This window comes from Martelella sp. FOR1707 (assembly GCF_053484265.1).
In genome coordinates this window covers 1-54,487 of record NZ_JBAKFP010000012.1, presented here as the reverse complement: position 1 = coordinate 54,487, position 54,487 = coordinate 1, and the positions used below count along the sequence as shown (strand labels likewise).

Genomic DNA, 54,487 nt, shown 5'->3' with positions numbered 1-54,487 from the left:
CAAAGCCGCGCCGATCTCGCCTATTGCGCTGGACGCCGTCAAACGGATCGATCGCCTGTTCGACATCGAACGGGAGATCAACGGTCTTGCCGCCGACCAACGCCTGGAGCGCCGCCACCAAGACAGCCAACCAATCGTCGAAGAACTGCATGGTTGGCTCCAAGCCGAGCGGGCAAAGCTGTCGCGCAGTTCTCCGGTCGCCGAGGCAATCGACTACATGCTCAAGCGCTGGGTTGGCTTCACGTCCTTCCTCGACGACGGCCGGATCTGTCTCACGAACAACGCTGCCGAGCGCGCGCTCAGAGGCTTCGCACTCGGCAGGAAGTCGTGGCTCTTCGCCGGATCGGATCGCGGTGCTGATCGCGCCGCGTTCATGGTGACACTCATCATGAGCGCCAAGCTCAATGACATCGACCCGCAGGCCTGGCTCGCCGACGTTCTCGCTAACATTGCCGAAACGCCGATCAGCAGGCTGGAGCAATTGCTTCCGTGGAACTGGATCTCGGCACGGTCACCCTTGGCATTGGCATCATGACATCCAACGAACGCATCGCCCGGCTCCACATCAAACTCGATCATATCGAGCCAACCATATGGCGCAGGGTCGAGGTCCCGATCACCATCAGCCTGAAGGGGCTGCACGACGTCATCCAGGCCGTCATGCTGTTTGAGGATTATCACCTCTTCGAGTTCCATGCCGGCGGCAAGCGTTATGCCGTTCCTGATCCCGAATGGGACATGGGTCGCGAGACCTATGCCGCCCGCAACGTCAGGATTGGCGCTCTGGTGGATCGCGGCATCACCACCTTCAACTATACCTATGACTTCGGCGACGACTGGCGGCATTCAATCACTGTCGAGGCCGTCATGGACGCCGATCCGGCAGTCGAATATCCGCGCTTCATCGACGGCGACCGGCGTGCGCCGCCCGAAGATGTCGGAGGCTTGCCCGGCTTCCAGGACTTCCTCAACGCGATGGCAAAGCCGCGATATCCGCAACATCGCGAAGTCGTGGAATGGTATGGCAGCCGCTTTGAGCCGGACGATATTGGCGTCGATACAATCAATCAGAGGATAGCGAAACTCGCCCGCCGCCGAACCCTCGGAAAAGCTGGCTTCGCAAAAAGCCAGAACAGCCGCCACTGAAGGGAAACCGGGCCCATCCGCGGCCCATGCCGGATGCTTACTGCAAGAATGCGAAATTCCTCTTGCGCCATAAGTGTATGGCTACGACTGAGCGGGGGCCGGTATGGCAGGTTTCGGCGAGCAGTTTCGGATCGCTCTCGTTATAGCGGTGGTCAACCATGCCGCACTCAAGACGCCTAGGATCAAGGACTGTTTCATGCGCTGCACCCAGTCCCATAATCCTTGAGCGCACCCAGACAGTGACGGACGGTGCATCCCATAGCGATTTCAAATATCGCTTTGGCGGTAAGCCGAAAAATAACGTTTGACAGGAGGTTCGCTTTTCAAACAAGCGGCATTCCGCGCATTGACCGGTTCAATCAAAGGTAGTCGGAAAAGTCGCGTCCCTCCCAAAAAAAACCGGCCAACGCTCTGTTTTGGCGCGAACTTTGATTTTTTAGGGGGTGTCTTCAAAAATTCAATCGGCAACCTAAGGGTAAGTTACGGCTGTTGAAACACGCTTGATTGCTGTCGTAAAACGCTCTCGTTTCTTCAAGATGCTCAAAGTCGTTCCTCACACTTCGAAGGTGGGCACATCTTGACGTTAAATGCAAAAAATAGGAGAAAGCCTTTGACTTCTTTCAAATGCAGCAGTGCCATTGCCGGTGGCGTACTTGCCTTCGCAAGCTTCGTTATCGCACCGCAATCGGCTATGGCCTATGACGAGACGCCCGGCGAAGGCGTCAGCGTCACTATTGCCCAGGCCGATGACGACACTGGCTGGATCATCACCGAAGTCTACAGTCAGCTTTTGGCCGAACTCGGCTACGATATGCAGAAGCCACTGAACAGTAATGTTCCGGTTTCCTATCAGGCCGTATCGCAGGGAAGCGCCGATTTTTATTATGATGGCTGGCTGCCGCTTCACAATGTCTACCTGGAACAGTCAGGCTTCAACGCAAAGCCCGTTGGCTATGTCGTCAAGCAGGGTGCGCTGCAGGGCTATCTGGTGGACAAGGCATCCGCGGAAAAATACGACATCAAGACGCTTGACGATTTCAAGCGTGACGACGTCAAGGAAGCCTTCGACCGCAATGGCGACGGCAAGGCCGATCTGGTTGCCTGCCCGCCCGGCTGGGGCTGCGAACTGACAATCCAGCATCAGCTCGATGCTTTCGATCTACGCGATCATATCAACCCAATCAAGGCCGGCTATTCCGCTTCGATGGCCGATGCCATTGCGGCGCATTCCAATGACGAGCCAATCCTGTTCTACACTTGGACGCCGAATTGGACCGTGGGCGAGCTGAAGCCGGGCGAAGATGTGGTATGGATCGAAACGCCAAGCGTTGCACTCCCAGAAGACCAGGAAGGCCTGAAAGATTCGGCGACCGTTGAAGGCCTGAAGGGCTGCGTAGCGGATCCGTGCCGCCTTGGTTGGCCGGTTAACGATATCCGCATCGTCGCCAATAATGACTTCATCGCCGACAACCCGGTGGCCGCCACGCTGATCGAGGAGGCCTCGCTGCCGATAGAATTTATCTATAGGCAGAATGCCGCAATGAGAAATGGCGCCAACTCACCTGAGGACTTGCATAAGCAGGCGGCTGACTGGATTGCCGCAAATCGTGACACGGTTGACGGCTGGCTCGATGCTGCCCGTTCGGCTGCCCAGTAAAGCCGCGAGCTAGAGCGTTTCAGCCTTTCACGGAACCGCAGAAACACTCTATCTCTTTGTTTTACGCAATTTCGGACGGTGAACCGGTGTCCACTTCACCTGGAATTTCTCTAAGGCCCGTAGTGGTTTTCGTGGCGGGGCCGTCATGATCCAGTTAGGGCGCGGGATTATCGACATCGCGCGCCCTTTCTGCTTTTCGGCAAAAGTCTGTCAGGGGGCGGCACCATCCTAGCCTTCATGATCTTCGCTTCTAAAAGCCAGAGAATAGCTCGATAGTTGTGGATTTCAGGATTGCCGAACTATTTCGCCGCTTCCGTGGCCGACTTTTGCACCGCCGTTCTCATTTCACCTTGAATACAAGGTCAGTAGTCAAAAAGGCCATTCAAATCAATAACCGCTTCGGCCGCTAAACAGACCTTATGAGATCTGCAGCCCACGTGAGCTTCCCGCCCGATCAGGATCTTGCTGTGGAGCGCAGCCAGTGGCTGCTTTGGTGAAATTCACCTTTGACCCTGACCGGCGACAACGGGGGCGCTTATCCGCCATTCTTCTCCTAGCTTTTCAGTGTCCAGTAGTCGTCGACCGATAGCATATGCAATCGGAAAGCTCAGGGATTGACGCGGCGGCGCAGCCGGCACTCCTGATATGCGCCTAGCATGATCAGATCAGTCGCTGAAAACTAGAAATGCCCGGCTGATCTCGTCGGCCGTTCTCAAAGGTCGCGTGACCACTGTCAGCTTTGATTTGGCGTTTGAGCCGGAACTGGCGTCGAGCGCCTTTCGACAAATTCTGCAACGGCTTGACGCATTAGTGCGTGTGGGGTGCTGTCCAATCGATTGGCCAAGGCGTTCAGTCTCTCGCGCGTATCGACATCCAACCGAACTGAAACGGGCGAGTTGGTGCCAACCATTTCCTGTCCTTTCTTACTCATTTGTTTTAGGGGTCTTACTTGCAATTCTTCTATTAAAGCCGCCGCCTGCAGAACTCGTCAGGCTACCCATTGAGCCGGCGGTTCCACCGGCGGCAACATTGGCACGCATGGCTGCATGCGTGTCGAGATCGCTGACGGCATCCGGTTCGATCAGTCGAAACACCTTGCCAGGAAATTCGGCGATCAAGGCAAAAGAGCGTTCCAGCATGACGACATATGCGAAGAGCATAAACACCATGATGGCCAAAATGCCGATGAACCAGGTGATTTGCGTGTAGCTGTCACCAGACAGAGCCTGAGCTGCGGTGATGGCGTAATAAAAGCCCCCGTTAAGAAGCGTTCCGCCAATCCGGAAAATGATCATGCCCACGAGAAGACCGAAGAGCATGAGCACCGGTGTTGCCGTCAGCGCCAGCAACATGACGTATCCGCGTCTGGCCTGCCGACCGCCTAAACCTTCGCCTTCCATCGACAAGTGAGCGATCGCCCACAGCGGTGCGGCGAAGATCATCTCAACCACCAACAGGAAGAAGGCCGTCACGCCGATGACCCATATGACAGTTGGGATCATTGGCAGCACAAACGCCATGAAGTAGCCGGCAACCGAGATCCCGCTCAAAACCCAGCCGAGGAAGCCGGCGAACGCGATCACGGATTGTCCAAGAAAAGGCACCGCTGCCAGTACCGCGAGCGAAATCATGATGACGCCGCTATAGAACGCCAGCTGATTGCCAACGGCGATCAGGCCCACCATCGGGTCGCCGTCATTGGCAGCCGGGTTCAGAAAGTCGAAGGCTTCGTACATATTGCCGGCAGAGACCATATAGGATGTCATGTCGGCGGTTGAATCGGCAAAGGCTGCGCGCTCGTTGGTAAAGGCGCGTACATCGCTTCGGGCGACGCTCTCGTTCCACCATTCGACGACACCATTGTAGGTGCCGGCGAAACTCTCAAGGAATTTCGTGGCGTCTCCCTGGGCCGAACCGAACAGATACCAGTTGGCGTCGTCATACTGCGAGGCAATCGACTCTCCGACCCGACCTTTCGGATTGGCTGTCGCTCCAATCGCTCCGCCGGGTGTTGTCTGCGGAATTCCTCCCGCGATGGCCGAAGCGTCGGCGGTAAAGCGGCTGATCAGCTGATAGTAGTAGCCCGCCTGCAGCCATCCGCCATCCTTCAGACTGGCAGACAGGTCGATGTTCTGCTCCTTGTCGCCGATGCCGTTGATGTTGATCGTTTCTGTTTCGGATGCCGCGGATTGCACATCCTTTTGCAGCTTGTCGGTTGCGATATAGTCCTTGAGGATGTTGGCATGAAGTTCGCGCCATTCCGCAAGGTCATCTGCAAGGCCCCTATATTCGGGCAAAGGTTGCCGTTGAGAAACGGCCAGGGTGACCGAATCCGCCATCGGCGCATAATTGTTGGTGATCTGATTGACTGCATCACGCATGGCTTTTGCATAGTCAGCGTAGGTTTTGTCCGACGACGCAGCGATCCTTTGGAAACCCTTGGTTTCGGAAGGAAGCGTGATCGTGCCGCACGCACCCCGATAGTTGGGCATGTCATAGGAGAGCGCCAAGCTGCCGCTGGCCGTTGTACGCCAGTTTTTGGTAATGCCGGCAATGTCGCCACCACCCTTTGCAGCTTCAGCGTTGTAGACAGCCCGGCACATCTCCATGCGCCAAACAGCCTGAATGAACTGACCGTCTTTTTGCGACATGTCCGTGCCAACGATCGGCATGTGGTCGTTGAACACCAGATCCACGCTCTTCTGCCAAAAGTAGGATGCCGTACCCGTTCCAAACTGCACCAGATAGGCGGCTGCATGCTGAACGCCATTGTACCCTGTTGCAGGGATCGGAATAAGCAGCGCTGCTGCGACCAGTGTGCGGATCGGCGCCCACAGCGATGAGTGGCGTCGGCCGAGGACTTCGCCGTGGTGCGCCGATTCCATCGTCCCGATGATAATGTTGTAGGCCAACAAGATCGCACCAAGGGCGAAGAAGAGGATATTGAAGTCCGAGATGAGCACCGAGATCAGGGTTTTGTCGTTCGGTCCGGGAAAGAGCGGACCAAAAATTGTGTTCAAATAGGTGTTCGTCCGCTCGTCGCCGCCGCCGGACAGAATGTCCACGACATTGATCTCCTGTGCGAACGCGCCGGAACTGGTAAAGATGAAGGCCAGGGGCAGACCTTTGATAAATCGCCGCAAGGTTCAATCCTTCCTGATTATCTGCATGTCGTAAGGAAGACGGTGCTGGAGATAGTCGGCAAAGGGGCCGAAACGGCCCTGTCGGATTTGCCAGTAGGCAAAGTCAGCTTTCATGGCCTTGGCCGCCAACAAAAGTGCCAAAACGATGAGTGCTATGAGCGTGAAAATGCTGAAAATGCCGAAGGCAAACAGGGCCGGGATCGCTGCGAGACTAAGAAACGCGATGATCGTGTAGACCGTTCGTTCCCGCAGCCAGGCACGGGCGTCATCCTCGATTTCCTTTTGGCTCATACCGGATGTCTGAGCCTTGAAACGGGCGATGCCGCCATCGTCGTCCGTCTTGAAGAACTTGTCACGCGAATAGCGCTTCGGTCGCATCGTGCTGGCGATAATATCCCATGCCGCCATGCCGGCCGAAAACCCGGACGTGACAATGAAGGCAAGCTGGTGCATGCCGCCGCGTCGGGCAAGCCAGCCAGTCTTGTGCGGATCATCCTGTCGGTTCCGCCGTCTTTTCATCAGTCGTTCACCGGGATCACGGTTGTCCTGCTGTCGCGATCGTCAAGCTGAAGAGCGAGCAGTGCAGACAGAGCGGCCGCCTGTCGCCGTTCGAGACCGAAACGTTCCCAGGAGACGTAGAGCTGCAGGGCATTGGTCAGAAGGTTCTCGCGTTCAACGGCTTCCGGCGACATCTTCGCAACCGCCTGATGCCATTCCGGATTCGGGAAGCGACTTTCAACGAAAATATCCAAAGCCTGAAGCTTCGAAACCTTGTCTCCAATCTCATAGGGGTAGTTGGTCGGCGCGGCCTTTTTGGCCCATTCGGCGAGCTCGCTGCTGCCGGTCGGCGCACTCAGATCGCCAAGGTAGGAAAGAATGGCGTGAGAGGCTGAACGACGTGTCGCGTCGACCTGGCGCGCCGCCATCTGCGCCTTGCCGGCCGGTGTTTTCGCTTCGCCTTCCGTAATTGGCTTTGCCGGGATCGGGTCAACCATGTTGTTGACCATGCGTGCATATGCCTGAGCGACCTTACCTTCGGACGTGTCCAATGTCTGCGCATCGGTCAAGAAACGAATGTCAGACGTCGGATCTTTGAACCCGCCAACATCTTCCAGCTCGTCCCGGTCTTTGATAATCGCATTGGCGATCGCAAGCCCACCTTGGGACACTGCCTGTCCCTCAGCACCGTTGCCACGCGAACGATTGCGCGAAAGGTTGGAGACATCCGTCCCGCCGACGCCGTAGGATGCAGTCCCGCCGCCGAATTGCATCAGCCCGGAAAGGTCGAAGCAGGCCGAGGCTGCCGGATCGTAGCGACCGCCCTCTGCCTTGCCGCGGGCCTCCTGACGCGCCCGCAGCGTGTTATTCAACTGTGCTGCGTCCTCGATGCGCTTTTGCGCCTCGACGGATCGATCGGAATAGGCACTCAGCTGTGCGACCCCTTTCAGGATCGTGTCCTCAATCTGCTGACCGACATCCGTCGTATGGGCGTTGACGTCCTTGATTGTCTTGTTGCTGTATTGGGCAACGATATTGCGCACGCCACCGCAGGAACATGCCGCTTCAGCCGTCTGCGCCAGTCCGACACTCGCAACCGAAACCAACAAGCCATAAATCAGGTGTTTCATCACTGTCCTCCGGTGCCATAGAGCTTCTGATAGGTGTCGCGCAGCAGCGAATTCTCGCCAGCGTCTCTCACGCCCGCGTCGCCGCCATAGTCGCCGCCCTGTGACAAACCCATTTTGACGGACCCGAAGTCGAGTACGTCACTGGAACCGCCGGTAAAGCTGTCTACCGAGATGCCGTCGAAGGACGGCAGCTGAAGCGCCGACGTCAGGGGCTCCGTGGCCTTGTCCCAGGCTTCTTGTGCAAAGGAGCAGATCTGTTGCTCTGCATTGGACAAGGCAGAATCGAACAGGCCCTGCACGTCAGGAACCTGAATGGCGATATCCAGATCCAGATTCATGAGATTGTCCAGGCAACCAAGGCCATCAACGGGCTTTGGTTGTTGAAGCGCCGCTTCTTTTCGAGCCACCTCAGTGTCGATTCCTGCGCGGATTGCGTCGGTCAAACTGACTTTGACTGTGTCAGTACATGCGCCGCTTTGGCCGCCGAGCATGGAATCGAATAGCTGTTCGATCTGGTCGGTTCCCTCTGCGGCATGGGTCAATCCCGCGTGCAGCATCAGGGCAGGTGCAAAAAACAATACAAGCTTCTTCATAGCGTTTTCTTTTCTCCCTGATATGGCGGTACTTCCTGGATAAGGACGGGTCGTTTTGATCCAAAGCCGGGGAAGTCGCTGGTCGCGCCATACATTCCGCCGACGGAATAGGTGTTTGTGTAGCCGAAGCCGTCGTATGAATTGCCGTTGATGGATGCCATCCGCTTCAGAATGAGATTCTGTAGCTCTGCATAGGATGACAGGTTATTGGCCTCGAGATAGCTCTCGGGTAGCGCGTTGGGATCAAAACCGCTTGCGACCCAATCATTCAGGGCGCCGGAGCCAAGAAAATGCGCCGCGTCCAAAAGGCTTTCCTGCGTGATCTGCACGCCATTGACTGTCTGACCGACAAGCCCGCGTATTTGGGAACTCATCGAGTTCCAGTTGCTGATGGTCAGCTCGTTGACGGCACGCTCTTGCAGCGCCTTGCCGGCTTCGGAATACCGTAGATCGTCGAGCGATGAGACGCCGGCAGCGCGGGCCTTGTCGGTGAAGGTGTAGTTTGACCAGTCGCCACCAGATCCCTGGGTGTATCCGAGCGTGGCCCACGTGCCGGCCGTGATCTGGTACTTGCCGAGCGCGGTGCCCTTCTTATTGATGATCGAGTAGCTGTCGCCGCCCTCGAGCCCCTTGAGAGCATCCAGATATCCGGCATGTGCCGCTACAGATGCCAGGCCGAGCGAAAAAGCGGATAAGCACAAGATAAGCTGTTTCATAGCGGCTTCTCCCGACCAGCCTCCAGGACAGGCATAAGCCCGATTGTCTTGACCCGTTCACCACTGCCGACGCTGTAAACGCCGACGCCGTCATCGATCGACAATTCGATCAGGCGGTAGCCTTCCTCGTCGCGATTTGGCTCCAGAGCGAAATCTTCGGCATAGGTCCGGAAGTTGGCGATCGCCTTATTATCGGCGTCGAGGACAATCAGTGGGCAAGGACCATTGCCGCAATAGTAAAGGGAACGTGCTGTAATGACGGTCTCGTCGCCGCTCTTCAGGTTCACGTCAAATGCGAGAAACTCGGGCGGTTCGATGCCCTCCGGAGGGGCCGACCGAGCATTCAGGACGCCATAGGCTGCGCGCTTCTCATCTTCCGTGGCAACACGGGACTCGAAAACGTCGCCAAGCACCTGGGGTGAGTATGATGTGCTGAACCACTTCCAGACCCGGCCGTCTTCAGCATGGATGGAACGAATGCCATCCAATCCCACTTCGCCAATGCCAACCGCATCACCGAGACCACGCCAGACTTCAAGCCACATCGCGTCCGGCTCGCTGTAATAAAGAGCGACAACACCGCAATTGGGATCGCATTTGCGGTTGTCGCCGAGACGCACGACCATCTGGTCGTAGCTATCGGTTGGCTCTTCGAGCCAGACGCGCTCGGCCTCAACCATGCGATAAAAGCGCCCATACATTTTGCGAGCAACCTGTGTCGCATCCGAATCCACGTCATTAAAGGTGATGTATTTGGTCGCTACATCCGTATCTTGCGCGACAGCTGCCGATGACGACAACAGAAGCGCCAGCGCTACGTTTCGAAAACTCATGCTACTGCCTCCTTCACAATTTGATCTGCAAGGTCGCGGATGACATCGCCTCTCTTGCCCTCGTCAACGGCAACACCCCGATCTTCCAGCTCACCGAGCCGGCGTTCGATCGTTGCCTTTGCAGATCCGTCGGGAAACCGGGCGGCCAGAATGGCGCGCGCGCGCTTCGAACCGAGGCGGTCATAGAGCATTGAACGCAAGGCCGTGTCCTCGGATGTCGTTGAAAGCGCCCATAGCTCGATCGGGCCGAGCTCATTGATCAGATATTGGGTGTAAACACCGCTCTTAAGCGTCAGATAAGCCATGACCGGAGCGCCCTCGCCTGGGACGGGGCCATGCAGTGTACGCAGGATTGATCGAGCAGAGGCCGAAAGATTGTAGGTTTCGGAGACCTCTGAGATCGCGCTTTCTGTCGGTACATTGCAGAACCAGATATTGGTGACAAGCTTCTGAATGGCCTCATCGAAGTCATCCATCAGCTGCGATGCCAAGGCAATCTGGACACCCGCCTTACGGCATACCCGAACGTCATTGATAACCTGCTGGCGAATACCGAGACCACCGGTCATATGGTACTCGTCAAAGCACAGTCGCTTGTGCATCTGACGGTTATTTTTCCAACGGCGCAGATGATAGTCGATGTAAACTTGTGGCGCCTTGAGGCCTCGCAATTCGTCTTCATCCAACCAGAAGTCAGAGGTTACGGCATGGTGGGCCAGCATATACATGATAGCCGTATGTCGTTTCGCTTGCGGCCCGACCGTTGCGGTCACGTCCGACAGATCAAAGGCTATGATGCGCGCGCCGGAGACATCGAAGCGCGTCGGGCGAGCGAGAATGGGGAAATCCTTGGTCGCGGAGCTGACCATGCGCTGAAATGCTTTAAGCACGGGCTCCTGAGTGCGCGTCACCATTTCTCTGAACGGTTCTCGCACTGTCTCGGAATTCGACACCAGGATGAGATCTGACAGCGTCGGAACGGCAAAACGCTGCGCCAGCGCCGCTTCATGTCGTCGACCCTTTTCCATCAGAACATCGGTCACCTCCCACCAGGTCGAGGACTGGTCTGCGACATAGCCGATCTCGCCGAGAGCGGCGTCGACCTCATAGCTTTCCGATGGGACGTATTTCTTCGGCTCCCGGTCATCCGAAAACCGCTCATAAGCTTCGTTGATGCAGCTTGCCGCCAGCGCGGAAATGCCGTCATAGGCCGATTCAGCCCCGTCCGGCGTGCATAGCAAGGTCACAAGATTGACGAGGTATCCGCGCTCGTGAGCCAGAGGAAACCGCAATGCGAGTTGTGTGTCGAACGGATTGACCGAATACTGTGCTTCCATCCGAAGCCGGTGATAGACGACCTCGTGACGCCGGTTCGCCGGCAGGCTGTCACGCAGTAGCGAAATCAATCCGGCCGAGGACGGGCCGACATCGATTATCGAAATGCGTGGCAACAATCCGCTACCATCATCGGACTGGCCACTTTGTGGCGACAGCGCCACACCAAGGTTCATCGAGTTCAGCAGGACTGATTTGCCCGAGCCCGGCGTTCCGACGATAACGTCGACCCATGAAGTTTGCTTGGATGATCCCGGCTGATAGGGCCACAGCTTTCCGTCCGAAGTTCTGAACAGCACGGCACCATGATCCCAGCATTTCGCCGGGCGCGAAATCGGGCTCATCGCCAGCGCGTGTGACAGGCTCGCCGCCATGGGCGGCGCGGTCGACGCGCAGTTCATCGCGAGCGCCGACGACATGACGTTCTCGACGGGATCGCCAATCAGCGCATCGGTTTGCGCTGATCCCCAGCGCTCGACCGCGCGCCGTAGATTGGCAACCTGTCTCATGAGCACGTCCTTGTGGGTTTTCGGAGCCCAGGCCGCAAAGGAGACACGGAAGCGAACGGCCGTATCGTCGATGCCGTCGGCTTCGCGCAACGCATCGAACGCCTGTACGATACGCCGGTTGCGCGACGGCGCGGTCCAGGTGAACAGCCGTGCATATTGTTCTTTGAAGATCTGCCCCTGATAGCCGCCTGCTTCGGTCAGCATCGAGGTGCGCCAGGAAATCCTGTCTTTGCTGTCGAGAACCCGCCGCACAAGATCGTTGAACGAAACAACGATTTCAGGCGGCAAGGACAAATCAAATCCCGAGAAGACGCTGTTGCCGATCTCAACCGTCGACTGATCGACGATCGTCGCGCTTTCGGTCAGCAACTGGCGAGAAAGCGCCGGCCAGGTAAGATTGGAAATATCGCCCTTCTTCAGTTCGGCATTCGTGGACGGCATCTTCTTCCGCATCATGTCCCCTGGCAGAACAGGAGACCAACTTGGTGATGCGTGCAGAAACTCGGGGTAGAGAACGCCTCTTGCGGCTGTGATGGCCGTACGCGCATCCAAGCGCTCCATTTCGATGCCGACCAGCGCAAATTCGCGCAAAAGCGCATCCGAGACCGACCTGTGACGTGTTCTGAGTGCTTCCAGAGCAGCATCGGGCCATTGCGATTGTCGCATCGAGGGCGCGCCTGAGAGGTTTTTCCTCCTCGCCGCCTGCCCCACCTTGATCTCGTTCTTTGTCAGGTTGGAGGGGCGTGACCACACCGCCAGATAGGAGCGTTCCCCGGTTAGCTTTCGCGGCAAGATCCTGCGGCGCTCGTCGATCAGGTCTTCGACGTCAAGTCCGCTGTCATGAGCAACACGGCCGATTGAGCTTAATGCCATGTCGATTTCAGATGCGCCGAGATGCGGCGAATGGCCGAACCAGAATTGCAGGGCGCATCCGGGAGAGGCAAAATAGGGTGTGATCGTGCGTCGCAGCTGTTCGACAGTCTGCGACACTTCCGTTTCTCCGGCCAGCGAGCGGAACCCTTCGAGCGCAAAGACACTCACCAGCGACCCGTCGTCGGCAACAAGAGTATCGTTGTCCTCCGCGGTCACCAGACGGCAATAGCCATCCAGCGACTTGCGGAAGACCGAGCGGCTCAAGGCCGCTGCGATGTAGTCGAGGGTTTCGCCGAAACGTGCCATGTCAGTTGATGCTTCTCAGCGTTCCATCAATAGTCGACGTATCCGCACCCGAGCCGAGGAAACTCGTGACCCCAACACCGGCCCAAGCCGGCAAGCCGATCAACAGGGCGCCAGCGAGAAACCAGATGAGCATGGACATCGGGGAGTGCTGCTGATGCGGATTCCTGGAGTTCGACACGAGTTTCACAATGCCGATGATGATGCACAAAAGGCCGCCAAAGAAGGCGATTGAGCCGAGAAGGTCAGCCCATGGGCCAAGCGTGGTCGTCGAAAAATTGCTGGCAAGATCGCCCAGCGATTGTTGCGCCATGACAGGCCCTAGCGTGGCCAGATAAAAGCCGGAAAATGTCAGCAGGCCGGTGCACTTTCTCTGCATTTGGTCTCTCCTTTTTATTTGACCAGAAGTTTTTCAAGCATCTGCAGGACGACGACGATGTTGATCGCCAATGTCCCTGCGACGAGATGGACAATCCCGCGTCCCGTATCTCCGATTTGTCCGCCATTGCCGGCACGGGCGAGCAGGAATAGACCCCGCACAAATCCGAGAAGGCCGATAAATTGAGCGAAACGAACGAGAGCAATAACCGCTCTCTGGCTCATTTCGGCCGACAGCGGCTTGGTGATCTCCGGCGCGTAGCTGAATACCTGTTCAGCCGATACGCTTTCGGGTTGCAGGAAGAAGCTCATCAGGAATGCCCCGATGACCGTCGACAGCGAAATCAGAAGTGAGCCGACGAAGAACAGAACCAGCGGACCGGTGTATGAGCCAGACGCCGCGCCCCCAATACTACGGAGCTCGTGGGCTGAGGCCATGCCGGCGATCGAGCGCGCCACGAAAACAAGACCCCCCAAAAAGCAGGTGCCTGCGACCAACGCCTGCAAGGGGGCAATGATCGCGACACCGCGCTCCAGAAGCTGGACAAAACTATCCATAGCCCGCCCTATTCCGCACTATCCCCGTCCGGGGCCGGCATGGCGACGACCGGATGGGTTACAATCTCGTGCTGCACGCCAACGCCGCCATTTGCGGCCTGAAAGCCAAGAGGCCCGCTGGTGCCCTGGAGCGTGACCAGTTCGTTCAGGATGAACTCGTCCTGTTTCTTCAGCTCATTCACGTGACCGATAATGCGCTCAAGGACGCCGTTCCTGGCGGTCAGAGTGTTCAGTTGCTGCACCAGGTCAGCTTGCGCGGTTTTAAGCCGTTGTACCTCTGAATGTAGCTCTGAGACCTGCGCCGATGTTGCGTCGGAGACCCGGCTTGATTTGACCGCCTCTGGTTGACGCATAAACAGGTAGAGGTTGACCGCCGATATGGCCACAGCGACCACGAGCGCGAAAGCAACAGGCGATTTAGAGCTATTTTTCAACAAACTAAGGTTGCGTCGATACGATTCGTGTTCGTATAACTCAATTTGCTTTGTCACGAGAGCCCCCGATGAGGTCTTATTTTTCCCCGAAATCACCCGTCTTCCAAGGGGACTTCACAGCTCCAATGTCTTGATGTACTACAGGCTCACGTCATTAAATGCAACATTGACAGGAACAAATTAGCATCGGGGCCTCCTTAATGTTCAAACGCAAGTCGGCGGTTTCTCCGTCCGTCCTTTTCCCCGCCGCCTTACTCGGCCTGTGGCCACTCGGGGCAATCGCCGAAAACGTCACTGAGGCCGACATCGATCTGCCCTGGCAGACCACCTTTGTCGGTTGCAGCACATCAGCAGCACCTTTCATCGAAAACCAGCTCAACCTTTACGGCGCGCGCCCGTTGATGAAGGTCGGTGGTATGCAGGCATGGGCTTTGCCGCAGGGTGACGGCACGGAGAAATTTGCGCTGACAACAGAGGACGGACTGACGATCTTCGGCTCGGTCGTCGGGCCGCAAGGCGAGGACATTTCCGGCGCGTTGCTATCGACCAAGCCGAATGCCGTCTCACTCAAAACCGCCATCGCCCCCTCTCCTTCACGGCCCCCTTCACCGAAGGTCGCCAAAGAGAAACCCGTTGCATCGAACCCCGACGCTCTCGAACCCCCTAAGCGGTTGACCGAGGCAGTTCCTGCGGAAACTGACGAGGCGCCGTCTTCGAATGTGGCTGAACCGGGCGAGGATGCTACGCCGGCCGCTTCAGCCGCCCAGGTTGAGGCAAGCAAACCGCCCAGGATGGCGTCGGTCGGTTCTCAAAATACACCAGACATTCCGACCGCCCAATCTTTGGATGAGCTGGTGCAGCAGGCCCATGATTTCAGCGCGTGGTTCCCGGTTGGCAATCCAAAGCCCGATGCACCGACCTTTTTTCTGCTTGCCGATCCAACGTGCCCGCATTGTGCATGGTCGATCGATTCAATGAAGCCGCTCATTCAGAACGGCGATATCGACCTTCGCATCATACTCGCACCGATCCTCTCCGAGACTGCTTTCAATATCTCCGCCGCCATCCTCCAGTCGGATGATGTCGGCACGGTTTTCCTGAAAAATGAGTATGCCGCGACTTCGAGCGTTGGTGGCCAAAAGGTTGCGGCAATCGCTTCCGACAGGATCGACGATCAAACGGCGGATATTCTTCGCAGAAACGTGTTGTGGATGCGCCAGAACGGGATCAAGGGCGTTCCCTTTTTCATTTACAAGACATCCGAGGGCGGACAGTTCGCTTTTGGCAACCTCACCCAACAAGCGCTCGATACGGCGCTCACGATGGAGTGAGACATGAGCGAACAATCCTACGGCGCGCTCGAAACCGTCATGAAGCGCACACAGACATATCGGACAGCTTTCCGGGTGATGTGCGTGATCAGCGGTGCGCTTCTGGTCACAACCGTCGTTTCGGTGAGCGCTGCGGCATATCTTGCCACCCATAAGCCCGAGCCCCGCTATTTTGCGACAACAACCAACGGCCAAATCTTGCCATTGGTGGCGTTGGATAAACCGCACCTCAATGCAAACGAAGTCGCCGACTTCGCCACCCAGGCCGTTACCGCAGCGCTGACCTACTCCTTCACCAATTATCGCGCCGACCTCACAGCCGTGCAGAAGTATTTCACGCAGCCCGCCGGATGGAACTCGTTCATCGACGCTCTCGACAAGAGCGGTCAGCTCGAAATGGTGAAGGAGCGCAGGCTGAATACCACGGCGGTTGTTCAAGACGCAGTGATCCTTTCACAGGGGCCAAACGCTCGTGGCGTCTATCAGTGGGTCGTGCAGATTCCGCTCCGCATCACCTATGAATCCGCGAGTGAAGTATCGGGGCAGGATCTTCTTGTGACAGTTACCATCAATCGGATGGAAACCTATCAGACCCCTGAAGCCGTCGCGATCAACCGCTTTATCGCAGCGCGTGGAGGCGCCTAATGACAATGCGTACTTCAGGCGCCCTTCTATGCGTTCTACTAGTGACCACGACACCCGCTCGCGCGCAGGACGCGCCGAGCGGACTTGCCCAGGCGGCTGCACAAGGCACGCAGCGCGCCGAACAGATTAATCAGCAGCAAGCCGACCAGCAACAATACGAGCGGCCCGACCGCGAGTTTCCTGTCATTGGGTCTGACCACCTACTCGAGTCGCTGGATGAGTTGGATCGCCCGCTTTCGCCGGAAGAAATCACGGCTTACGGAGCTGCGGTTCAATCTCAAATGCCGATGACCCCCGAGTTGATCCGCGACTACAAGCGGCGAGTGAATGAAAGCCAGAAAGCCGCAGCTCAACCCGCGGCTGGATTTCGGCCGAAGGCGATCTCTGATCAGGTTCAGGTTTCGCTTGAGGCATCCGCACAAACCACCGCCATCAAAACCTCACCCGGAACGATCACCAACCTCGCCTTCTTTGACCGCACCGGAAAGGCTTGGCCCATTGCCAGCTATGGCGTCGGTCGCCCCAATGCGTTTCAGGTCTATGCCATGCAGGAGGGGAGCAATCAGCTCATGATCACGCCTCTTCTTCCGCATGCCTTTACAAACCTGACCGTTTCTCTGGTCGGTGAGGACCGGCCATTGATCATCGACGTCGAAACAAACGAAAAGGTCACCCAATATCGGCGCGACTATCAGGTCGACGGTCTTGGCCCGAACGCGCATGTTTCCACGGCCGTAAGTGCTCCGCCGAGCCGCGCCTCCAACCAGATCATGATGGCGTTTGTCCAAGGTGCTGGCATTCCACAAAACGCCACGAGGCTTTCCACGGACGAACCGTCCGTATCGGCGTGGCGATACGGAAAGGATCTCTACATCCGCACGACCAGCACGCTGCTTTCACCATCCTGGACTGAAAGCCTGACCGGTCCTGGCTCGGTTCACGCCTACAAGCTCAAACCTACGCCCGTGGCACTGATCTCGTCCGATGGCTCTGTCAAGAAAGTGAGAATTTTCCAATGACCGATTCAGAAAACCGATCTGACGAGAACCATAACAACCCCGATACCAGCGAAACGCACCAGGCCGCGCCGGAAGTCGAGACTGAATCGCCCATGAACGATGAACGGCGTTCCACGATTGATCGGAGCGCGCAGCGCAACAATCGCATTGTTTATGGCGGTATTCTGGTGATCGCGGTCGGTCTTGGTTTCGTCTTATGGCAAAGCTATTCGTCTTCGCCCGTCCCATCGTCGAGCGTTGCGCGCCCACCGAATGTCGAGAGTACGCCCGGCGGCGAGCAACAAGGACGGTCAGAGCGCTACCAGACTACGCTCGATCAGTCGAACGAGATTGGTGCCAAGACTGCTTTCGAAAACGACGAAAGCTTCATCGCGACACCTGACGAAGCCATGCGGTCGATCGATACGATTGGGCAGAAGAAAGATCCGCCGCCGGTCAAACGGCCGGTCGCGCCCGCCAATGTCATTGAGCGCCGCGACCAGCCTGTTGAGTACCGAACCGCCGATCGGCGGCAGCCCCCCAAACCGCAGACTGACTATCGACGCATCGATCAGCTTGCGAGCGCCATGAGCGCGCAACAGCAAGGATTGCTTCAGTCCTGGCAGCCTGTGGCCTCACAGGCAACAGTTGTCGTCGAGCAGGACCTTTATACGCCGCCTGAACAGCTCACGGCCAGTAATGGACAGGGCGGTGGCAGTGGTTCCGTCCAGACATCCGGATCTTCGTCGGTTCAAACCTATGCGGTCGCCGGCGACACGGTCATGGCGCGTATCCAGAACGCTTCCGATTCCGATACGCCCGGACCGGTGATCGCCGAGATCATCAATGGCCCCCTTGATGGCACCCGCGCCATTGGCGCTTTTGAGGTGAACAAGACGCAGAGCGCGCTTGTCATTCAGTTCGATCGGATCGTGATGCCCGATGGCGCAAACTACGACACCAGCGCCTATGCGATCGATGCGCAGCAGTCGACCATCGCCGTGAAAACAGACATCGACCGTCGTTATTTTCAGCGCTACGGCGGTAAACTGGCGGCCGCGTTCATTTCCGGTCTGGGCGGCTCTCTGTCTCAACCGCAACAGCAATATGTTGGCATTTCCGACAATATTGGCTCCATCATCACCAACAAGCCGGCGGTGAACGAAAGCATCTATGCCGGCGTCGCCGCAGCTGGCGACGCCATTTCCAGTGACCTCAACAACAACGCGCCGAGCGGACCCCTGGTCAAGGTTCGGGCCGGTCAAATGATCGGCATCCTGTTCCTCGAAAATGTCGGGGTGGCGAACTGATGGCGGAAAGCAGCTTCAATATCTACGGCGCGCCGGTTTACTGGCGGGAAACAGTGCGAACACCGCGCCTGCTTATCTTCGATGCTCGCCTGATATTCTTCTTCCTGCTTTTGACATTGCACCTGCGGTTATGGACCTTCATCGCTCTGGTCCTCGCGTGCTGCGGGTTCTGGCTCATCGAGCGCTATGGATACGCTTTCCCGAATGCACTGAGGGCCATTCGCAGTCTTGTTGCTGGCCGCCAACGTCCCGCCCTGCCCGGCTACAGATACCGGTCAATGATCGACTATGGCTTTGAGACGCGTGAGGTTCAGGGATGAGCATAGCACGAGCAAACACAGCCGAAGCTCCCGTCTGCGCATGTATGCTCTCGGAAGGAATTGCCGGCGGCAGCGCAATTTGCGCTGTGGGTGGCGACTATAGCTTGATCAACGCGAGACAGAACCAGTTGGCGGATGCCGCTGAATCTACTTGGGCTTCGGTGAAGTCAAACTCAGCGCGACAAAAAGGAGAGACAATTTGAGGTAGCCCCAGAACGACAAAGCCCCGCGCGGCTGCAACCGGCGGGGGCTTAGCGCTAAAAATAGCCAAGACGTTGATAGGCTCTTTTTAGCATTCACCCGACATCGCAGGCAAGAGGAAAAACGCAGTTTCTGCGCACGATACCCCTTTGCCTGCTTCCTGCTCGAAAGCAAGGAAAACGGAATGTTAAAATCATCGACCGGGTGGCGCAAACAGACACCCGAGCGTGCCTATTTTTCCGATCTCGCGGCCAAGGCCCCGATCGGAGACCATAGCCGCGCTGAAATCAGGCGGCTCCTGAACCGCATACGTCCCGTTCTGAAAACGAACACCACGCAGATGCTGCTTCTCAATATCCTGTTCGACGCCACCTATGATCAGGACTGGAAAGACGGATCTCGGCCGATCGTTTGGCTGTCCAACGAGGCCATGGCCCGCCACCTCAATATCAGCGTCAACGCGACACGCGCCGCGCTACGGTCACTGACCGACATGGGCATCATCTCGCATCACGACAGCGCCAATTGCCGGCGATCCGGCCAGCGCGATCGTTCCGGCCGCATCGTTCACGCCCACGGCATCAGCCTCGCCTTGCTCGAAGGGCGGTTTGATGAGCTGACAGCGAAAGCCGACAGGTACGACCTGGACAATCAGCGCCGCCGTGTTCTGCGCAACGACATTACGTCACTGCGCCGCGATATCATGGCAACGCTCGAAATCGCCAAGGAGACGGTCAAGCCGACCCGTTGGCATTCGATTGCCCAGCGCTTCGACCAGCTCCGGGCCCTTCTTGGAAAGATCGGCCGCGCCAGCGTCGACCATCTGGAGCGGATACACCGCGATTTCGAACGCCTCTGGACGGTGCTCAATGCCCTCGTCATGAGTGACTTGGACAAGAAAACTGACACCAAGGCGTCATCTGACGGGCACCTATTAGAACATACAACCCAACCTGAAACTGTATCTTGTAATGAAGAACGGAGTTGCGCTAACGCGCAACACTCTGGTTTTCAAGCTGACAGCGCCTTCAGCGCTGAAAAGATGGCTCTTGAAAATGAGCCTCGGCAGGTTGAGGGGCATGAGCAACCCGGAGAATCGGTGAAATCCGGACGGCGGATAGATCTTCGAACCGTGTTGGCCGCATGCCCGATCATTTCCGAGCTTTCCGCCGAACCGCCGCGAAGCTGGCGCGAGCTGGACGCATACGCCGCGGAACTTTGCCCCATGCTCGGCGTCTCGGCTCACGCCTGGGCAGAAATGCGACAAGTCGCAGGGCAAGGGCTCGCTGCGCTCGCCCTTGTCATCACCGCCCAAAAACAGGCCGACGGCGAGGTCAGTTCGCCGGGAGGCTATTTGCGGGGAATGGCCCGGAAAGCCGCCGAGGGGGAATTGCATCTCGAGAAGTCCTTGCACGGGCTGCTCGCTCGAAAATTGGCCGCGCGGCCGGGTCAAAGCTGCCAAGAGCTGTTCCAATAGTGGGTTAGGAGGCTGAAATTCCAACATGAAACGCATGAGATCCAAGTTTTTGCTCGGTATTGCCGGGGCCATAGCGATCATTGCCGCTGTTCCGGAGGCCAGCAGCTTCGTTCAATCGATCGGCGTCCCGAAATCGGTCCTTCGCGAGATCGGCCGGCAGGCCGAAAAATACGGCCGGCAAACGACGATCGAGACCAGCGCCGGGGAAATCAGCGTTTACGACGGGGACACCATCACAATCGGCAGTCAGAGAATGCGTTTGCTCGACATAGACACGCCCGAGATTTCCAAGCCGCGGTGCAGCTATGAGGAAAAGATGGGGTATGAGGCACGCGACAGGTTGCGGGAGCTGATCGGTCAGGCCGGAACCGTCGAAATTATAGACAGCGGGACAACCGACAAATACGGCCGGAATCTGATCCATGTCGAGGTCGACGGCAGGGACGCTGGGCAAATTCTCGTCAGAGAGGGGCTTGCGTTGCGATATCGGGGCGGATCGGCCGCCTGGAACGAGAGAAGGCGGCATTGGTGTGGGTGATTTCGGGGCCGCCCCTTCGGGAACGCGCTCTACGCCGGAGGCACGAAGCCAGCCAAAGGCCGTCTTCGCCCATTCGGGTAACGATCGCTCGTCCGTTGCTCCTCGATAGCCTTTAAACGAATAATGAAGGTCCGGTCAGCGATTCAGTCGGTCCCGCCTTGCGTCCTTTGGACGTCGTTTCGCTAAGGCTCCTACGGCTGCATTCTCCGCCGTCCGGACCCGTCGAGAATTCCCGCGCTCCCGGCTTGTCAGCCGTCACTATGTTGAGCGCTCCGATACTCTCCATTTCCTTTTTGGGGCCTCCCAGCTCGTTTCGAGCTGGTCGTGGTGCAATGCTCGATTCTCAGACCGGCAACAGTATCAGACCATCATCGAGGCCGCTGATCTGTCCGAACAGGAACCTTTGTCTCGGGTCGAAAGAGATAGAGACCGGCCGGAGCCCGATGAGCGGGCTCAAAAGGAAGGGAAAGCTGTTCCGGCCTGCTCGAAAAAAGGAGCATGACCGTGAACAGAGAAAACACCGGACCCGATATCTATCAACTCGTTACTGATAGGATTATCCAGGCAATCGAGGCAGGCACTCCGCCCTGGCAGAAGCCGTGGACGGGTGGCGCCGGCTTTGCGGGCTTCCCGCGCCGCTCAATCGGGGAGTTCTATAAAGGCATCAATGTTGTCATCCTGTGGTGCATCGCTGCCGAAAATGGATACCGATCGACCTATTGGCTGACCTACAAACAGGCAAAGGCCATGGACGCCCAGGTTCGCCGAGGTGAGAAGTCCGCTCCCGTTGTCAAATACGGCACGTTCGAAGTTGATGACCCCGATAGAGGCGAAACTGTCGTGCGGCCATATGCGCGTGGCTATCGCGTATTTAATGCCGATCAGATCGACGGTCTGCCGGATTACTTTTACGGCGCTGACCCGGACGAACCGCGCGACCTCGGCACGGAACCCAATGTGGAGCTGGATCGGTTCTTCGCCGCGACCGGTATCGAGATACGAACGACTGATGAACCTCAGGCGTTCTATCATCTTCTCGATGACTATGTGCACATGCCACCAATCGCAACGTTTCACTCAGCCAACGGATACTATGCCAGCCTCGCTCATGAAATGATTCACGCGACGAGCCATAAACGCCGGCTTGATCGCGATCAGAGATTTACCCGCAAATCAGAGTTGGCCTTTGAGGAGCTTTGTGCCGAGATCGGTTCCGCCATGCTTTGCGTTTCACTCGGGCTGGTCCCTGATTTCGAACAGTCTGCGGCATATGTCGAGAGCTGGCTGCGATCACTGAAGGACGACAAGAAATTCATCTTCCGGGCCGCCAGCGAGGCGCAGAAGGCGGTCGATTGGATGCATGCGCAGCGGGCACAGGATGAGGACGAAGGCGAAACTTCCATCGGAAGCATAGCGGCTTGATCGCTTGACACCTGAGAAGACAGTACGGTTCACCCGTACTGTCTTCTTGCAAAAGGTACGGATAGCCCGTATATAAAGCGCATGCATACAGTTATCGAAACGCCCGCTTATCTGGCATCGGCCAAGGACGAAAATGTTTCCCGCGAGGAATTGTCCGCGATCATCGATCATTTCGCCCAAAACCCCGACGCCGGCGACATAATACCGGGAACGGGCGGGGCTAGAAAACTCAGGTTTGCGCGGCCAGGGATGGGAAAGCGCGGCGGATATCGGATTATCACATTTTATGCTGACGCTGATATTCCCGTTTTTTTGCTCGACATCTACAGCAAGTCGTCTCAGGCGAATTTGAGCAAAGCGGACCGGAACGAAATGAGGGCGATTTTATCGGCACTGCCTGATGAATTTCGCAAGCAGGCAAAAAGAAGGAGCACGAAGAAATGAGCAAAGCAGGTTCGAGAATGTTGGAAGGCGCGCGGCAGGCCCTTGCTTATGCCTCCGGTGAAGTCGATGTTGCGGATTATGGTATCCATATTCCTGAAAAGGTTGATGTTAAAGCGATCCGCAAGCGACAAAACCTTTCGCAGAAAGTCTTTGCGGCCCGTTTCGGCCTTTCAGTCGGACGGCTGCGCGATTGGGAACAGGGGCGCTCGGAGGTTGACCCCTCGTCGCGGGTGCTTCTGACTGTGATTGATCGTGAACCCGCCGCCGTCGAACGGGCTTTGCAGAGGCATTGACCCGCGTGCCTTGCCCGGAATTTTCCGTGGATCAAACGGGCTTCGCCACTGCGCGAAGCCCGTTTTTTGTTGCGGCACCTGCCTCGTACAGGGGTTTCGCCAAAGTGGGGCCTTGGCTGCGAAATTGCCGCTGCGCATTAATGCAACATATATAAGAACAAAAAACAACCGAAACGTTGATTTTGTCAACGGTACCGGCTCCACTCATAGATAGAGCAAGAGTTCAGCGAAGCCCGGTTGCCGGGCTTCCAAAAGGAGAGAAAGACTTTCCTCCCGGCCGATACCGGAGAACAAGAATGAGCTCTAACGACATCAAGATCATCCCCGTCAGGCAGCTCGCGCTCAGCCCGCACAACGTTCGCAAGACCGAGGCCGGCCCGGCCGCCGATGCGGAGCTGAAAGCCTCGATCAAAGCCGACGGCGGCATCAAGCAAAACCTGCTCGTCTATCCCGCAGGCAAGAACAAGTTCCTGGTCCATGGCGGCGGTCGCCGGCTGAAGCAGCTGCAGGCGCTGCTCGAAGAAGGCGCGCTGCCGGGCGACACGGCCGTTCCCTGCAAGGTCGAGACCGAAGAGCAGGCTATCATCAGCTCGACCACGGAAAACGTCGTGCGTGCCAATATGCACCCCGCCGACCAGTATGAAGCCTTCGCGGCGATGATCGAAAAGGGCTATAAGGCCACCGAAATCGCCAATCAGTTCGGCGTGACCGAAAACCTCGTGCAGCGCCGCCTCAAACTGGCCGAGGTCGATCCGGTTCTTCTCACGGCTTTCCGCAACGACGAGCTCTCCCTGGATGCGCTGACGGCGTTCACGATCTGCAAGGACCGGAGCCGTCAGGTCGAGATCTTCGAGCAGCTCAGGTCTACTTATCACGGTATCAACGCCTATCAGGTTCGCCACCTGGCTACGGAGGACGAAGTGTCGGCGAGCGATAGTGTCGCCCAATTTGTCGGCGTCGATGCCTACACGGCCGCCGGTGGAACGGTGCGCAGGGATCTGTTTTCCGAAGCCGACAACGTTGTTCTGGAAGATGTTGCTTTGTTGCATCGTCTGGCGACCGAGGCATTGAACGCCGAGGCCGAGAAGCTGAAAGGCCAGTGGAAGTGGGTCGATGTGCATCTCTCGGTCACCTATGATCAGTATGTGCGCTATGGTCGGGAATACCCCCTCCCCGTCGAGCCTGCGCCCGATGATCAGGCCAAGCTCGATGCCTTGAACAGCGAGATCGAGCAGATGGAGGAGATCGGAGAGGAGGCCTGGACCGACGAGGTGCAGGCGCGCTGGGATCAACTTCATAACGATCTGGATGCGCTTTCCGCAGACGTGAACCGGTCGGAATACACCGATGAACAGCGCGCCCGGGCAGGCTGCGTTGTTTCCATCGACCACCGCGGAGCGTTGAGGGTTGAGGCCGGCCTGGTGCATCCGGACGACAAGCGACAGCAGGTTCGTTCTGGTGGTTCTGAAGCGATGTCGGCCGAGGAAAAGCGCAAGGAGGCTGGCGTGTCGAATTCGCTTTCGGCGGATCTGCGCGCCATCCGGCATCAGAACCTGCAGGCCCACCTTGCCAGCGACTATCAAACCGCCTTTGACGCTATGCTCTATTCGATGATCGTCCGCCTGCCCATCGCCTATGCCGCCGCGCCGATCGATATCTCGATGCGTCAGGCGGAGGTCTTCAAGAGCCGTGAATATCTGGAGGATACAGTCGCGGCTGCCATGCTTGAGGAAATCAAGAGTACGCTCGACCTGTCATGGATCTCGCTCGAAAGTCCACAGGACTTCATCACGATGTCCGCGCTGCCGATGGAAAAGAAACAGGCTTTGTTCGCCTGGGCAACAGCGCAGGCTGTTCAGCAGCAGTTGGCGAACGACGACCATAGCTCGCCTGTTCTTGAGGAGATTGGACGGCGTTGCAGCACCGATGTTGCATATTGCTGGCGTCCGGACGCGAAGAACTATTGGTCGCGCGTTCCGAGAAAGCATGCCCTTTCCGTCGCTGCAGAGGTTATCGGGCAGAAATGGGCAGATGAGCGGCGCGATTTCAAGAAAGACGCGCTGGCCGCTTCGATGGAAGCTGCTTTCCGGGAAGGCGCTGACGAGCGTGTCGGCATTGATCCGGAAACGGCTCGACGCACAGCGCGTTGGTTGCCCGAGGGTATGGCCTTCGAAAGTTCCGATGAGCAGCCGCAGGGCGTGGTCGAAAACCCGGAACCCGATGTGCTGCCGGCGTTCCTGAAAGCCGCCGCTGAATAGATCTCATCACCACCAGGTCTCCGGGGGACGGTCGCTCTCAAGTTAGAGGGCGGCCGTCTTTTCCGTGAACGGAAAACAAGAGCGAGAAAGTTGTTTTCTCCGCCGTTCGATACGGAGACAAAACCCATGCGAGCTTACAGACCGAAACGTGAAGACTTCATTCCCGAAGGTGCTGACGTGCGTTCCGATCCGGAATCCGATGCCGTCGCCTATCTGTTCGAAAACCGCGGCAGGCCGTGCGCCAAGCTGTTTGTCGGCAAGCGTGCGCGCCCCGAGTGGCATTATTGGTTCAAAACTCCGGAAGCGCGAGACAAGCGGATCGAAGCAGGCTTTCGGGACCGCCGCAGGACACTTGCGAGCAAGACGCGATATCGACCGTCTAATGCAGGCATCGAGGTCGGCCATATCTTCGTGGCGTCCTGGGGCTATGATCAGACAAACGTCGATTTCTGGCAGGTCACAAAGCTCATCGGCAAATCCATGGCCGAGGTCCGGCCGATCGGATCGCTCGACGCGTCGAGTGAAAACGAGGCGCCGTTGACCGAGCATGTCGTTCCACATGCCGATCACTTCATCGGTCCTGCGCGGCGCGTCAGAATTTCCAACAGTGGCTTCAGCCCGGAATCCTTCATTCATGCCCGTCTGTGGGATGGAAAGCCGTGCTACGCTTCGCACTATGCTTGAAATCTCACATCCGGCCGAGTATATGCAACAGTATATACAAAATTTTGACAGGAGGTTATCATGCCCCAGCCCCAAGCGTCCGAAGCACGCGAAGCCAAGTTGTTTCGCAATAACAAGAGTCAGGCGGTCCGTATCCCGGCCGACTTCGAACTTCCGGGCGACCGTGTGCTGATACATCGGGAGGGAAGCCGACTTGTGATCGAACCTGCCCCCAACAAAGATCTTCTGGACATTCTGGCGCGACTGAAGCCGCTCGGCCCTGATGACCAGTTCCCCGACGTCGATGAGACCCTGCTGCCGGCAAGGGAAATCGACCTTTGAGCCGTCTTTACATGCTCGACACGAATATCGTGTCGGATCTCGCGCGTAATCCGGCCGGCGCCATCGTCGGCCATATCGCTGATGTCGGGCAGGATACGATCTGCGTCAGCATCATCACCGCGGCTGAGCTGAGCTATGGCTGTGAACGCAAGGGATCTGCCAAGCTGACGACCCAGGTCGAGGCCATTCTTGGCGGCATGCAAATACTCGCATTGGATGCGCCAGCACATGCCCGGTACGGCCGCATCAGAGCAGGCCTCGAAGCTGCCGGTACGCCGATCGGTCCAAATGATCTGCTGATTGCAGCCCATGCCTTGGCTGTCGATGCTGTGCTGGTAACGGCCAATACGCGCGAATTCCTGCGGGTGCCCGGTCTCCAGGTTGAAAACTGGCTAGCATGAGCCCAGTCCCGGAAAATGCCAGATCGTTGCTGCTAGGCCCTTGAGGAGGCCTCGCGACATTTCCTGAGCATACAGCCAGGGCCAACCCGGCAGGCCACTTCATCGGGTAGGCCCGGCGCGTCAGAATCTCCAATAGTGGCTTCAGCCCGGAATCCTTCATTCATGCCCGTCTTCACAAGCGAATCCTGCTGCGCCTCGATGCTTTGGACGCGGCTTCACGGCCGGAGGATCTAAACATTCCCGGCTTCAATTTTCATAGCCTCACCGGTTTTAGCCCAACCCGCTATACGGTGCATGTCAATGGCCCGTGGTGCGTGACATTCGAGTTCGAGAATGGTGACGCCTACGTGGTCGATTTTGAACAGTATCACTGAGAGGTGACGATTATGGCCCGCAATCCTGACCGCTGCCCGTCGCATCCGGGCGAATTGTTGCGTGAAACCGTTATTCCGGCCACGGGCAAGTCCATCAGCGAGATCGCCCGTATGCTCGGTATCTCGCGCCAACAGCTTCATGCCATTCTGGCAGAGCGTAAGCCGGTCAGCCCGGAAGTAGCTGTTCGGCTTGGCAAACTGTTTGGTAATGGCGCCGGCCTCTGGCTGCGCATGCAGAGTGCCTATGACACCTGGCACGCCGAACGCTCCGTCGATGTGTCCAGCATTCCGACGCTCGATACGGCAGCATAAAACATCGCAGCCATGAGCGCCGCCTCGATGTTCGAGGGCGGCGCTTTCGCCGTGTATCTGAACAAGGAGCACGGCATGTTTGAACTGCACCGCGAAACCCTTCATGACAAGACAATCCGGATCGTGCCCGATCCCGATCCGATGAACCCGCGTATCGAGCGCGACACGTTGGGCACGATGATCTGCTGGCATCCCCGCTATAACCTTGGAGACAAGCACAGCTATCGCGACAATCAGGAGCTGTTTATAGCCCTTGCCGATTATGAGGATGAAGCGCCTTTCAATCTGGAAGCGATCGAAAAACGCGCTCTGCGAAACGCAATTATCCTGCCGCTCTATCTCTACGACCATAGCGGCCTGACGATGAACACCACCGGATTTTCCTGCCCATGGGACAGCGGCCAGGTCGGATACGTTTTCGTCACGCTCGAAGACGCCCGACGTGAATTCGGCGCAAAACGTCTGTCTTCCAAGATGCGCGAGCGCGCGCTCGACATTTTGCGGGCGGAAGTGGATGACTACGACGCCTATCTTCGCGGAGACTATTGCGGTTTCGAGATCATGGGCGACGACGATGAAGTCATCGATTCATGCTGGGGGTTTTCAACAATGGACGACTGCCTGGCGGAGGCCCGTAACGTTCTCGCCGCATAGCCATCGGCCCACAGCCACAAGTCAAAAGCCGTCCGAACAACCGGGCGGCTTTTTCTATGTTGCTGTTCGTCTTCGGACCAAAAGCAAGAGGGGGACCGGGAAGGTTTGAACCTTCCCAGGACAGAGAAAGGGGAGGTCTCAACCGTCAACCAAGCCGGAGATCCCCATGACCATCGTCGAAGCCGTCACGACCGGAACCCCCGTCACCGATCATCCCGCCGCCATTTTGAACGCAGCCAGGATCTTGTTGCCGATCCTCGAAAGCGGGACCAGCATCTCGTCATCTGCGTTGCGAGACGCCATGGAGCGAGCGTCAGGCGGTTCCGATACAGACGGAACCTGGCTGTGGAAGCACGCCTATGAGGCTGCCGAATGCGCCCAGGTTCTGTTCCTGAAAAGATACGGCGCCACCATGCGCAAGCAGGCGAAGACGCCGCAGCAATTGGTGACGATGATCGAGACCATCGCCAGCCTGTCGCCGAGCCAGACGAAGCGTTCCGATGAATCTCAGGCTCTTCAGCAATTTTCCACTCCCCTGCCCCTGGCATTCGCCGCCGCGCATGCGGCGGCGATCACCGCCGACGACCTTGTTCTCGAACCGTCGGCCGGCACGGGACTTTTGGCTGCTTTCGCCGCCATGGCCGGCGCAGACCTGCATCTCAACGAGATTTCGCAAACGCGCGCAGCCTTGCTGGGTGAGCTGTTCGCGGGATCAGATGTTACCCGCCATGATGCCGGCACAATCCATGACCGGCTCAACCCGTCGGTCGATCCGTCGGTCATTCTCATGAATCCGCCTTTTTCGGCCGCACCGGGCGTCACGCGCCGTTACAGGGCCGCGACTGCGCATCACTTGCGCTCTGCCCTCGCCCGTCTTCGTACTGGCGGTCGCCTTGTGCTGATTTCCGGCGCTTCCTTTACGGCGCAGTCGCATTCGTGGCGTTCGTTTTTTAGCGATCTGCAGCAAACGGCTTCAGTTGTCTTCACCGCTTCGATTTCGGGCAAAGCCTATGCGCGGCATGGCACGACAGTCGAAACGCGCGTGACCGTGTTCGACAAGGTGCCGCAGTCGGTCGAGTCTCGGGCGTTTGCGCGCTGCGAAACCGCAGGCGCGCTGCTGGACCTTGTGGTCGAGCACTGCCCTGCCCGGCTGGCAACGACGACGCCCTCGACAACGTCGCACCCGGCTCCGGTCGCCCCGGCATTGGCGCAGATCCGCGCCAATGCACGCGCGGCCGTCAAAAAAACCGCAGCGGATCCCCTGGACAACGCCGAGATCTGCGACGTCGCCTATCGGGCCCGCGACGACATGAGCGTCGACGGTCAGGGCTCAGATGAAATCTACGAGCCCTACGAGGTTCAGACGATCGCGATTGATCACGCCAAGCCGCATCCCGGCGAACTGGTCCAGTCGGCCGCCATGGCGTCCGTACAGGCCCCGCTTCCTTCTTATCGGCCCCGCCTTCCAGCGCAGCTGATAGCCGATGGCGTCTTGTCAGCCCCTCAGCTCGAAACCGTGATCTATGCCGGCGAGGCCCATGAGACGTTTCTGAAAGGCACTTACGATGTGGTCGATGACTTTGCGTCGATCCAGCCGGCAAAGGCTGAAGCCAGCGCCTTTTCGGTCGAAGCGCTGCCGGAGGACGCCTCGAAGACCGTCCTGAAAAACGCACGGTTCCGGCGCGGTTTCTTTCTCGGTGATGGGACCGGTTGCGGCAAGGGTCGACAGGTCGCGGCCGTCATCCTCGACAACTGGTTGAAGGGACGCCGGAGGGCGCTGTGGATCTCGCGTAGCGATAAGCTCATCGAGGATGCCCGGCGTGACTGGCAGGCGCTCGGCGGCGTGGCCGCCGATATCATCTCGAGTTCAAGTTTTCCGCAAGGACGGTCGATCCCTGATCAGCCGGGCATTCTGTTCGTGACCTATGCCACGCTGCGCAGCCAGGCCAGGCAGGACAAGAAAAGCCGCCTCGCCCAGATCCTCGACTGGATCGGTCATGACTTCGACGGCGTGATCGCGTTTGACGAAGCCCATGCAATGGCCAACGCCGTCAGCGCCAAGGGCGAGCGCGGCGAACGCAAGCCGTCGGCGCAGGGTCGCGTGGGTCTTCTGCTGCAGAATGCCGTACCTAATGCGCGGGTTCTCTACGTTTCGGCAACCGGTGCCACAACGGTCAGCAATCTGGCCTATGCCTCACGGCTCGGCCTCTGGCAGACCGGTGACTTTCCTTTCAGCACAAGGGCCGATTTCATCGCGTCCATGGAGGGCGGCGGGATCGCTGCCATGGAGGTGATTTCACGCGACCTGAAGGCGCTTGGCCTCTATACGGCTCGCCTGCTTTCATTCAAAAATGTCGAGTATGATATGCTCGTCCATGACCTCACCGAGGCACAGACCGAGATCTACGATGCCTATGCCAACGCCTATCAGGTCATTCACCAGAACCTCGAAAAGGCATTGGAAGCTGTCGGCATTACTGCCGATGGAGCAACGCTCAATCCGCGCGCGAAGAGCGCTGCGCGATCGGCGTTCGAGGGCAACAAGCAGCGGTTCTTCAACCATCTGATCACCGCCATGAAATGCCCTTCGGTTTTGCAGGCGATGCAGGCGGATATCGATGACGGCCACGCGCCCGTCGTCCAGATCGTATCGACAGGTGAGGCGCTGATGGAACGCCGCATTGCGGAAATCCCGCCGTCGGAATGGAATGACCTCAACGTTGATGTAACACCGCGCGAGTACGTACTCGACTATCTCAACAGCTCGTTTCCGACCCAGCTTTTCGAAGCCTTCGAGGACGAGAACGGGGAACTGCGCTCACGCCCTGTTCACGATGCACACGGCAATCCGGTTGTCAGCCGTGAAGCGGTCGAGGCCCGCGACGACCTGATCGAGCATCTTGGCGCCTTGCCTCCAGTCCAGTCGGCCCTTGACCAGATCATTTGCCATTTCGGGACCGAACAGGTCGCCGAAATCACCGGCCGCTCGCGCCGCATCGTCAAGACGCGCGACGGGCGCATGAAACTGGAGCGCCGGCCGGCATCGTCGAACTACTCCGAAACCGACGCGTTCATGGGCGACAGCAAGAAAATACTGGCATTTTCGGACGCTGGCGGGACCGGCCGTTCGTATCATGCCGATCTTGCAGCGACGAATACGCGCAAACGTGTCCACTATCTGCTGGAAGCCGGATGGCGCGCGGATGCGGCCATTCAGGGGCTTGGACGCACGCACAGGACCAATCAGGCGCAACCGCCCTTGTTCCGCCCCTGTGCGACCAATGTGAAAGGCGAGAAGCGGTTCCTGTCCACGATCGCACGTCGCCTCGACAGTCTTGGCGCCATCACCAAAGGTCAGCGCCAGACTGGCGGTCAAAATATGTTCCGACCGGAAGACAATCTTGAGAGCGACTACGCCCGCGCGGCATTGCGCCGGTTCTTCAGCCAGCTCTATGCCGGCAAGATCCTGTCATGCTCGCTGACGAAGTTCGAGGAGGTGACCGCTCTGGCGCTGACCGATCAGGACGGGTCGCTACGCGAAACCCTGCCCCCGATCAGCCAGTTTCTCAACCGCTGCCTGGCGCTCACGATTGCCATGCAGAACACGGTGTTTGAAGCATTCACCCAAATCCTCGACGGGATCGTCGAAGAGGCGATCGAGGCTGGCACCTATGAGGTCGGCCTTGAGACGCTCACGGGTGAACGCTTCACCGTCAAAAAGCGCGTGCCGATCTACGAACACGGTCACAGCAAGACCGAGATCCTGACGATCGAGAGGCTGACCCGAAACAAACCGATGTCGCTCGACGATGCGCGCCGGTTTCTGGAGCGTCAGCCTGACGCCCAAACCTATGTCGACAAGAAGACCGGCGCCGCTGCCATTGTTATCCCATCGGCGACCTGGTTCACCGAAGCGGGCGATCCGATCCGGCGCGTGCAGTTGATCCAGCCGATGTTTAAAAAGGCGATGCACCGATCGACTCTGGCGGATTCCAGCTGGAAGCCCGTCGAGCGTGCTGCGTTCGAAAGGGCATGGGCGACCAAGGTCGAGACCATCCCCCAATTCGACACATCGACGATCACGATTGTCGCCGGCCTTCTGCTGCCGATCTGGCAGCACCTTCCACAGTCCAACACGCAGGTCTACCGCCTCACTGCCGAGGACGGAGAGCGTATCCTGGGCCGCATGCTGACCCATATCGATGCGGTCAATCTCGCGGCTCAGCTTGGCGTTTCGGATGCCATCAAGCTTGATCCCGAGGAGGTGCTGAAAGCCCTCCTCATTGGCAATGCCCAATTCACATTGTTCAATAAAATCAAGCTTCGGCGGTCGAAAGTGATGGATCGCCACCGCATCGAGATGCTAGACTTCAAACCGGGGGATTTGAAAGCTTTCAAAGCGCTTGGCTGCTACACGGAGACCATCGCATGGAAGACACGCCTTTTCGTTCCGGACGACGAAAGCGTTCTCGCAAAAGTGCTGGAAGGCACGAAAATCGTCGCAGTCAGGGAGAGGTGGACATGATTTCTGCCTCTCAACTTTCCGATCAGCTCGCTGCGCGAACCGAACAGTTCTGCTGTACATATCTGCCCGCCGGTCGGCGGGCGGGAAACTATTGGCAGGTGGGCAACAAGTACGGTGACGCCGGTAGATCCATGGCCGTGCGTCTTCAAGACGCTGGCGCGCGCAAGGCTGGCAAGTGGGCCGATCGTGCGACCCATGAGTATGGTGATCTTCTCGATCTGCTGGAGAGCATCGTCGGGACAGGCAGTTTTGCCGAAACCTGCAAGGAAGCCCGTCGTTTCCTGAATCTGCCGGAGGTGTCGGCTGATCCTGGACGAGCCGCGAACGATCACGAGAAGCCACCCTCCAATGTCGATCAGGTCGAATCCGGCCGCAAGCTCTTCTCCTACGGCAAACCGTTCAAGGATACGCCCGTAGAGCGCTATCTGCGCGGGCGGAATATCAGCCGCTTCGGGCCAGCCCTCAAGTATCATCCCCGCGTTTTCTTCCGCGATGAGGACGGTCAGTCCCGGCAGTTGCCTGCCATGCTGGCGGCCGTGACGGATAATGACGGCGCGGTCATGGCATGTGCGCGGACCTTGCTCGATTTGAAAAGCAACACTGTCGCGCGCATCACCGAACCCAAGCGGGTTTCGGGGCAGCTTTACGGAAACGCCGTGAGGTTTCACTCAAGCAGTGCGGGCGGCGACATCATCGCCGGAGAAGGCATTGAAACAGTGCTGTCCATCGGCTCGGTGTATCCGGTCGCGGAGCTGGCCGCTTGCCTGACGGCAACGCATCTGTCTCTGTTCGATCCGCCATTGAGCTGCACGCGGCTGTTCATCGGCCACGACAACGATGATGCCGGCGAACTGGCAAGTCGCCAGTTGCGCAGCCGGGCCGAAGAGCGAGGCATCGAGGTGATCGATCTTGTGCCGACGCTCAACGACTTCAACGACGATCTGCGCAAGTTGGGCAGGCAGGTCCTGCGGGAAAACCTCGACCGGCAGATCATGGCGGCGATCACCAGACCGGTACCATGGGCTGGTCTGCGCATGCCATAGCAGTTGGCCGACGCACGGTCTCGCCTGACAAGTCGTTTTCCGTAGCGGCTTGTATGGCTTTGGCGATGAACCGAAAGCCGACCGCAAAGGCGGTCTGACAGGACAAAGGACAACCCCGCCCTCTCAACAAAAGCGGTTTCCACCCTCAGTGGACCCTCCCCTTTTCTTTTCGGTTGGGGTCCAGCGCTAGCGCTCGGCCCTACGGGTGTCAGCCCTGCCCTTTCGGTTCTGTTATCGCCCCATACAAACCGCAAGGAAAACGAGAGGACGAACCGATGAACGCCTACACAACCGAAGTTCAGCAGCCGCAGAGCCCGACCGCGCACCTCCTCCAAGAAATCGCCCTCTTTGGCTACCGCCCGAGCGGCGATGAGCACGACTACCGCCCTCTTCCCGACGCAGAGGCTGTTGAGATTGGCGTCGCGGGCATCTTCGAAAGCCTTGAAACCATGTTCACAAACACCCGGCTCGAGGACGAACTGTCCGAGGTGCTGTGGGCCGTCGCCAATGTGTTTCACCGCCGTGTGACCCGAGCGCAGAAGAAGCTCGACGACAATGAAGCCGAACAGCGAAGCTTGATCGCCGTCCAGGATGGCAGTGAGATCAGCAGCGTCGAACTGGAAAGGAAAGCTGCCGAAGGGGATACGCTGACTGAAATGCGCAATGCCTTCGAGGCGATGCGAGATCTTGCCGCGGATCACTATAGGGTAAGCGTCGGCTGTGAATGGCTGCCGCGCACTGGTTCAAAGACCTCGTTCAATGGGCTCACCGCAGCGGTTATCGACAGTCGCGACTATCTCGCCAGGAAGCGCCACGAAGAGAAGGAAATCTATTGCCCGACCGGCACCAAGATCGCGTTCACGGGCGGCGCCGATTATCAGGACCACGAGGCCATCTTCCATGCTCTCGACCAGACGCACAAGAAGTACCCGGATATGGTTCTGATCCACGGCGGTTCGCCCAAGGGGGCCGAGCTCATCGCCGCCAAATGGGCAGAACTTCGCAAGGTGGCGCAGGTGGTTTGCAAGCCCGACTGGACCGCGCACCGCAACAAGTCCGCGCCCTTCAAGCGCAACGACAAGATTGTCGAAATGATGCCCAAGGGGATGATCGTCACGCCCGGTAATGGCATCAACCAGAACCTGGCCGACAAGGCACGCAAGGCAGGTATCCCGCTCATGAAGGTCGGCTTTTAGGTCGACCTTCATCGCATGGAGCAAAAGGGCAAACGCAGAAGCGCTGGCCCGTATTGATCAGGGCATTCGATCTCGCCAGAAGATCACGGACATCAAATTATCATCAGTTTCGCCCGGATATTTGCCAAGGTTTGCACGCACGGTGCGGCCTGGCATGTGAACGGACATCTGAAGGTATTCCTGCCCCTGATCATTCTTGCGCCGCCAAACTGCGCCGATCTCCACCTCCCGGTCTTTCGGGGTTTTGCCGTAAACGCGATATGCAGGTGAGCCTTCATTGTTGCTGTCAAGTTTGACGCCGCGAATATTTTCATCGAATTCCAACGATGCGATATTGCCTTCAAATGTTTCGCCGCTTTCGTTGAACCGGACATAGTTCAAGCGTTCAGAATCCTTCATTCTTGCTCCGTCGATTGCATCAGTTTTCAACGGTCCGCCATGGGCAAGGCGCCCAGTCCTTCCACGGGAATCCAAGTTTTCCGTGGGCAAAGGAGGGGCGCTGAACGCCCGATGGCTTTTCCGTCGCTGTCACGACAAATCTGTTGGGATGGCGTGGCCGTAGGCGAAGCCGAAGCCCGGTTAGACAGATGTCATCGGCCTTGCAGATGCTTGGTCATTGACCGCGAAGGGAAAAGATGGCGGCGGACTTCGAGACAAAGCCGCGGCCAATTGGCCGCTACCTCATTGCTGGAAGCACTCTGCGCGCGATGGTTTAGCCCGCAGTCGCCTTATCAGTCGACGTTGTGATGTTCTGAGGAGAAAGAGGCAGGAATGCGACCGTTCGCGGATCTTCGGTGAAGTTTGCTTCGAACGGGCCATCTGGCAGTGACACACTTAGATGCAGATATTCATTCCCGTTGGCGTCGAAACGCTTTCCGATGCCGCCGATCGGGACCTTTCGACCGCGCGGTGAGTATCCGAACATATGGAAGTTGTACGGTCCTGAAGGTTCACCAATAATATGATAGAGGGTACCGTTATGATGAATTTCACCCTCAAGGCTGGCTTCATTTGTAAAGCGAAGAAAATTGCGTGCTTGAGGCATGACGGCTTCCCGTATTCGATGCATTTCAGGGGTGATTTACACCCTTTAGTCAAGCGACTAAAATGCGGGGTGTCAACAAAACCGGACATTTCAATGACAGTTATCGCTAAGACTTTCGTCTAAATGCTAGCGGACGACGACGTTTGTGCCTCGCCGATACGGCCATATAAATCAATGACATCGCTATTGAGTAGCCGGCTACGACCACTTGACAATGACTTGCCAATCGAAGACGGATCCGTTGTGCTTGGCACAGCGGATCGGCTTATCTGAACAGGCTAGGACTAGTTCGGCAGTGGTTTGCAGATTCATTTATGCCGCCGCTGATACCGCCTGACGCAAGCCTGCTCCAGTGTCTTGTGGCCAAGGGATCAATGCGGATAGCGGTTGTGGTCTACCCGTGCTTCGAGGCCTCAGGGTGCTCTGCCCTGCTAGCCTCCTGAATCCCAAAACCCAACCTAAGGGGATGCCATCGCGATTCCGACTAGCGCTGACAGCGCTAAACAAAGCCTCACCATGTCAACACTCTCGAAATGAATGGCGACAGCTATCGTCTCGCCCAAAGGGCTGGCTGAAACCCTTCAAAAACGCAACGCAGGTATTAGGCTCGCTCGGGGTGTGCACTTCCGCAGGTCTCATGCCAGCGTTATCGACGGTAGGTTGCCGCGATACGGGAAATCTCTTCGTAGATGCCAGCAAGGATATTCAGGCTCTGGCCAGCCTCTTTCAAGCGGGCGTCAAACTCCGGCAGGCTTGCGATCTGCTCGATCAGAAGCCGCTTTCGGATAGCGCCGTAGTCATCCGTGATCTTTTTTCCTTCCGCTGTCGCCTGATAGGTCACGCCCGAGCGGCCTGAGCCCTGCTTTTCAATCAACCCCGCCGCCACGAGCTTTCGCATCGAATACTGGATATTCGGAATGTCGTCCCGGTTGGCGAGACGGGCCAGCTCCTTGATGCTTTTAGCCCTGTCGTTCATGCGAACCATGTGCAGCAATGCGTTTTCCGGGCCGGTCGCCTCCACATCGCTGACAGAGGCCAGACACTCCGCCTGCCAGCGTCCGAACGCTTCGAAGCAGCGCATTAACGCGAATTCCAGCTCGGTGCAAACGACCTCCACATCAGTCTCTGAAAGGTGCCAGTGATAATTGAGTTTCTGATCGTTCGCCTTGCCGGTCATCGGTTCCTCTTGGTTTTTCAATTCGAATATAGCGGCGATTCTGTTTGACGGAAGGCAATTTTGCGTCTAGCTTTAAATAGACTTTACAATTTAAATACTATTCTAAATGGAGGGGATCCATGCCTACCAATATGATGAAAGACAAGACCGGCTTTAAACTCGGGACGTTTTCGTCCAACTGCTCGTCCGGAATGACAGTCACCAAGTCGCCGTCCCGATGGGTCAACAGTTGGGAAAACAACCTCAAACTCGGCCAGATGCTGGACGATGCAGGCATCGACTTCATGCTGCCGATCGCCCGTTGGATCGGTTACGGCGGTGAAACAGACTTCCACGGCAGTGTTCTTGAGACAATCACCTGGGCGACCGCGCTGCTGGCCTCGACCAAAAACATCACAGTCTTTGCCACGGTGCATACGGCCGCGAACAATCCGGTGGTCGTCGCCAAGCAGATCGCAACGATGGATCATGTGGGCAACGGCCGCGCGGGCCTGAACATTGTCGCTGGCTGGAACAATCCGGAATATGAAGCCCTGGGCTTGACCCTGCCCGACGATCACGAAACTCGCTATGGCTACGCCCAAGAGTGGTTCGATGTGGTCGAAAAGCTCTGGACCTCGAAAGACTACTTCGACTGGGAGGGCCAGTATTTCAACCTGAAGCATGTCGCCGGCGACCCCAAGCCCGTCGACGGCCGCCCGCCCATCCTGAACGCGGCAGGCTCGGCAACCGGACGTACCTTTGCCACCGACAACGCCGACTATCTGTTCACGCCGGCCATTGACCTCAGTCGTTCGGTTGACGAAATCAGGGAACTGAAGGCGCAGGCGGCCGAGAAGGGGCGCGACGTCGGCGTTCTGACCTTCAGCCATGTCATCTGCCGCGAGACGGAAGAAGAAGCAACTGCCCTTCGGGACCGACTTATGGGCGACCTGGCCGACTGGGAAGCGGTGGACAATCTGGTCAACCTTCAGTTCGCTCACGCGCAATCGTTTCCCCACGACCTACTGGCCCAGATCAAGAACCTCTTCGCCATGGGCCACGGCGGCTTCCCGCTGGTCGGGACTCCGCAGCAGGTTGCCGAAGGCATCCTCAAGCTGCACGAGACAGGCTTCGCCGGAACGACGCTCTCATTTGTTGATTACGTCGAGGAGTTCCCCTATTTCCGCGACAAAGTTCTGCCGCTCCTTGCTGAATTCGGTATCCGGTAATGGAACTCGTACCGTCCAAAGATTTCACCAGCGCTATGCGGTTGGTGGTGGGCAATTGTTCCGTGATCACCGTCGGTGAGGGAGAGGACATTTCCGGCCTTCTCGTCACATCGGCCATGTCGCTGAGTGCGGATCCGCCGATGGTACTCGCCTGTGTCAACAAGGCGTCCTCCAGTTGGCCACTGTTGAAGAAATACCCGAGATTCGGGTGGTCTTCGCTCGGTCCGGAACATCGAAAGGTTGCCGAGAACTTTTCCGGGTTTGGCGGAGTCAAAGGCGCAGAGCGATACGCCGGGGCCGTTTGGCGCCCAGCGGAAACCGGGGCTCTGCTTCTGGAGGGTGCACCGGCGGCTTTTGATTGCGAAGTTGAGGAGATGATCGAGCGGGCAACCCATTCGATAGTCATCGGCAAGGTGCGGGCAATCCGGCAAAACCAGTCAAAGGGTGCGCTGGTCTACTGGAACGGGGCTTTCCAATGCCTATGAGGGCTTGGCGATCAAAGCCTTTAATGTGAAGGCGGGCGGGCGGAGAAGGCTGGCTTTCGCCGAAGAAGCGGTACTCCGCCCACTTACTTAGAATATTGTTCAATAAAATAAGGCCTCCGCGGTCAGAAATGGTGGATCGTCACCTACCCGGACATTGAGGTCGGTCTGGAGGATATGAGGGACGTATCCAAGGCCCCTTCCCTCAAACTCCCCTAGCCGACGCGAGCACGCGCCGGCTTCCGGGGCCAACTTTTGCACCGCCAATCTCAGGTTTTTATAAGTCCGTCCTCAATGGGCTGCTCTCTATTCCAACCCGTGGCAGGTCACCTACCACTTGTCCATGACGGTAAATCCTTTCTCAACCCCTTCAGGACGTGGGCACAAGCCTTAGCGTCTTGATCTCGAAAGCCGAAAACGCGAGTTCAACCTGATCGCCTTGCGGTTCCAGCGCCACGATCGGTTCTTCGAGAAGATCGGTTTCTGCAAAGGCTGTGAGGCCCGAAGCTATTTTGAGCCGCGCCCGCTGGCGCGCGCCGAGACGTTCCCATAGCCGCACGATCAGTCCATTGCCGTCTTCGGCGCGCTTGACCGCTTCGACAGCGATCGCCGGATTGTCGATGACGAGCGGCGGTGACAGCGTATGCGCTGCCTTCGCACCCTCGCCTTCGACGGCCACAAGCGGATGATTGAAACGCTCGGCCATTGCCGACACCGAGGAGACATCCACGCCCTCGTGCGGCGCGATGGCATAGCGGAAGCGGTGTTCGCCCTGATCCGCTTCCGGCCAGGGATAGGTGGGCGAGCGCAACAATGTCAGGCGCACCGTGGTCTCGCGCGCGTCATAACCATATTTGCAATCGTTGAGGAAGGCGACGCCGAAGCCCGGTTCGGACATCGAAACCCAGCGATGCATCGGGCTTTCGAACCGCGCTTCGTCCCAGCTTGTGTTGACGTGCGAAGGTCGGCTGACGTGGCCGAACTGGATTTCGGCCTCGGTTGCCGATGCGTGGACGGCAAGCGGGAATGCCGCCTTCACCATGGTATTGTGCTCGCGCCAGTCGATGAAAGTTTCGAATTCCAGCAAACGACCCTCGGTTTCCAGCGAGACGACCTGCACGATGCGCGAAGCCTCATAGACCCATTCGAACCGGATCGCCGCCCGCCACGGGCCGGTTTCAACGACTTCTGCGCTGGCAAGTCCGTCGATCTCGAAAACCTGATCCTCGAATGTCCGGTCGATATCCCAGGCATCGAAGGCCTCGGGCAGGTCGCGGAAGGCCTGGAGGCGGTTGCCGGTGCCCTTGAGGCATTCCCGTTCCGCCTTCTTGTCGTAGAGCGAGACGAGACGGCCTGCTTCATCGAAGCGCGCAAGGATGTAATCATTTTCCAGCCGGTCGGCGCGCACGGTGAGTGCCGAAGGCGCTTGCGGCAGTGCGCCTGCTTCCGACACCGCAAGGCGAACGGCGCCAAGGCCTGGCACTTCGGCAATCGGAACCGCCTGCCGGTCCGACCCATCGGGCAGCACAAGGGTCTGCGAGGTGCGGCCGGCAACAGCAATGGCCGTGTCCCTGTCGAAATGCACAAGCCCGGTCGTCGCCTGCGCGAAGGGATTGACCACCAGCACTTCTCCCGCGCCGGCAAGACCCTCGACTATACTCCGCCGCAGCACTTCCGCGCGCGCGAAAAAGGTCGCGTAATCCTTGTCGCTGTCGTCATAGACGAGGCCGATGGAAGAGCCGGGCAGAATATCGTGGAACTGGTTCAGCAGCGCGATATCCCAGAGCGCGGCAAGTTCTTCGGCCGGGTAAGCCTGTCCGGCATCGAGCCAGGCGAGGCTTGCGAGCAGTTCGAGTTCGCGCAGTATCGCCTCGGCACGGCGATTGTTGCGCTTGACCTTTGCGACCGATGTGAAGGTGCCGCGGTGGAATTCCAGATAGAGCTCGCCGACCCAGACCTGATAGGCGGAGGGATTTTTGTGCATGCGCGTGACGATCCGCTCCAGCGCCGGGCCCATGTGGCCCTGCGACACGCGGGGGCAGCCCGGTATGCCGCGCTCCATCCGCCGGATATGCTCCAGCATTTCGCGCGTCGGCCCGCCGCCGCCATCGCCGAAACCGTAGACGAGAAACAGCTCGTCATTGGTTTCCTTCTTCGCATAGCGCCGCCATGTGCCCATCACGTCGCTGGCCCGCAGGTCCGGGCAGTACGAGGTCTCGATCGTGGTTGCGTCGGCGGGCTGGGTGGTGAGGAAATAGGTCGGGGCCCTTGTGCCGTCGATACCCTGCCAGAAGAAGGTTTCGCTCGGCATCCGGTTGGTGTCGCTCCACGACATCTTGTGGGTGACGAACACCGAAAGCCCTGCAAGCTTCATGATCTGCGGGAACGCGGCGCTGTAGCCGAACGTATCGGGAAGCCACAATACCCGAGGACGGACGCCGAATTTTTGCTGATGGTAGCGGACGCCGCGCAGGACGTGGCGCACCAGCGATTCCCCGCCCGTGATGTTGGCATCCGGTTCCAGCCAGAGCGCGCCCTCGATCTCGAACGCGCCGGCGCGATGCTGGTCCCCGATCCTTTCGAACAGCACAGGATAATCCTGCTCGAGATAGTCGAGCAGAACACCCTGATTATACATGAAGCGGTATTCGGGATATTCCGACATCAGATGAAGCGCGGTCGCCATCGAGCGCGCCATCTTTTGCCGGGTTTCGCGAATGCGCCAAAGCCAGGCGACATCGATATGGGTGTGGCCCGTGACGGTGATATGCGGGGCAAGCTCGGTATCGGCGGCCTCATAGATGCGGGCCGCGATCGCACGGGCGTGCGCGAGGCTTTCCCGGAACCGCCGCTCGTTTCCGGGACGGTAATCGACGGCCTTGATGGCCTCTCTGACCGTCTTCAGGATGAAATCGCGGCGATGATCGTTGACGTCGAGATGTTTCGCCACGTCGAGCGGCGTTCGGAGATCGTAATAGAGCGCCTCGGTTTCGGTATCATGGAGGAGAAGCCGCGCGCCGAAGCCGAGCTGGCGGCGGTCCTCGATAGTGCCCGCCTCGATCATGATCTCGAAGGTCTCGCCGGCGCAGGCCGCCTTCGTCAGCAGGATCTCGCGGTGGTTATAGTCCGCGCCCTGCACGATCTCGCCATTGATCCGCACCAGACATTGCGGATCGGAACGCCCCATGACCTGACCGAACATTGCCTCGATGCCGAGATAGACCCTTTTGCCCTCAAGCTCAGAGGGGATGGAAACGCTGCCGTGGAACCAGAAATAGCTTTGCGGCTCGCCCCAGACCGTGTCGGCGTCAACCGGCGCCCAGTCCGTTTGCGGCCCCGCGAGCATCGCGGCCCGGTCTGCCGGCGGCGCCTGTTTGAAAACGAAGTCGACAGTGGTTTCGGTCGCCACGAAAATGCGATCGCGCAGTATCTCCACGAAATGCATGAGTTTGGAGAATTCTTTCATCGCGACCTCCCACATCCGGCCCGACCGCCGGAATGACTCCACCAATCCAAATCAAAAGCCGTTCAATCAGCGCGTGCCGGCACGTTCGGCTATGCCCAGATAAATCGGGTTGGACAATGCGCGGCGGAAAGGCTCTGCGGCGACCGCCGCCTCGTCGACGCCGCCCGGCCACGGTTTCTCGCCGACAGCCTGCCTGAAGGCTTCCATCAGATCCGGCCTGCTTTTGTCCGCTATGATTTCCGCGCGCACGAAGCCGTTGGCGGACCCGCTGCAGCCGCCCCGCCATTCATCGGCTGCAATCGCCTGACGCGCAATCTCGCCGGTCGCGTCATACCAGACGAGGCAATCGCCCTTTGCGCCGCGGACAATGGCCTCGGCGTCGAATGAGCGCTGAACCACCGCGCCGCCCATCGGCGTGTCGCCGATGGTGATTTCCAGATGCGGCCCGGTCGGGCTTTCGGTGACATAGCCCCGCCCCGCCTTCATGGCTGCCAGGATGTTGTCTTCAGAAAGCCCATCCATCCAGAGCACCGTGGTCGGGCGCGCGAGCACCAGCGGCCCTTCCGGCAGCAACCGCTCCGGCTGATGATAGTCGCTGCCGCCGATTGCCGAGATCCGCAGCCCGGATGCCAGCCGTTCCTGCCAGCGCGAAAGCGAAATCCAGTTCCACAGCGGCCAGGCCGATTGCCAGACCTCCATCAGTTCGACTTGGGGCAGCGGATAGTCCCAGGGGATCGTCGGCTTGTCGTGGTTGATCGACAGCAACCCGCCGCGCCGATGCACGGCCTCCGCCATCTTGTGGGAATCCTCAGGCCTCTCCATCCGGAAATCGATCCAGTCATCGACGCCGAAGACATTGGCGTGCCCGACCGCCGTGGTGACTTCCATGGCGCGGACGAAGACGAGGTCCGGCGAGCTCTCGCGATGGAAGTAGCGCCGCTGGGTGATGGTGTTGTGGTCGGCGACCGCCAGAAAATCGAGCCCGGCCTGGCGCGCCGCCGCGTGAAGCACCTCCGGCGCGCCGCGCGCATCGGAGTGAAACGTATGGCAATGCAGGTCGCCGCGATACCAGCCCGCACCTTCCCGTAAAGGGAAGCTTCTCGCGGGCTGAGGTGCAAGCGGACGTGCGGAATTGTCGAGGTTGACCGTGACCCTGATGTCCGCGCCCGTCTCGGGAAGCTTGTAAAGACCGAGCATGACCTGCCACTGCCCCGGCGGGATTTCGCCGTGGATATAGCCGGGCGTTGCGTCATCGGTGGCGATGAAGAACCGGTCGCGCGCGCCGCCGCTCCAGCCGCGAAAACCCTGATCCGCCGGAAACGGCGTTATCCGCGGGTCGACGCAGCCGAGATCGATGACACAGTCTTCGGCCTTTGGATAGGCGAGCGTCACATCGATGCGCGTCGTTCCTTCCGGAACATCGAATGGCACATAGGCATAGGGCGAACGCGCCTGGTCTGCCGGGGTCAGCGTGAGCGCGATGTCCTGCATGTCACGCCGTTTCATCGTCATGCTTCAGCCGGTAGCCTTCGGCGTCGAACAGCGTGATGTGCTCGGCCTTCATGTTGAGCGTCACGGTCTTGCCGAGCGAAATCGCGTCATCGGTGAAGATGCGGGCGGTGAAGCGCGCCGCGTCGTCGCGTTCGAGCGTCACGAGTTTCTCCGGGCCCATGTTCTCATTGGCGAACAATTCGCCGGTGATCGTGTTCGCTTCGGTGTCGCCGATGGCCAGATGCTCGGGTCGAACGCCAAGCGTCAGGCGGTTGCCGCTCTTCAGCGCCTCGGCAAAGGAGGCGTGAATGGCAAGCGGTTCGATCGCGATGCCGTCTGCCCGCAGATGCAACTTGCCGTCGGCAATCATCGCCTCCACCGGCAAAAGGTTCATCGGCGGATTGCCGACGAAATTGGCGACGAAGGTGTTGGCCGGTCGACGATAGATCTCGATCGGCGGCGCGTATTGCACGATCTGTCCCCGGTCCATCACCGCAACGCGGGTCGCGAGCGCCATCGCCTCTGCCTGGTCGTGCGTCACATAGACCGCCGTCATGCCCAGATCGTGCTGGAGATGGTTCAGGAAACCGCGCGCCTCGAGCCGCAACTTGGCGTCGAGGTTGGAGAGCGGTTCGTCGAACAGATAGACCTGGCTTGGATAGACAAGCGCGCGAGCAAGCGATGTGCGCTGCTGCTGACCGCCGGAAATCTGGCTTGGCAGGCGCTTCATCAGATCGCCGATCTTCAGCACATCCGCCACTTCCTTCGCGCGGGCATGGCGCTTGTCGGTGGCCTCGCCCCGCACCTTCAGCGGATAGGCGATATTGTCCTCGAGGTTCATATGCGGATAGAGCGCATAGTCCTGGAACACCATCGATATCTGCCGGTCCTTGGGGTGGAGATAGGTGACGTCCTTGCCATCGATCAGCACCTGGCCAGAGGTCGGAAACTCCAGACCCGCCATCATTCTGAGGCTGGTGGTCTTGCCGCAGCCGGAGGGCCCGAGCAGGCAGACGAATTCACCATCGCCGATTTCGATATTGAGGTCCGAGGCGGCCGTGAAGGCGCCGAACTTCTTGGTTACGTTCTTGAATTCAACCGATGCCATGTAACTTTGGTCCGTTTAGGCCTTGATCCCGCCGAAGAACCGGAAGCCGAACTTCCAGCTGACGAACAGATAAAGGGCGATGACAGGAAGCGAGTAGATCAGCGCATAGGCTGCAAGCAATGTGACGACAGGGGTGCCCGCTTCCGAATAGAAGGAATAGATCGCGACGGATGCCGGCATCAGATCCTCCGAGCGGAGCAGGATGAAGGGGATCAGGAAGCTGCCCCAGATATTGACGAAGGCCCAGACAACCACGACGACGATGCCGGGCCGGATCACCGGAAGCGCGACATCGAAGAAGGCCTGCACCGGCGATGCGCCGGCCACCATCGCGCTTTCCTCGTAGGAACGCGGAATGCCGTCGATGAAGTCGCGCAGGATGAACATCCCCGTCGGCAGCAATCCGCCGGCGAAAACGAGGATCACGGCGAGATGGCTGTCGATAAGACCCATCGCGGAGATGATCAGGAAGATCGGCACCATGGCGGCCGAACCCGAAACCACCGAGGAAAACAGCAACAGCACATAGGTGACCGCGCCCTTGCCGGGCATTGCCGAACGGGAGAGCGCATAGGCCGCAAGCGTCGCCGCCCCGCCGACCAGCACCACGCCGCCGACGCTCTGGATGAGCGAATTGAGGAGCGCGCGGATGGCGAAACTGTTTTCGAACACCGTCGCGAAGTTCTGCAGCGTGAACGGGTCGGGAATGGCCAAGCCGAGCTCGGCGCGGGCGTTGAACGGCGCGAACAGGAACCAGATCAGCGGCAGCGCAAAGACAGCGCCGAGAATGGCCGCGAAGGCGGAGAACCCGATGCGGGAGACATACTGGCGGAAACCGAGCTTCATTGCGCTTCTCCCGCAGCCTTTTTGCGTGCAACGCGCAGGTAGATCAGCGCGAAGGCAAGATTGATGAACATGATGACCACGCCGACAGCGGCACCCTTGCCGAATTCGAAATCGCGGAAGGCGATGCGATAGGTGTAGATCGACAGAACCTCGGTCCGGTAGGACGGTCCGCCCTTGGTAAGCAGGTAGGGCGTGAACACGTTAAAGGTCCACATCGTGATCAGGATCAGATCGGTGACAACATGGCCGCGCACCAGCGGCAGCGCGATATCGCGGAACTTCTGCCACGAGGATGCGCCGGCAACATCGGCCGCCTGGAAATAGCTTGGCGGGATCGACGAGAAGGCCGAGTTGAACAGCATCATCGAGAAGGCGGCGCCCCGCCATGTATTGAAGAACACGATCACCCAGAACGGATAGTCGAGCAGCCAGTCGCCGCGCGGCAGGCCAAGGCTCGTCAGGATCTCGTTCATCGTGCCGTTGTCATAGTCCAGAAAGGCAAACCATGCGAAGCCGATTACCACTTCCGGCAGGATCCACGCGCCGATGACCGCCGTCTCCGTCAGGCTCTTCACCGGCTTTGGCACCGCCTGCATCAGCCACGCCAGCAGCAGGCCAAGGACCGCCTGGCCGATGATGGCGGAAAACAGCACGAACTGGATCGTCAGGATCAGCGAGAAGCCGAACTGGCCGCGGGTGAAGAAGTTCGAGGGATCGAACAGCGCGATATAGTTATCGAAGCCCACGAATTCCGGATTGACGGCCGTCTTCCCGAGCAGCGTGCGGTTCGTGAACGAAACGAAGATGATCCAGAAGAACGGCGCGATCACGAAGGCGCCGACAAGCGCCGCCGCGGGCGCCATGAACAGCGACCCCGCCCTGTTGGATAGAAGCGTGAATTTTTTCAATTTTTGGCTCCGCGCGGGAATGCGGATGCCGCATGGTGAGGCCCATGCGGCATCCCCGGAAGACTTACTGAAGGCTTACGGTGTTTTCGGCGCCGACAATCTCGGTCACCGCAGACTTGTACTGCTCCATCGCTTCCTCGGGCGACATTTCGCCGGAAACGACGGCCTCGGTCATGCGCTGAACCTCGGCAGAGACCTTGTTGTAATCTGCATCGTTCGGACGGGCCGTCGTCAGGGGCAGAAGCTCCTGCGAGGTTTCCGACAGGAACGGCGAATCCGGGATACCGACGTCGTCGCGCAGGCGAATACGGGCCTGGTAGGTCTGGAAGGCTTCAAGCTGTTCCTTGCTGTTCATGTAGGCAAGCAGGTCCCAGGCTTCCTCGGGCGCATCCGTGTTCGGATTGAGCACGAAGCCCGTGCCGCCGGAAATCGTCACGAAATCCTGGCCGCTGAAACCGGCGCCCGGCTCGCGGGCCGGCATCTTCTTCCAGGTCATCAGATTGTCGCGATCCTTCAGCTCGAATTCGGAGCCGGGGGCCGTGACCGCGCGATAGAACCAGTCGCCCTCCACCAGCATGGCGGTCTTGCCATCGCGAAAGTTTGCGAAGGTGCGGTTGCGGCCATCACCCAGAAGCTGGGCGCGGCGATCGCCGAGTTCCTCATCGAGATAGACCGTCTTGTAGAAATTCAGCGTGTCCAGAATGCCGGGGCTGGAAACGATCCACTTGCCATCTCCATCCTTCAGTCCGGAATCGGCGCCGAGCACGAGCATGTAGTAACCCTGCATCGTGGTCGCCTCGCCCATCGAAACGCCGGCATTGATCTGCAGTGGCGAAGAATCCGGCACGGCTTCCTTGATCTTGCGCGCGGCATCCAGCAGATCGTCCCAGGAGGTCGGCTGCCAGCTATCGGCATCGATGCCGGCCTGTTCGAACAGGTCCTTGCGGATGAAGATCATGCGCACATCAGTGCCGAGCGCGATCCCGTAGACCTTGCCGTCGAACGACATCAACTGCCTGGAGCCCTCGGAGATGTGGTCCCAGCCTTCCCACTCATCGACGGCCGGACCTGCAAGTTCGTCAAGCGGCTTCAGGAGGCCGGCTTCCACGAAGCTCGGAATAAGAAAGCCATCGAAGCCGTTGACGTCGGCGCCGGCGCCGGTGGAGAAATCGAGCGCCTGCTGCTGCGTGAGCTGCTCGTCCTGTCCGGCAAATTCCTTCAGCGTGACCGAAACGTCTTCGCCGCTTTCCGACTTCATCTTCTCGAAGCCGGGAATGACGCTCTGCTTGATCCACTCGGCCATCTGGCTGTTGGCGCCGCCTTCAACGCAGCGGCATGTAATGCTGAGATCGGTCGCAAATGCCGGTGCGGCCATGGCACTGGCGCCGGCAAGGGCGATCATTAGGGTTTTCAAACGTCCGACCATCACGAAACTCCTCCCTGTCTGGATGTCGCCGACTTTTCGGCGCGCGTTACGAACTGCGCGGATACCTCCACGCACCGCCGCATCAAAAATGAACACGTTTTCAATTTCTCGTCAACATGACTCATCGAAATTCATCTCCCCTTCCTTGGCTGGCTGACACAAGAACCTCTATTACCACTGATATAATGGGGGTTTTATGACAATCGCAGCGAAGTCGAGCTTGACTTCTCCCCAAGGTCCGGGGATAAATTCCGCAGACATTATTGCAAACGCTTTCATATTTATGAGGCATCAACTTGTCGGATCGACCGATCAGAAACGGGGAAAGAGCAACGGCCAACATGGTCGCCGAGGCGGCGAATGTCTCGCGCGCGGCGGTCTCCCGCGCATTCAATCCGAATGCCTCGCTGAAACCCGAAAAGCGCCAGCGTATTCTCAAGATCGCGCAGGAGCTGAACTACACGCCTGATATGGCGGCCCGCGCGCTGGTGACGCGCCGCTCGCACCTTGTGGGCGTTATCGTGCCCGCGGTGTGCAGCCCGTGGGAGAGCCAGGAAATCGATGCGCTGACGACGGCATTGCAGGACAAGGGCTTTGCCACCCTGCTGTTCAAGACGCGGTCCGACCGGGCCATGGATAGCCGGCTGCTCACCTATATGAAGGGTTTCAATCTCGACTCGATCGTCGCCTTTGCCGAAAACGTCAAGCCCGATACGCTGGCGCGCTATCTCGACCGGGCGGTCCCGATCTATCTCAGCTATCCGCGCGAGGACGGCGAACTGCCGCCACCGTTTCGCGAAAGCAAGGCCCATTTCGATCGTGTCGAGGTCTTGCAGCGCGACGGGATCGAAAAGGCCGTGGCGCTTGTGCAGGGCTATGGCGGAAAGCGCTTCGCCTATCTCGCCGGCGACACCAATACGCTGGCCAATGCCGAGCGCAGCCAGACCTTTGTCGAAATCCTGCAGTCGAGAGGGCTGGGTGAGCCCGTCATCATAGCCGGCGACTTCACCTACGAAACCGCCTTTGCAGCCACGATCGACCTGTTCCGCTACGGCAGCGACGTCGATGCCATTTTCGCCGCCAACGACGTCAGCGCCTTTGGCGCGATCGATGCGCTGCGCCACGAATTGGGCCTACGGGTGCCCGAGGACGTCAAGGTTGTCGGCTTCGACGATATCGACCAGTCGGCCTGGCGCAGCTACAATCTCACGACCGTCAAGGTCGACCTTTCCGAGCGCGTCGCGACGATCATCCGCCTGATCCTGCGGCGACTGGACGACCCGGCAGCGCCCGCCATGTCCGAGACCATCCGCACGCGCCTTGTGGTGCGCGGCACGGTCGGCTGAAAAGCCCCTCCCCCAAAACGCAGAAAAGCCCGTCCGATGCGCCAGCCGACCACCATTCACCTTGTCTTCAAGACCCATCTCGATATCGGTTTCACAGACCACGCCGAAAGGGTTCGCCGCCAGTACCACGAGGTCTTCATCCCCCAGGCGCTGACGACAGCGGAGCATTTCCACCGCGAAGACCCCGAGCGCCCGGCATTTGTCTGGACCACCGGGGCCTGGCTGATCTGGGATCACCTAACGACCCGTTCGGCTACCGAGGTAGAGCGGCTGGAGCGCGCGATCAGGAACGGTCTCATACGCTGGCACGGCCTGCCGTTCACGACTCATTCGGAGCTGATGTCGCCGGCGCTGTTTCGCGCTGGTCTATCCTATTCGCAAATGCTCGACGCCCGTTTCGGGGTCGAGACGCATGCCGCCAAAATGACCGATGTGCCGGGCCACACGCTCGGCATCGTGCCGCTGATGGCGGCGGCCGGCATTCGCTTCTTCCACATCGGCGTCAACACCGCCTCGCCCGTCCCCGCCTTTCCGCCGCTTTCGCGCTGGCGCGCGCCGGACGGATCGGAGGTCGTTGTTATGTACGAGGATTCCTATGGCGGGGTTCAGTTCCCGGACGGTCTGTCGGATGGGCTCGGCTTTGCCCACACCCACGACAATATCGGGCCGCAGACGGTGTCGCAGACGACCGAGGTCTATCGCGCGCTCCGCCACGACCATCCCGACGCCGACATCCGCGCCGCGACGCTGGAGACCTATGGCGCAATCCTTTGGGATCGGAGGGAAAGCCTGCCCGTGGTCGAGATCGAACCGGGTGACAGCTGGATCCACGGCGCCGGCGCCGACCCCGTAAAGATGGCCCGGTTTCGCAGCCTCCAGCGTCTCTACGACGCCTTCGAGACGGAGGGACTGACGGAAACGCGCGCCGCATTCGGGCGGGATCTCGCGATGCTTGCGGAACACACATGCGGCGTGGACATAAAGACCTATCTGCGCGACGACCTTGCCTGGGACCGAACCGATTTCCAGGCGGCGCGCAAGGCAGATTATCGTTTCATCTACAGCGAGGCCTCTTGGGCGGAGCAGCGCGGCTATATCGATAAGGCCATTGAAAAACTCTCCGGAGAAGACCGGTCACGCGCTGATGGCGCGCTTGCCGATGCCGCCCCGCCGCAGCTCAAATTGACGCCACCGCTCGCCCCGGTAAATACGTTCACGGTCGCCGGCTGGTCGGGGGAGCTCGACCCTCAGACCGGTGATATCATCCGCCTCACTGCTCCTGACGGCCGGATACTGGCGGACAACACCCTGATCGGCTACCGCCACGAAAGCTATGATGCAGGCGACGTCGCCGCGCATATGGACACCTACATCACGCATCGCGAGGAATGGGCGATCCTCGACCATGACAAGCCGGGCCTCTCACACGCGAAAACAGCGCGCTCGGCCGTCTTCACACCCCGATATCTCGGGCTGGAAACTGACGACGAACAGGTTATCATCCACCACGAAATGCCGCTCGATGCGCACCTTGACCTTGGCGCGCCGAAAACCACCGAACTCCGTGTGTGGGGCGACGGTCAATCGCTTCATTTTTCGCTCGTTCTGCGCGAAAAGCCCGCCAACCGCATGCCGGAAGCCGGCTTCCTCGCCTTCGCGCTCGGAGGCTTCAGCCAATGGTCGTTCCTCAAAACAGGGTTGTGGCATGATGCCGGGCGCACAGCGCATAATGGCGGCGGTCAGCTACAGGCCATCTTTGCAGCGCGCAGCCGCCACCCCGACGGCACGGAAGTCGAGCTCACACCGCTCGACACCGCCCTCGTCGCGCCGATAGGTCAGCCATTCATGCCCTATTCGAACCGACCCTCAAGCTTCGACCGCGGCATACGCTTCAACCTCTACAACAACAAATGGGGCACCAATTTCCCGATGTGGTGGGAAGGCGACGTGCAGGCCCGGTTTCAGCTGTCGTTCAGCCAATCCCGGTGAACCAGCACGGCGCGCTAGATCCCGATGACGCTATCATCGGCGACAAGAATTCTGGAAGCCCTGCCTTCGAACGTCGGGGGCTATGAGCTGGAGGAGAGTATCCTTCTGTCCGGCCATCGCGGCCGGTCCGGGCGACCGGAGCCCCCTCAAAGGCTCCCTCCCCTCCCCCGCCGCGGAAGGGCTACGCCGTCTTGACCTTTACAGGGGTTTGACTGTCACGACGCCCTTGGTGTGGGGTGCTGATGCGCGGCCGGACCCCGCCTTTCCGGGAGGTCAACGTATCGAGTGCTCCCGTATCTCCCTGAGCAGGCCTTGCGCAGCACAGCCGGTCAGGGTCGCTCAAGCTATGCCTCTTCGCGTTTGTTATCGGATGGCGAAGTTGCCAGCCGTAAGGAATCGGATTATTTCTATATAAAATAGCGAGTTACCGGAATTCTGCCGTTTTGTTTCGGGTGCATGTCTGACGGGGATTTTACATAGTTCGATCCGCGGCGGGCGGTGCTGAGCCAAGTGGTATTCAAGCCGTATCCGGCCTAGCGATGCATTAACCTCTCGTTAACTAAAAATACCTTGCACGCTCAACGAATCGGTCCATACTAATAACGCTTTTTGACCGTTGTCCGTGTAAAAAGCGTTCTTAGAGAATTAACCGAGTCGATGGCAGTGATTCCTTGACGACACAATCTGTTGCAAACACCGGCAAAACCGATTTTGCCGACGAGATCCTTGATCAGGGGAAGCTTATCTCGGATAAGCTCGATCTGCTGCGCATCGAGCAATTCCCGCCGAATGCACAGAAGGGACTGCGGCTCTTCGGTATCGCCGAGGTCGCAGAGTTTCTCGGCGTCACCCAGAACCATATCAAGAAACTGCATCTGGAGGGCAAGGGCCCCTCGCCCGTCGTTTCAGCCTCCGGCCGCCGCTCGTATTCGGCCGAGCAAATCCTGGAGCTGCGCCGGTTTCTGGACAAGAACGGTCGCTCCGACAAGTTTTATGTGCCTCATCGTCGACCAGGTGACGATCTGCAAATTCTCTCTGTGGTCAACTTCAAAGGCGGCAGCGGCAAGACCACCACGACGGCCCACCTCGCCCAGTATCTCGCACTCACCGGCCATCGCGTTCTGGCGATTGATCTCGATCCGCAGGCTTCGCTGACTGCGCTGCACGGCATCCAGCCCGAGCTCGACAACTCGCCCTCTCTATTTGAGGCGTTGCGTTATGATGACCAGATCAAGGCGATCAGTGAGATCATACGCCCGACCAACTTTCCCGGGCTCGATATCGTACCGGCCAATCTCGAGCTGCAGGAATATGAATATGAGACGCCGCTTGCCGCCACCGACCGGTCTTCCCAAGAGGGCCGACTTTTTTTCACCCGCCTCACCAGGGCGCTGAAGGAAGTTGAGGCCGATTATGATGTCGTTGTGATCGATTGCCCGCCCCAACTGGGCTATCTTACCCTGACGGCGCTGACTGCTTCCACCTCGGTGCTGATTACCGTGCATCCGCAAATGCTCGATATTCTGTCCATGAGCCAGTTCCTGCTGATGCTGGGCGGTATTCTTGATTCAATTCGCGGCGTGGGCGCCAGCGTCAAGCTTAACTGGTTCCGCTACCTGGTGACCCGCTATGAGCCGACGGACGGACCGCAGGCGCAGATGGTTGGCTTCATGCAGGCGATGTTCGGGAGCAGAATGCTCAAGAACCACATGGTCAAGTCCACGGCCATTTCCGACGCAGGCATTACCAAGCAGACGCTCTACGAGGTCGAGCGCGTACAGTTCACGCGAACGACCTATGACCGTGCGATTGGCTGCCTAAACGACGTCAATGGCGAGATTGCCGAACTCATCCACCAGGCATGGGGACGCAAGTGATGTTGCCAGCCGTACGAGCAGAAGATTTTTGTCGCATATTCAAACGCTTGTCACGTGATCGGGGGGGCTGATATGGCACGCAAGCACCTTTTGAACCATATCATAAACCCGAAAGAGGCCAGCGATAAGCCCGAGGCCGGGCACGACGGGCGCTCGGCATATGCCTTGCGCGGCGCATCGCGGTCGATGTTGCTGTCGCTTGAGGAAATGGCGGAGAATTCGCTGCGCATCCAGGACGGCGAGACGATCGTCATGCTGGACCCGAACGATATCGATCCATCGCCCTATGTCGATCGCATCGAGGAAGATGGCGAAGCCTTGAATGTGCTCGTTGAAGCCATTCGCGAGGCTGGGCAGATTTCGCCGATCCTTGTGCGACCCAATCCGGACGTCGCCGGTCGTTTCATCCTCGTCTATGGTCATCGCCGCACCCGGGCGGCAAAGATGCTTGGCATCAAGGTCCGTGCGATTATTCGCGATCTTGAGGATCTTGCCCATATCGTGGCCCAGGGACAAGAGAACACGGCGCGTGCGGATCTCTCCTTCATCGAAAAAGCGTTGTTTGCCAGCCGCCTGCAGCAATCCGGCATCGACAGGCAAGCCATTCGTCAGGCGCTCAGCATTGATAACGCCATGCTTTCGCGCATGCTTTCGATCGCGGAAGGCATCCCGACGGACATTCTCGAGCAGATCGGCGCGGCCAAAGGGATCGGCCGCGATCGTTGGGATGAGCTAAAGCGTTTGCTGCTGCCGCCAGCAAAGCTGGAGCAGGCGCGTCAGTTTGTGGCGGAAGCACGTTTTCAGGAGCTCGGCTCGCCGGAGCGGTGTTTGGCGCTGCTTGAGGAGCTGAAGCGCAAGGGAAGGCGTGCGAGGCCGAAGAATGTCAGCGAAAAGAAATGGTCGCTGGCTGACAACAAGATGAGCGTGACAACGAAGCACGCCGCAAACGGTTTTTCTCTTTCGCTCAAGGCTGCGGATGCGGATGCCTTCGGCACCTATCTTTCCGCCCAGTTGGAAGAGCTCTACGACGAATTTCAACGTCAGCAGAAGAAAGGATAACGCGCAAAAGAAAAAAGGCCCCCAAACGACGAGCGTCCGGAAGCCGATTTTGTAACTAGCACCTACTGATTCGCATTTCCGACCGTTTCCGTCAAGAGGCTTTCCTGCATTCGACGTGGGGAGGGGTGGATTCTTTTGCCTTTTTGAAAGGTGAACCATGGACAATGCGATGACAACGACGCCCTTTGGGCGGCGGCCGATGT

General features: G+C 58.6%; 49 protein-coding genes. 29 read left to right on the top strand and 20 right to left on the bottom strand.

Going from position 1 to position 54,487, the window contains the following annotated elements:
- From V6765_RS23695 to proX, 3 genes are all read left to right on the top strand, one after another.
- The coding region (locus V6765_RS23695) for an IS66 family transposase (protein WP_448433065.1) at positions 1 to 535 on the top strand (535 nt) is incomplete at its 5' end.
- Complete coding sequence (locus V6765_RS23690; protein ID WP_448433064.1) at positions 490 to 1,146, top strand: plasmid pRiA4b ORF-3 family protein; 657 nt, start codon at positions 490 to 492, stop codon at positions 1,144 to 1,146. The genes V6765_RS23695 and V6765_RS23690, both read left to right, overlap by 46 nt.
- A 577-nt stretch (positions 1,147 to 1,723) precedes the next feature.
- Positions 1,724 to 2,803, top strand: a complete 1,080-nt coding sequence (gene proX / locus V6765_RS23685; RefSeq protein WP_448433063.1) for a glycine betaine/L-proline ABC transporter substrate-binding protein ProX — start codon at positions 1,724 to 1,726, stop codon at positions 2,801 to 2,803.
- Positions 2,804 to 3,536: 733 nt separating this feature from the next.
- On the opposite strand, the gene V6765_RS23680 is transcribed toward proX, so the two are convergent.
- From V6765_RS23680 to V6765_RS23630, 11 genes are all read right to left on the bottom strand, one after another.
- Positions 3,537 to 3,713 (bottom strand): CopG family ribbon-helix-helix protein, encoded by a 177-nt coding sequence (locus V6765_RS23680; RefSeq protein WP_157624608.1) that lies wholly within the window; start codon positions 3,711 to 3,713, stop codon positions 3,537 to 3,539.
- Positions 3,714 to 3,726: 13 nt separating this feature from the next.
- Positions 3,727 to 5,946: a DotA/TraY family protein gene (locus V6765_RS23675; protein WP_448433062.1), complete on the bottom strand. Its 2,220-nt coding sequence runs from the start codon at positions 5,944 to 5,946 to the stop codon at positions 3,727 to 3,729.
- Positions 5,947 to 5,949: 3 nt separating this feature from the next.
- The gene (locus V6765_RS23670; RefSeq protein ID WP_448433061.1) at positions 5,950 to 6,399 is read right to left on the bottom strand and encodes a hypothetical protein; all 450 of its coding nucleotides are present in this window, start codon (positions 6,397 to 6,399) and stop codon (positions 5,950 to 5,952) included.
- 65 nt (positions 6,400 to 6,464) lie between these two features.
- Positions 6,465 to 7,574 carry a hypothetical protein gene (locus V6765_RS23665; protein WP_448433060.1) on the bottom strand — a complete coding sequence of 370 codons (1,110 nt, stop codon included), beginning with the start codon at positions 7,572 to 7,574 and terminating at the stop codon, positions 6,465 to 6,467.
- Complete coding sequence (locus tag V6765_RS23660; protein ID WP_183488790.1) at positions 7,574 to 8,167, bottom strand: hypothetical protein; 594 nt, start codon at positions 8,165 to 8,167, stop codon at positions 7,574 to 7,576. The genes V6765_RS23665 and V6765_RS23660 overlap by 1 nt, the downstream gene beginning before the upstream one ends.
- Entirely contained in the window at positions 8,164 to 8,883 is a 720-nt protein-coding gene (locus V6765_RS23655; protein WP_448433059.1) for a hypothetical protein, read from the bottom strand. Before V6765_RS23655 ends, V6765_RS23660 begins: the two co-directional genes overlap by 4 nt.
- Complete coding sequence (locus V6765_RS23650) at positions 8,880 to 9,716, bottom strand: hypothetical protein (RefSeq protein WP_448433058.1); 837 nt, start codon at positions 9,714 to 9,716, stop codon at positions 8,880 to 8,882. Before V6765_RS23650 ends, V6765_RS23655 begins: the two co-directional genes overlap by 4 nt.
- The gene (locus V6765_RS23645) at positions 9,713 to 12,739 is read right to left on the bottom strand and encodes a hypothetical protein (protein ID WP_448433057.1); all 3,027 of its coding nucleotides are present in this window, start codon (positions 12,737 to 12,739) and stop codon (positions 9,713 to 9,715) included. The genes V6765_RS23650 and V6765_RS23645 overlap by 4 nt, the downstream gene beginning before the upstream one ends.
- 1 nt (position 12,740) lies before the next feature.
- Positions 12,741 to 13,115: a hypothetical protein gene (locus V6765_RS23640; protein ID WP_230721845.1), complete on the bottom strand. Its 375-nt coding sequence runs from the start codon at positions 13,113 to 13,115 to the stop codon at positions 12,741 to 12,743.
- A gap of 14 nt (positions 13,116 to 13,129) precedes the next feature.
- On the bottom strand, positions 13,130 to 13,672 hold the full coding sequence (locus V6765_RS23635) for a hypothetical protein (RefSeq protein WP_448433056.1): 543 nt from the start codon (positions 13,670 to 13,672) through the stop codon (positions 13,130 to 13,132).
- Between the two features lie 8 nt (positions 13,673 to 13,680).
- Positions 13,681 to 14,163, bottom strand: a complete 483-nt coding sequence (locus V6765_RS23630) for a hypothetical protein (RefSeq protein WP_448433055.1) — start codon at positions 14,161 to 14,163, stop codon at positions 13,681 to 13,683.
- A 143-nt stretch (positions 14,164 to 14,306) separates the two neighbouring features.
- Here V6765_RS23630 and V6765_RS23625 point away from each other — a divergent pair, with 143 nt between their 5' ends.
- The 20 genes from V6765_RS23625 (at position 14,307) to V6765_RS23530 (ending at position 34,853) form a co-directional block, all read left to right on the top strand.
- The gene (locus tag V6765_RS23625) at positions 14,307 to 15,437 is read left to right on the top strand and encodes a hypothetical protein (RefSeq protein WP_448433054.1); all 1,131 of its coding nucleotides are present in this window, start codon (positions 14,307 to 14,309) and stop codon (positions 15,435 to 15,437) included.
- 3 nt (positions 15,438 to 15,440) lie between these two features.
- Positions 15,441 to 16,082, top strand: coding sequence for a type IVB secretion system apparatus protein IcmL/DotI (locus V6765_RS23620; protein ID WP_448433053.1), 642 nt, complete (start codon positions 15,441 to 15,443; stop codon positions 16,080 to 16,082).
- A gap of 41 nt (positions 16,083 to 16,123) precedes the next feature.
- Complete coding sequence (locus tag V6765_RS23615; protein ID WP_448433052.1) at positions 16,124 to 17,101, top strand: DotH/IcmK family type IV secretion protein; 978 nt, start codon at positions 16,124 to 16,126, stop codon at positions 17,099 to 17,101.
- On the top strand, positions 17,098 to 18,390 hold the full coding sequence (locus tag V6765_RS23610; RefSeq protein WP_448433051.1) for a DotG/IcmE/VirB10 family protein: 1,293 nt from the start codon (positions 17,098 to 17,100) through the stop codon (positions 18,388 to 18,390). Before V6765_RS23615 ends, V6765_RS23610 begins: the two co-directional genes overlap by 4 nt.
- Positions 18,390 to 18,710 carry an IcmT/TraK family protein gene (gene icmT, locus V6765_RS23605; protein WP_448433050.1) on the top strand — a complete coding sequence of 107 codons (321 nt, stop codon included), beginning with the start codon at positions 18,390 to 18,392 and terminating at the stop codon, positions 18,708 to 18,710. Before V6765_RS23610 ends, icmT begins: the two co-directional genes overlap by 1 nt.
- A 385-nt stretch (positions 18,711 to 19,095) precedes the next feature.
- Positions 19,096 to 20,388 (top strand): plasmid replication protein RepC, encoded by a 1,293-nt coding sequence (repC, locus tag V6765_RS23600; protein ID WP_448433049.1) that lies wholly within the window; start codon positions 19,096 to 19,098, stop codon positions 20,386 to 20,388.
- Positions 20,389 to 20,413: 25 nt separating this feature from the next.
- Complete coding sequence (locus tag V6765_RS23595; protein WP_448433048.1) at positions 20,414 to 20,926, top strand: thermonuclease family protein; 513 nt, start codon at positions 20,414 to 20,416, stop codon at positions 20,924 to 20,926.
- 498 nt (positions 20,927 to 21,424) lie between these two features.
- Complete coding sequence (locus tag V6765_RS23590; protein WP_448433047.1) at positions 21,425 to 22,348, top strand: ArdC family protein; 924 nt, start codon at positions 21,425 to 21,427, stop codon at positions 22,346 to 22,348.
- Between the two features lie 81 nt (positions 22,349 to 22,429).
- A complete protein-coding gene (locus V6765_RS23585) occupies positions 22,430 to 22,792 on the top strand; it encodes a type II toxin-antitoxin system RelE/ParE family toxin (RefSeq protein ID WP_448433046.1) in 363 nt (120 codons plus the stop codon).
- Positions 22,789 to 23,085, top strand: coding sequence for a helix-turn-helix domain-containing protein (locus V6765_RS23580; RefSeq protein WP_448433045.1), 297 nt, complete (start codon positions 22,789 to 22,791; stop codon positions 23,083 to 23,085). The genes V6765_RS23585 and V6765_RS23580 overlap by 4 nt, the downstream gene beginning before the upstream one ends.
- Before the next feature lie 296 nt (positions 23,086 to 23,381).
- A complete protein-coding gene (locus V6765_RS23575) occupies positions 23,382 to 25,343 on the top strand; it encodes a ParB/RepB/Spo0J family partition protein (protein ID WP_448433044.1) in 1,962 nt (653 codons plus the stop codon).
- A gap of 90 nt (positions 25,344 to 25,433) precedes the next feature.
- Positions 25,434 to 26,027 (top strand): hypothetical protein, encoded by a 594-nt coding sequence (locus V6765_RS23570; protein WP_448433043.1) that lies wholly within the window; start codon positions 25,434 to 25,436, stop codon positions 26,025 to 26,027.
- 60 nt (positions 26,028 to 26,087) lie between these two features.
- Positions 26,088 to 26,348 (top strand): antitoxin, encoded by a 261-nt coding sequence (locus V6765_RS23565; RefSeq protein ID WP_448433042.1) that lies wholly within the window; start codon positions 26,088 to 26,090, stop codon positions 26,346 to 26,348.
- A complete protein-coding gene (locus V6765_RS23560) occupies positions 26,345 to 26,749 on the top strand; it encodes a type II toxin-antitoxin system VapC family toxin (protein WP_230721878.1) in 405 nt (134 codons plus the stop codon). Before V6765_RS23565 ends, V6765_RS23560 begins: the two co-directional genes overlap by 4 nt.
- A 125-nt stretch (positions 26,750 to 26,874) precedes the next feature.
- A complete protein-coding gene (locus V6765_RS23555; RefSeq protein WP_448433066.1) occupies positions 26,875 to 27,123 on the top strand; it encodes a type II toxin-antitoxin system RelE/ParE family toxin in 249 nt (82 codons plus the stop codon).
- Between the two features lie 12 nt (positions 27,124 to 27,135).
- On the top strand, positions 27,136 to 27,435 hold the full coding sequence (locus V6765_RS23550; RefSeq protein WP_183488856.1) for a HigA family addiction module antitoxin: 300 nt from the start codon (positions 27,136 to 27,138) through the stop codon (positions 27,433 to 27,435).
- 75 nt (positions 27,436 to 27,510) lie between these two features.
- Positions 27,511 to 28,089, top strand: coding sequence for a hypothetical protein (locus V6765_RS23545; RefSeq protein ID WP_448433041.1), 579 nt, complete (start codon positions 27,511 to 27,513; stop codon positions 28,087 to 28,089).
- 166 nt (positions 28,090 to 28,255) lie between these two features.
- Positions 28,256 to 32,614, top strand: a complete 4,359-nt coding sequence (locus V6765_RS23540) for a strawberry notch-like NTP hydrolase domain-containing protein (RefSeq protein ID WP_448433040.1) — start codon at positions 28,256 to 28,258, stop codon at positions 32,612 to 32,614.
- Complete coding sequence (locus V6765_RS23535; protein ID WP_448433039.1) at positions 32,611 to 33,657, top strand: DUF7146 domain-containing protein; 1,047 nt, start codon at positions 32,611 to 32,613, stop codon at positions 33,655 to 33,657. The genes V6765_RS23540 and V6765_RS23535 overlap by 4 nt, the downstream gene beginning before the upstream one ends.
- A 275-nt stretch (positions 33,658 to 33,932) precedes the next feature.
- A complete protein-coding gene (locus tag V6765_RS23530; RefSeq protein ID WP_448433038.1) occupies positions 33,933 to 34,853 on the top strand; it encodes a DUF2493 domain-containing protein in 921 nt (306 codons plus the stop codon).
- Positions 34,854 to 34,910: 57 nt separating this feature from the next.
- Here the strand turns inward: V6765_RS23530 and V6765_RS23525 are convergent, their stop codons facing one another.
- From V6765_RS23525 to V6765_RS23515, 3 genes are all read right to left on the bottom strand, one after another.
- Positions 34,911 to 35,252, bottom strand: coding sequence for a DUF736 domain-containing protein (locus V6765_RS23525; RefSeq protein WP_448433037.1), 342 nt, complete (start codon positions 35,250 to 35,252; stop codon positions 34,911 to 34,913).
- A 313-nt stretch (positions 35,253 to 35,565) separates the two neighbouring features.
- Positions 35,566 to 35,898 (bottom strand): hypothetical protein, encoded by a 333-nt coding sequence (locus V6765_RS23520; protein ID WP_448433036.1) that lies wholly within the window; start codon positions 35,896 to 35,898, stop codon positions 35,566 to 35,568.
- Between the two features lie 646 nt (positions 35,899 to 36,544).
- Positions 36,545 to 37,075, bottom strand: coding sequence for a winged helix DNA-binding protein (locus V6765_RS23515; RefSeq protein ID WP_448433035.1), 531 nt, complete (start codon positions 37,073 to 37,075; stop codon positions 36,545 to 36,547).
- Positions 37,076 to 37,194: 119 nt separating this feature from the next.
- On the opposite strand from V6765_RS23515, the gene V6765_RS23510 reads away from it, so the two are divergent.
- Positions 37,195 to 38,286, top strand: a complete 1,092-nt coding sequence (locus V6765_RS23510; protein WP_448433034.1) for an LLM class flavin-dependent oxidoreductase — start codon at positions 37,195 to 37,197, stop codon at positions 38,284 to 38,286.
- Positions 38,286 to 38,771, top strand: a complete 486-nt coding sequence (locus V6765_RS23505; RefSeq protein ID WP_448433033.1) for a flavin reductase family protein — start codon at positions 38,286 to 38,288, stop codon at positions 38,769 to 38,771. The genes V6765_RS23510 and V6765_RS23505 overlap by 1 nt, the downstream gene beginning before the upstream one ends.
- 367 nt (positions 38,772 to 39,138) lie before the next feature.
- Here V6765_RS23505 and V6765_RS23500 read toward each other — a convergent pair whose 3' ends face one another.
- From V6765_RS23500 to V6765_RS23475, 6 genes are all read right to left on the bottom strand, one after another.
- Complete coding sequence (locus V6765_RS23500) at positions 39,139 to 42,234, bottom strand: alpha-mannosidase (RefSeq protein ID WP_448433032.1); 3,096 nt, start codon at positions 42,232 to 42,234, stop codon at positions 39,139 to 39,141.
- A gap of 66 nt (positions 42,235 to 42,300) precedes the next feature.
- Positions 42,301 to 43,740 (bottom strand): CehA/McbA family metallohydrolase, encoded by a 1,440-nt coding sequence (locus tag V6765_RS23495; protein WP_448433031.1) that lies wholly within the window; start codon positions 43,738 to 43,740, stop codon positions 42,301 to 42,303.
- Positions 43,727 to 44,833 (bottom strand): ABC transporter ATP-binding protein, encoded by a 1,107-nt coding sequence (locus V6765_RS23490; RefSeq protein WP_448433030.1) that lies wholly within the window; start codon positions 44,831 to 44,833, stop codon positions 43,727 to 43,729. Before V6765_RS23490 ends, V6765_RS23495 begins: the two co-directional genes overlap by 14 nt.
- 15 nt (positions 44,834 to 44,848) lie before the next feature.
- Positions 44,849 to 45,679, bottom strand: coding sequence for a carbohydrate ABC transporter permease (locus V6765_RS23485; protein WP_230721713.1), 831 nt, complete (start codon positions 45,677 to 45,679; stop codon positions 44,849 to 44,851).
- A complete protein-coding gene (locus V6765_RS23480) occupies positions 45,676 to 46,587 on the bottom strand; it encodes a carbohydrate ABC transporter permease (RefSeq protein ID WP_448433029.1) in 912 nt (303 codons plus the stop codon). Before V6765_RS23480 ends, V6765_RS23485 begins: the two co-directional genes overlap by 4 nt.
- Before the next feature lie 64 nt (positions 46,588 to 46,651).
- On the bottom strand, positions 46,652 to 48,013 hold the full coding sequence (locus V6765_RS23475; RefSeq protein WP_448433028.1) for an extracellular solute-binding protein: 1,362 nt from the start codon (positions 48,011 to 48,013) through the stop codon (positions 46,652 to 46,654).
- A 296-nt stretch (positions 48,014 to 48,309) separates the two neighbouring features.
- Here V6765_RS23475 and V6765_RS23470 point away from each other — a divergent pair, with 296 nt between their 5' ends.
- The 4 genes from V6765_RS23470 to repB all read left to right on the top strand — a co-directional run bounded on the left by V6765_RS23470 (position 48,310) and on the right by repB (position 54,284).
- A complete protein-coding gene (locus V6765_RS23470; RefSeq protein ID WP_448433027.1) occupies positions 48,310 to 49,359 on the top strand; it encodes a LacI family DNA-binding transcriptional regulator in 1,050 nt (349 codons plus the stop codon).
- A 36-nt stretch (positions 49,360 to 49,395) separates the two neighbouring features.
- Complete coding sequence (locus V6765_RS23465) at positions 49,396 to 51,348, top strand: DUF5054 domain-containing protein (protein WP_448433026.1); 1,953 nt, start codon at positions 49,396 to 49,398, stop codon at positions 51,346 to 51,348.
- A 671-nt stretch (positions 51,349 to 52,019) separates the two neighbouring features.
- Positions 52,020 to 53,225, top strand: a complete 1,206-nt coding sequence (gene repA, locus V6765_RS23460; RefSeq protein WP_448433025.1) for a plasmid partitioning protein RepA — start codon at positions 52,020 to 52,022, stop codon at positions 53,223 to 53,225.
- 72 nt (positions 53,226 to 53,297) lie between these two features.
- A complete protein-coding gene (gene repB, locus V6765_RS23455; protein WP_448433024.1) occupies positions 53,298 to 54,284 on the top strand; it encodes a plasmid partitioning protein RepB in 987 nt (328 codons plus the stop codon).
- Positions 54,285 to 54,487: the final 203 nt, after the last annotated feature.

Coding starts and splice junctions, on each gene's coding strand:
- V6765_RS23680 (WP_157624608.1), bottom strand. CDS start 3,713: ATGGTTGGCACCAACTCGCCCGTTTCAGTTCGGTTGGATGTCGATACG.
- V6765_RS23670 (WP_448433061.1), bottom strand. CDS start 6,399: ATGCACCAGCTTGCCTTCATTGTCACGTCCGGGTTTTCGGCCGGCATG.
- V6765_RS23665 (WP_448433060.1), bottom strand. CDS start 7,574: ATGAAACACCTGATTTATGGCTTGTTGGTTTCGGTTGCGAGTGTCGGA.
- V6765_RS23660 (WP_183488790.1), bottom strand. CDS start 8,167: ATGAAGAAGCTTGTATTGTTTTTTGCACCTGCCCTGATGCTGCACGCG.
- V6765_RS23655 (WP_448433059.1), bottom strand. CDS start 8,883: ATGAAACAGCTTATCTTGTGCTTATCCGCTTTTTCGCTCGGCCTGGCA.
- V6765_RS23650 (WP_448433058.1), bottom strand. CDS start 9,716: ATGAGTTTTCGAAACGTAGCGCTGGCGCTTCTGTTGTCGTCATCGGCA.
- V6765_RS23645 (WP_448433057.1), bottom strand. CDS start 12,739: ATGGCACGTTTCGGCGAAACCCTCGACTACATCGCAGCGGCCTTGAGC.
- V6765_RS23640 (WP_230721845.1), bottom strand. CDS start 13,115: ATGCAGAGAAAGTGCACCGGCCTGCTGACATTTTCCGGCTTTTATCTG.
- V6765_RS23635 (WP_448433056.1), bottom strand. CDS start 13,672: ATGGATAGTTTTGTCCAGCTTCTGGAGCGCGGTGTCGCGATCATTGCC.
- V6765_RS23625 (WP_448433054.1), top strand. CDS start 14,307: ATGTTCAAACGCAAGTCGGCGGTTTCTCCGTCCGTCCTTTTCCCCGCC.
- V6765_RS23620 (WP_448433053.1), top strand. CDS start 15,441: ATGAGCGAACAATCCTACGGCGCGCTCGAAACCGTCATGAAGCGCACA.
- V6765_RS23610 (WP_448433051.1), top strand. CDS start 17,098: ATGACCGATTCAGAAAACCGATCTGACGAGAACCATAACAACCCCGAT.
- icmT (WP_448433050.1), top strand. CDS start 18,390: ATGGCGGAAAGCAGCTTCAATATCTACGGCGCGCCGGTTTACTGGCGG.
- repC (WP_448433049.1), top strand. CDS start 19,096: ATGTTAAAATCATCGACCGGGTGGCGCAAACAGACACCCGAGCGTGCC.
- V6765_RS23595 (WP_448433048.1), top strand. CDS start 20,414: ATGAAACGCATGAGATCCAAGTTTTTGCTCGGTATTGCCGGGGCCATA.
- V6765_RS23590 (WP_448433047.1), top strand. CDS start 21,425: ATGACCGTGAACAGAGAAAACACCGGACCCGATATCTATCAACTCGTT.
- V6765_RS23585 (WP_448433046.1), top strand. CDS start 22,430: ATGCATACAGTTATCGAAACGCCCGCTTATCTGGCATCGGCCAAGGAC.
- V6765_RS23580 (WP_448433045.1), top strand. CDS start 22,789: ATGAGCAAAGCAGGTTCGAGAATGTTGGAAGGCGCGCGGCAGGCCCTT.
- V6765_RS23575 (WP_448433044.1), top strand. CDS start 23,382: ATGAGCTCTAACGACATCAAGATCATCCCCGTCAGGCAGCTCGCGCTC.
- V6765_RS23565 (WP_448433042.1), top strand. CDS start 26,088: ATGCCCCAGCCCCAAGCGTCCGAAGCACGCGAAGCCAAGTTGTTTCGC.
- V6765_RS23550 (WP_183488856.1), top strand. CDS start 27,136: ATGGCCCGCAATCCTGACCGCTGCCCGTCGCATCCGGGCGAATTGTTG.
- V6765_RS23545 (WP_448433041.1), top strand. CDS start 27,511: ATGTTTGAACTGCACCGCGAAACCCTTCATGACAAGACAATCCGGATC.
- V6765_RS23540 (WP_448433040.1), top strand. CDS start 28,256: ATGACCATCGTCGAAGCCGTCACGACCGGAACCCCCGTCACCGATCAT.
- V6765_RS23535 (WP_448433039.1), top strand. CDS start 32,611: ATGATTTCTGCCTCTCAACTTTCCGATCAGCTCGCTGCGCGAACCGAA.
- V6765_RS23530 (WP_448433038.1), top strand. CDS start 33,933: ATGAACGCCTACACAACCGAAGTTCAGCAGCCGCAGAGCCCGACCGCG.
- V6765_RS23525 (WP_448433037.1), bottom strand. CDS start 35,252: ATGAAGGATTCTGAACGCTTGAACTATGTCCGGTTCAACGAAAGCGGC.
- V6765_RS23520 (WP_448433036.1), bottom strand. CDS start 35,898: ATGCCTCAAGCACGCAATTTTCTTCGCTTTACAAATGAAGCCAGCCTT.
- V6765_RS23515 (WP_448433035.1), bottom strand. CDS start 37,075: ATGACCGGCAAGGCGAACGATCAGAAACTCAATTATCACTGGCACCTT.
- V6765_RS23510 (WP_448433034.1), top strand. CDS start 37,195: ATGCCTACCAATATGATGAAAGACAAGACCGGCTTTAAACTCGGGACG.
- V6765_RS23505 (WP_448433033.1), top strand. CDS start 38,286: ATGGAACTCGTACCGTCCAAAGATTTCACCAGCGCTATGCGGTTGGTG.
- V6765_RS23500 (WP_448433032.1), bottom strand. CDS start 42,234: ATGAAAGAATTCTCCAAACTCATGCATTTCGTGGAGATACTGCGCGAT.
- V6765_RS23495 (WP_448433031.1), bottom strand. CDS start 43,740: ATGAAACGGCGTGACATGCAGGACATCGCGCTCACGCTGACCCCGGCA.
- V6765_RS23490 (WP_448433030.1), bottom strand. CDS start 44,833: ATGGCATCGGTTGAATTCAAGAACGTAACCAAGAAGTTCGGCGCCTTC.
- V6765_RS23485 (WP_230721713.1), bottom strand. CDS start 45,679: ATGAAGCTCGGTTTCCGCCAGTATGTCTCCCGCATCGGGTTCTCCGCC.
- V6765_RS23475 (WP_448433028.1), bottom strand. CDS start 48,013: ATGGTCGGACGTTTGAAAACCCTAATGATCGCCCTTGCCGGCGCCAGT.
- V6765_RS23465 (WP_448433026.1), top strand. CDS start 49,396: ATGCGCCAGCCGACCACCATTCACCTTGTCTTCAAGACCCATCTCGAT.
- repB (WP_448433024.1), top strand. CDS start 53,298: ATGGCACGCAAGCACCTTTTGAACCATATCATAAACCCGAAAGAGGCC.